General features: G+C 72.1%; 57 protein-coding genes (2 of these 57 running past the window's edge). 27 read left to right on the top strand and 30 right to left on the bottom strand.

Annotated features, from left to right (window positions below):
- Positions 1-270: the 5' portion of a pyridoxal phosphate-dependent aminotransferase gene (locus HOO61_RS04630; RefSeq protein WP_172257316.1), read on the bottom strand. 945 nt of this gene lie to the left of the window's left edge; the window shows 270 of its 1215 coding nt (coding positions 1-270); the start codon lies at positions 268-270; its stop codon lies beyond the left edge, outside the window.
- 97 nt (positions 271-367) lie between these two features.
- On the opposite strand from HOO61_RS04630, the gene HOO61_RS04625 reads away from it, so the two are divergent.
- Positions 368-1012, top strand: a complete 645-nt coding sequence (locus HOO61_RS04625; protein WP_172257314.1) for a GNAT family N-acetyltransferase — start codon at positions 368-370, stop codon at positions 1010-1012.
- A gap of 110 nt (positions 1013-1122) precedes the next feature.
- Here the strand turns inward: HOO61_RS04625 and trxA are convergent, their stop codons facing one another.
- The 7 genes from trxA to HOO61_RS04590 form a co-directional block, all read right to left on the bottom strand.
- Entirely contained in the window at positions 1123-1446 is a 324-nt protein-coding gene (gene trxA / locus HOO61_RS04620; RefSeq protein WP_308213175.1) for a thioredoxin, read from the bottom strand.
- 102 nt (positions 1447-1548) lie between these two features.
- Positions 1549-2562, bottom strand: a complete 1014-nt coding sequence (gene trxB / locus HOO61_RS04615) for a thioredoxin-disulfide reductase (RefSeq protein WP_172257312.1) — start codon at positions 2560-2562, stop codon at positions 1549-1551.
- Positions 2563-2660: 98 nt separating this feature from the next.
- A complete protein-coding gene (locus HOO61_RS04610; RefSeq protein ID WP_172257310.1) occupies positions 2661-3428 on the bottom strand; it encodes a hypothetical protein in 768 nt (255 codons plus the stop codon).
- A 67-nt stretch (positions 3429-3495) separates the two neighbouring features.
- Positions 3496-4164, bottom strand: a complete 669-nt coding sequence (sigM, locus tag HOO61_RS24000) for an RNA polymerase sigma factor SigM (RefSeq protein ID WP_367650024.1) — start codon at positions 4162-4164, stop codon at positions 3496-3498.
- Between the two features lie 8 nt (positions 4165-4172).
- Complete coding sequence (locus tag HOO61_RS23995; RefSeq protein WP_367650074.1) at positions 4173-6209, bottom strand: protein kinase family protein; 2037 nt, start codon at positions 6207-6209, stop codon at positions 4173-4175.
- An 83-nt stretch (positions 6210-6292) separates the two neighbouring features.
- Entirely contained in the window at positions 6293-7927 is a 1635-nt protein-coding gene (murJ, locus tag HOO61_RS04595; protein ID WP_367650023.1) for a murein biosynthesis integral membrane protein MurJ, read from the bottom strand.
- Entirely contained in the window at positions 7924-10200 is a 2277-nt protein-coding gene (locus HOO61_RS04590; protein ID WP_172257304.1) for a DUF6049 family protein, read from the bottom strand. Before HOO61_RS04590 ends, murJ begins: the two co-directional genes overlap by 4 nt.
- A gap of 53 nt (positions 10201-10253) precedes the next feature.
- Between HOO61_RS04590 and HOO61_RS04585 the strand changes: the two genes are divergently transcribed.
- Complete coding sequence (locus HOO61_RS04585) at positions 10254-11702, top strand: CCA tRNA nucleotidyltransferase (protein WP_172257303.1); 1449 nt, start codon at positions 10254-10256, stop codon at positions 11700-11702.
- A gap of 12 nt (positions 11703-11714) precedes the next feature.
- Here HOO61_RS04585 and HOO61_RS04580 read toward each other — a convergent pair whose 3' ends face one another.
- From HOO61_RS04580 to HOO61_RS04570, 3 genes are all read right to left on the bottom strand, one after another.
- A complete protein-coding gene (locus HOO61_RS04580; protein ID WP_172257302.1) occupies positions 11715-12344 on the bottom strand; it encodes an HAD family hydrolase in 630 nt (209 codons plus the stop codon).
- Between the two features lie 96 nt (positions 12345-12440).
- The gene (locus tag HOO61_RS04575; RefSeq protein ID WP_172257301.1) at positions 12441-13523 is read right to left on the bottom strand and encodes an inositol-3-phosphate synthase; all 1083 of its coding nucleotides are present in this window, start codon (positions 13521-13523) and stop codon (positions 12441-12443) included.
- Positions 13524-13572: 49 nt separating this feature from the next.
- Positions 13573-14166, bottom strand: coding sequence for a PadR family transcriptional regulator (locus HOO61_RS04570; protein WP_172257300.1), 594 nt, complete (start codon positions 14164-14166; stop codon positions 13573-13575).
- A gap of 74 nt (positions 14167-14240) precedes the next feature.
- Between HOO61_RS04570 and HOO61_RS04565 the strand changes: the two genes are divergently transcribed.
- Entirely contained in the window at positions 14241-16598 is a 2358-nt protein-coding gene (locus HOO61_RS04565; RefSeq protein WP_172257299.1) for a transglycosylase domain-containing protein, read from the top strand.
- An 8-nt stretch (positions 16599-16606) separates the two neighbouring features.
- A complete protein-coding gene (locus HOO61_RS04560) occupies positions 16607-17887 on the top strand; it encodes a hypothetical protein (RefSeq protein WP_172257298.1) in 1281 nt (426 codons plus the stop codon).
- Here HOO61_RS04560 and HOO61_RS04555 read toward each other — a convergent pair.
- Both HOO61_RS04555 and HOO61_RS04550 read right to left on the bottom strand, forming a co-directional pair.
- The gene (locus tag HOO61_RS04555; protein WP_172257297.1) at positions 17798-18886 is read right to left on the bottom strand and encodes an alanine racemase; all 1089 of its coding nucleotides are present in this window, start codon (positions 18884-18886) and stop codon (positions 17798-17800) included. The two genes, HOO61_RS04560 and HOO61_RS04555, sit on opposite strands and share 90 nt — an antisense overlap.
- 7 nt (positions 18887-18893) lie before the next feature.
- On the bottom strand, positions 18894-20030 hold the full coding sequence (locus HOO61_RS04550) for a lipid II:glycine glycyltransferase FemX (protein ID WP_367650022.1): 1137 nt from the start codon (positions 20028-20030) through the stop codon (positions 18894-18896).
- A 373-nt stretch (positions 20031-20403) separates the two neighbouring features.
- On the opposite strand from HOO61_RS04550, the gene HOO61_RS04545 reads away from it, so the two are divergent.
- Positions 20404-21735 carry a hypothetical protein gene (locus tag HOO61_RS04545; RefSeq protein ID WP_172255707.1) on the top strand — a complete coding sequence of 444 codons (1332 nt, stop codon included), beginning with the start codon at positions 20404-20406 and terminating at the stop codon, positions 21733-21735.
- A 154-nt stretch (positions 21736-21889) separates the two neighbouring features.
- Positions 21890-22393 carry a class F sortase gene (locus tag HOO61_RS23990; RefSeq protein ID WP_367650021.1) on the top strand — a complete coding sequence of 168 codons (504 nt, stop codon included), beginning with the start codon at positions 21890-21892 and terminating at the stop codon, positions 22391-22393.
- Here HOO61_RS23990 and HOO61_RS04535 read toward each other — a convergent pair whose 3' ends face one another.
- Positions 22394-23194 (bottom strand): deoxyribonuclease IV, encoded by an 801-nt coding sequence (locus HOO61_RS04535; protein ID WP_172257296.1) that lies wholly within the window; start codon positions 23192-23194, stop codon positions 22394-22396.
- Positions 23191-24132: a serine/threonine-protein kinase gene (locus HOO61_RS04530; protein ID WP_367650020.1), complete on the bottom strand. Its 942-nt coding sequence runs from the start codon at positions 24130-24132 to the stop codon at positions 23191-23193. Before HOO61_RS04530 ends, HOO61_RS04535 begins: the two co-directional genes overlap by 4 nt.
- Before the next feature lie 213 nt (positions 24133-24345).
- Here HOO61_RS04530 and rpsF point away from each other — a divergent pair, with 213 nt between their 5' ends.
- The 4 genes from rpsF (at position 24346) to rplI (ending at position 26140) form a co-directional block, all read left to right on the top strand.
- The gene (rpsF, locus tag HOO61_RS04525) at positions 24346-24636 is read left to right on the top strand and encodes a 30S ribosomal protein S6 (RefSeq protein WP_135837775.1); all 291 of its coding nucleotides are present in this window, start codon (positions 24346-24348) and stop codon (positions 24634-24636) included.
- A gap of 108 nt (positions 24637-24744) precedes the next feature.
- Entirely contained in the window at positions 24745-25359 is a 615-nt protein-coding gene (locus HOO61_RS04520; protein ID WP_172257294.1) for a single-stranded DNA-binding protein, read from the top strand.
- Between the two features lie 83 nt (positions 25360-25442).
- Positions 25443-25679 (top strand): 30S ribosomal protein S18, encoded by a 237-nt coding sequence (gene rpsR / locus HOO61_RS04515; protein WP_056603689.1) that lies wholly within the window; start codon positions 25443-25445, stop codon positions 25677-25679.
- A gap of 14 nt (positions 25680-25693) precedes the next feature.
- On the top strand, positions 25694-26140 hold the full coding sequence (rplI, locus tag HOO61_RS04510) for a 50S ribosomal protein L9 (RefSeq protein ID WP_172257292.1): 447 nt from the start codon (positions 25694-25696) through the stop codon (positions 26138-26140).
- A gap of 211 nt (positions 26141-26351) precedes the next feature.
- Here the strand turns inward: rplI and HOO61_RS04505 are convergent, their stop codons facing one another.
- The 3 genes from HOO61_RS04505 to HOO61_RS04495 all read right to left on the bottom strand — a co-directional run bounded on the left by HOO61_RS04505 (position 26352) and on the right by HOO61_RS04495 (position 29345).
- Entirely contained in the window at positions 26352-26753 is a 402-nt protein-coding gene (locus HOO61_RS04505; RefSeq protein ID WP_172257290.1) for a hypothetical protein, read from the bottom strand.
- A gap of 62 nt (positions 26754-26815) precedes the next feature.
- Positions 26816-27961, bottom strand: coding sequence for a hypothetical protein (locus tag HOO61_RS04500; RefSeq protein WP_172257288.1), 1146 nt, complete (start codon positions 27959-27961; stop codon positions 26816-26818).
- Positions 27962-28007: 46 nt separating this feature from the next.
- On the bottom strand, positions 28008-29345 hold the full coding sequence (locus HOO61_RS04495; protein WP_172257286.1) for an MATE family efflux transporter: 1338 nt from the start codon (positions 29343-29345) through the stop codon (positions 28008-28010).
- A gap of 548 nt (positions 29346-29893) precedes the next feature.
- On the opposite strand from HOO61_RS04495, the gene dnaB reads away from it, so the two are divergent.
- From dnaB to HOO61_RS04475, 4 genes are all read left to right on the top strand, one after another.
- Positions 29894-31297: a replicative DNA helicase gene (gene dnaB / locus HOO61_RS04490; protein WP_367650019.1), complete on the top strand. Its 1404-nt coding sequence runs from the start codon at positions 29894-29896 to the stop codon at positions 31295-31297.
- Between the two features lie 113 nt (positions 31298-31410).
- Positions 31411-31905 carry a hypothetical protein gene (locus HOO61_RS04485; RefSeq protein ID WP_172257282.1) on the top strand — a complete coding sequence of 165 codons (495 nt, stop codon included), beginning with the start codon at positions 31411-31413 and terminating at the stop codon, positions 31903-31905.
- 223 nt (positions 31906-32128) lie between these two features.
- On the top strand, positions 32129-33127 hold the full coding sequence (locus tag HOO61_RS04480) for an RNA polymerase subunit sigma-70 (RefSeq protein ID WP_172257280.1): 999 nt from the start codon (positions 32129-32131) through the stop codon (positions 33125-33127).
- A gap of 5 nt (positions 33128-33132) precedes the next feature.
- Positions 33133-33558: a DUF6069 family protein gene (locus HOO61_RS04475; RefSeq protein ID WP_172257278.1), complete on the top strand. Its 426-nt coding sequence runs from the start codon at positions 33133-33135 to the stop codon at positions 33556-33558.
- A 320-nt stretch (positions 33559-33878) separates the two neighbouring features.
- On the opposite strand, the gene HOO61_RS04470 is transcribed toward HOO61_RS04475, so the two are convergent.
- Complete coding sequence (locus HOO61_RS04470) at positions 33879-34235, bottom strand: MmcQ/YjbR family DNA-binding protein (RefSeq protein WP_172257276.1); 357 nt, start codon at positions 34233-34235, stop codon at positions 33879-33881.
- 101 nt (positions 34236-34336) lie between these two features.
- On the opposite strand from HOO61_RS04470, the gene HOO61_RS04465 reads away from it, so the two are divergent.
- From HOO61_RS04465 to katG, 6 genes are all read left to right on the top strand, one after another.
- Positions 34337-34786 carry a BLUF domain-containing protein gene (locus HOO61_RS04465; protein WP_172257274.1) on the top strand — a complete coding sequence of 150 codons (450 nt, stop codon included), beginning with the start codon at positions 34337-34339 and terminating at the stop codon, positions 34784-34786.
- Between the two features lie 36 nt (positions 34787-34822).
- On the top strand, positions 34823-35692 hold the full coding sequence (locus tag HOO61_RS04460; protein WP_172257272.1) for an aldo/keto reductase: 870 nt from the start codon (positions 34823-34825) through the stop codon (positions 35690-35692).
- Between the two features lie 14 nt (positions 35693-35706).
- A complete protein-coding gene (locus HOO61_RS04455) occupies positions 35707-36690 on the top strand; it encodes an SDR family NAD(P)-dependent oxidoreductase (RefSeq protein WP_172257270.1) in 984 nt (327 codons plus the stop codon).
- A 16-nt stretch (positions 36691-36706) separates the two neighbouring features.
- Positions 36707-37261, top strand: a complete 555-nt coding sequence (locus tag HOO61_RS04450) for a GNAT family N-acetyltransferase (protein ID WP_216658543.1) — start codon at positions 36707-36709, stop codon at positions 37259-37261.
- Positions 37262-37374: 113 nt separating this feature from the next.
- Positions 37375-37842, top strand: coding sequence for a Fur family transcriptional regulator (locus tag HOO61_RS04445; RefSeq protein ID WP_172257266.1), 468 nt, complete (start codon positions 37375-37377; stop codon positions 37840-37842).
- A 42-nt stretch (positions 37843-37884) separates the two neighbouring features.
- Entirely contained in the window at positions 37885-40158 is a 2274-nt protein-coding gene (katG, locus tag HOO61_RS04440) for a catalase/peroxidase HPI (protein WP_172257264.1), read from the top strand.
- A 60-nt stretch (positions 40159-40218) separates the two neighbouring features.
- Here the strand turns inward: katG and HOO61_RS04435 are convergent, their stop codons facing one another.
- Positions 40219-40668, bottom strand: a complete 450-nt coding sequence (locus tag HOO61_RS04435) for an MOSC domain-containing protein (RefSeq protein WP_172257262.1) — start codon at positions 40666-40668, stop codon at positions 40219-40221.
- A 67-nt stretch (positions 40669-40735) separates the two neighbouring features.
- On the opposite strand from HOO61_RS04435, the gene HOO61_RS04430 reads away from it, so the two are divergent.
- Both HOO61_RS04430 and HOO61_RS04425 read left to right on the top strand, forming a co-directional pair.
- Positions 40736-41332, top strand: coding sequence for a DinB family protein (locus tag HOO61_RS04430; RefSeq protein WP_172257260.1), 597 nt, complete (start codon positions 40736-40738; stop codon positions 41330-41332).
- A gap of 73 nt (positions 41333-41405) precedes the next feature.
- The gene (locus HOO61_RS04425; RefSeq protein ID WP_172257258.1) at positions 41406-42950 is read left to right on the top strand and encodes a sodium:alanine symporter family protein; all 1545 of its coding nucleotides are present in this window, start codon (positions 41406-41408) and stop codon (positions 42948-42950) included.
- Here HOO61_RS04425 and HOO61_RS04420 read toward each other — a convergent pair.
- Positions 42913-43818, bottom strand: coding sequence for a hypothetical protein (locus HOO61_RS04420; protein ID WP_172257256.1), 906 nt, complete (start codon positions 43816-43818; stop codon positions 42913-42915). The two genes, HOO61_RS04425 and HOO61_RS04420, sit on opposite strands and share 38 nt — an antisense overlap.
- A 100-nt stretch (positions 43819-43918) precedes the next feature.
- Here HOO61_RS04420 and HOO61_RS04415 point away from each other — a divergent pair, with 100 nt between their 5' ends.
- Positions 43919-45334 carry an MFS transporter gene (locus tag HOO61_RS04415; protein WP_216658660.1) on the top strand — a complete coding sequence of 472 codons (1416 nt, stop codon included), beginning with the start codon at positions 43919-43921 and terminating at the stop codon, positions 45332-45334.
- A gap of 13 nt (positions 45335-45347) precedes the next feature.
- Here the strand turns inward: HOO61_RS04415 and HOO61_RS04410 are convergent, their stop codons facing one another.
- Positions 45348-46511, bottom strand: a complete 1164-nt coding sequence (locus HOO61_RS04410; protein ID WP_216658542.1) for a S9 family peptidase — start codon at positions 46509-46511, stop codon at positions 45348-45350.
- Between the two features lie 101 nt (positions 46512-46612).
- On the opposite strand from HOO61_RS04410, the gene HOO61_RS04405 reads away from it, so the two are divergent.
- Together HOO61_RS04405 and HOO61_RS04400 are read left to right on the top strand one after the other, a co-directional pair.
- Positions 46613-47494, top strand: a complete 882-nt coding sequence (locus HOO61_RS04405; RefSeq protein ID WP_172257254.1) for a sigma-70 family RNA polymerase sigma factor — start codon at positions 46613-46615, stop codon at positions 47492-47494.
- A 241-nt stretch (positions 47495-47735) separates the two neighbouring features.
- On the top strand, positions 47736-47972 hold the full coding sequence (locus tag HOO61_RS04400; RefSeq protein WP_172257252.1) for a DUF1059 domain-containing protein: 237 nt from the start codon (positions 47736-47738) through the stop codon (positions 47970-47972).
- Between the two features lie 5 nt (positions 47973-47977).
- On the opposite strand, the gene HOO61_RS04395 is transcribed toward HOO61_RS04400, so the two are convergent.
- Positions 47978-48289: a hypothetical protein gene (locus HOO61_RS04395; protein WP_172257250.1), complete on the bottom strand. Its 312-nt coding sequence runs from the start codon at positions 48287-48289 to the stop codon at positions 47978-47980.
- 53 nt (positions 48290-48342) lie between these two features.
- Between HOO61_RS04395 and HOO61_RS04390 the strand changes: the two genes are divergently transcribed.
- Complete coding sequence (locus HOO61_RS04390) at positions 48343-48936, top strand: DUF664 domain-containing protein (RefSeq protein ID WP_172257248.1); 594 nt, start codon at positions 48343-48345, stop codon at positions 48934-48936.
- Positions 48937-48950: 14 nt separating this feature from the next.
- Here HOO61_RS04390 and HOO61_RS04385 read toward each other — a convergent pair whose 3' ends face one another.
- Positions 48951-49166, bottom strand: a complete 216-nt coding sequence (locus HOO61_RS04385) for a hypothetical protein (RefSeq protein ID WP_172257246.1) — start codon at positions 49164-49166, stop codon at positions 48951-48953.
- Between the two features lie 111 nt (positions 49167-49277).
- Between HOO61_RS04385 and HOO61_RS04380 the strand changes: the two genes are divergently transcribed.
- Positions 49278-49655: a DUF1304 domain-containing protein gene (locus tag HOO61_RS04380; RefSeq protein WP_172257244.1), complete on the top strand. Its 378-nt coding sequence runs from the start codon at positions 49278-49280 to the stop codon at positions 49653-49655.
- Position 49656: 1 nt separating this feature from the next.
- Here the strand turns inward: HOO61_RS04380 and HOO61_RS04375 are convergent, their stop codons facing one another.
- The 6 genes from HOO61_RS04375 to HOO61_RS04350 form a co-directional block, all read right to left on the bottom strand.
- Positions 49657-50601, bottom strand: a complete 945-nt coding sequence (locus HOO61_RS04375; protein ID WP_172257242.1) for an alpha/beta fold hydrolase — start codon at positions 50599-50601, stop codon at positions 49657-49659.
- Positions 50598-51290 carry a hypothetical protein gene (locus tag HOO61_RS04370; protein WP_172257240.1) on the bottom strand — a complete coding sequence of 231 codons (693 nt, stop codon included), beginning with the start codon at positions 51288-51290 and terminating at the stop codon, positions 50598-50600. Before HOO61_RS04370 ends, HOO61_RS04375 begins: the two co-directional genes overlap by 4 nt.
- Entirely contained in the window at positions 51287-51766 is a 480-nt protein-coding gene (locus HOO61_RS04365) for a sigma-70 family RNA polymerase sigma factor (RefSeq protein WP_172257238.1), read from the bottom strand. The genes HOO61_RS04370 and HOO61_RS04365 overlap by 4 nt, the downstream gene beginning before the upstream one ends.
- Before the next feature lie 141 nt (positions 51767-51907).
- Positions 51908-53413: an NAD(P)/FAD-dependent oxidoreductase gene (locus HOO61_RS04360; protein ID WP_367650018.1), complete on the bottom strand. Its 1506-nt coding sequence runs from the start codon at positions 53411-53413 to the stop codon at positions 51908-51910.
- Between the two features lie 243 nt (positions 53414-53656).
- Entirely contained in the window at positions 53657-55495 is a 1839-nt protein-coding gene (locus HOO61_RS04355) for a Na+/H+ antiporter (protein ID WP_172257236.1), read from the bottom strand.
- Between the two features lie 25 nt (positions 55496-55520).
- Positions 55521-55884: the 3' portion of a dihydrofolate reductase family protein gene (locus tag HOO61_RS04350; RefSeq protein ID WP_172257235.1), read on the bottom strand. Its footprint extends 200 nt past the window's final position; the window shows 364 of its 564 coding nt (coding positions 201-564); the start codon falls outside the window, past its right edge; its stop codon occupies positions 55521-55523.

Genomic DNA, 55884 nt, shown 5'->3' with positions numbered 1-55884 from the left:
CAGGCCGTGCGACTGGTAGTAGTGCATGACCGCGGTGCGGGCAGACCAGATTCCCTGGCTGTCGGCGTACCCCTGCGACTGCGGCAGGTGGTGGATCATGTCGGCGAGGATCTGCTCCGGCGCCTCGAAGCCGAACGGTGCGGTGTTGCCGATGTTGAGCTTGAGGATCCGGTGTCCCTCGGCCTCGAGCCGCTGGGCCTCGACCAGGATCGGCCCGCGCACGTCGTAGCGGACACCTTGCAGCTTCTTGCTCTGTCGGATCGGGCGCACGCTCCATCCTCTCAGGCCGGTTCCGGCGCACAGGTCACGTCTCGTGCACACAGGCTCCTACGCGCCTGAGCCCGAGACATGACCTAGCATCGGACACGTGTCCCGCAAGACCACGCGCCTGACGGTCGACCACCACGCGGAGCTGGCCGATCCGGTGCGTTCGTGCCTGTTCTGGGAGCTCACGCCCGTCGACCGGGCCCGGCTCGACCACGACGAGCGGATCGCGGAGAAGGAGAGCTGGCTCTCGACGGTGCTGCGCGACTGGGGCTCGTGCGGACGCGTCGTACGACTCGACGGGCGCACGGTCGGGCACATCGTGTACGCCCCCGCGGCGCGGCTGCCCGGGGCGGCGAGCCTGCCCACGGCGCCCGGCTCGCCCGACGCGATCATCGCGGCCACGGCGTGGGTCGAACCGGGCCTGCGGCGCGGGGGCCTCGGCCGGCTGCTCGTCCAGGCGATGGCCGCCGACCTCGTCGAGCGCGGCCACGCGGCGATCGAGGCGTACGGCGACACGCGCGGGCAGACGGTCGGCTGCGTGCTCCCCGCCGAGTTCCTCGGCAGCGTGGGCTTCAAGACCCAGCGGGCCCACCCGACCACTCCGCGGATGCGGATGGAGCTGCGCACCGCTCTCAGCTGGAAGGACGAGGTCGAGCTCGCGCTGGAGAAGGTGTGGGGGGTGGTCCGCCCCACGCAGAAGGCGACCCGCCCGATCGGATCGGTGCGGGTCGCCTCACGCGACTGACGCGTCTCGACTTCGACGCGCCCGTCGCGACTTCGTGCCTCAGTCGCGGGGCTTGCTCAATCTGGCCGAGCCCACGCCGACCGCTCGTTCCTCGCGGCCGGCTGCTCGTCTCAGATGATCCCGTCGAGCTCCTTGAGGAGCGCGGCCTTGGGCTTGGCGCCCACGATCGACTTCACGACCTCGCCGCCCTGGTAGACGTTGATCGTCGGGATGCCGGTGACGCGGTAGGACGACGGGGTCACCGGGTTCTCGTCGACGTTCATCTTGAGGAACGTGAGCTTGTCGCCGTGCTCGGCGTTGAGCTCGTCGAGGATCGGGGCGACCTGGCGGCACGGGCCGCACCACTCTGCCCAGAAGTCGACGAGGACGGGCTTGTCGGACTTGAGGACCTGCGCCTCGAACTCGGCGTCGGTCACGGCGGCGATGTTGGCCACGGAGGAGCCCCTTTCAGGAGGTCTGGGTTGTCGAACGGCGATGACTACTCAACAGCACGCCACCGACAGATGTTCCCGTCGGCGCGCGAGACCGGCGGGCGCTCAGGCGCCGGCGGTCTGCACCTCTTCGGCGATCGCCTCGACCGTGGCGGCGGCGTCGCCGGCGGTGGACGCCTCATGGTCGAGAGCGGCGATGAAGCGCTCCGCGTCGAGGGCGGCCGCACAGCCGGTGCCGGCGGCGGTGATGGCCTGGCGGTAGTGGTGGTCGACGAGGTCGCCGGCGGCGAAGACGCCCGGGAGGTTGGTCTTCGTCGACGGGTGGTCGACGAGGACGTAGCCGTCGTCGTCGAGGTCGACCTGGCCGGTCAGCAGCTCCGAGCGCGGGTCGTGGCCGATGGCGATGAAGAGGCCGGTGACCGGGAGGTCACGTTCCTCGCCGGTCTGCGTGTCGCGCAGGGTGATCGACTCGAGCTTGTCGGCGCCGTTGATCGCGGCGACCTCGGAGTTCCACACCATCTCGAGCTTGGGGTCCGCGAAGGCGCGCTCCTGCATGATCTTGGAGGCGCGCAGCTCGTCGCGGCGGTGGATCAGGTAGACCTTCGACCCGAAGCGGGTGAGGAAGGTGGCCTCCTCGACGGCGGAGTCGCCACCACCGACGACGGCGATGGCCTGCTCGCGGAAGAAGAAGCCGTCGCAGGTGGCGCACCAGGACACGCCGCGACCGGAGAGCTCCTCCTCGCGCGGCAGGCCGAGCTTGCGGTAGCCGGAACCGGTCGCGAGGATCACGGAGCGGGCGGTGTAGGTGTCGGTGGCCGTCTTCACGACCTTCACGTCGCCGGTGAGGTCGACCTCGACGACGTCGTCGGCGACCAGCTCGGCGCCGAAGCGCTCGGCCTGGGCACGCATCTCGTCCATCAGGGCCGGGCCCATGATGCCGTCACGGAAGCCGGGGAAGTTCTCCACCTCGGTGGTGTTCATCAGCGCTCCACCGGCGGTGACCGACCCCTCGAAGACCAGCGGGTTGAGCGAGGCGCGGGCGGCGTAGACGGCGGCCGTGTAGCCCGTGGGTCCTGAGCCGATGATGATGACGTTGCGCGTCTCGGTGCTGGTGCTCATGTGCGGTCAGTGACTCCTGGGGCTGGCTGGATCGGGTTGGGCGTTCGTGGTCTCAACCGATCGTAGGCGACCGTTGTTCCACACCCTCCCGGGACCGCTCAGGGGGCGGGCAGGGTGAGCGTACGCACGGCGTCGGGGTTGCCGCACACGTAGAGCTCGACGCCCTGGAGCTCCCCGACGGGGCGTCGGAACACGACCAGCCCCGACTCGCCGTCGACCTGCGCCGACACCACGGCGCTCGAGGGACCCGGGTCGACACCGTCACAGTCCCGCAGCGCGGCGAGCGTCCTCAGGCGCTGCGGGCCGTCCGTGACGTCCGGTCGCAGCTCCAGCAGCTGCGGGATGATGTCCTCGTCGTCGTCGGAGAACAGTGTGGGACGTCCCACCAGCCCGGGCTGCAGGAACTCCCCCTTGGGATCGGGCTCCAACAGGTCCGACTCCGAGGTGGCGTCGCCGCCCTCGTCGGCGCTGGCCCCAGCGCCGCCGTCGTCCTCGGAGGTCGGCGCCTCCGCCAGCGAGCTCTCGGACGCCGAGCCGGCGCTCGAGTCGCTCGCGTCGCCGCCCCCGCGGGGGAGGACCTGGCCCAGCGCGACCCCGGCGACCACGACGGAGGCGGCGGCGAGCAGGCCGATGCCCGCCACCCGGCGTCGGCGCGAGCCGATGTCGACGACGCGACCGGGCGACCGGTCGTCGTGCGCGTCGGCCGGCTCGACGGTGGGCTCGGCCACGCGCTCGGCCTTGAGGGACGCGAGGGTGTCGTCGAGCCGGGCGACGACCTCGGGAGGCGGGGGCCCGTCGTGGCGCGCGTCGGCGAGCAGGCGGCGTACGGCCTCCTGCTCGGGCGGGAGCCCGGACGACTCGGTCATCGGCGGTCACCTCCTCGGGGTGTCACGGAAACGGGCGGGGAAGGGCGGGGGACGGGTGCGGTGCTGCTCAGGGCGCGGGCGGACCTCGCGGACGCACGGTCGGTTGGACGGGACCGTCGGAGGGCGGGTTCCCGTGAGGCGGGTCACCGGCCGGGTGGTGGAGGTCGGCGAGCAGCGACGCGAGCTTGGTGCGTCCGCGTGAGCAGCGCGACTTCACCGTGCCCTCGGCGCAGCCCAGCATCTCGGCCACCTCGGCGACCGGGTAACCCTCCATGTCGACGAGCACCAGCGCCGCGCGCTGCTCGAGGGGCAGGGTCGCGAGCGCGTCGAGGACCCGCCGGCGCCGCTCGGTGTCCTCCGCGACGGCCTCGGGCTGGTCGTCGTGCACGGCGGTGGCGACCACCGTGCCGCGGTCCTCCACGTCGTCGGGCAGGGCCTCGAGGCGCCGGATCTTCGCGGCCCGGATGCGGTCGAGGCAGGCGTTGACGACGACCCGGTGGAGCCAGGTCGTCACGGCGGCATCGCCGCGGTAGGACCCCGCTCGGCGGAAGGCGGCGATCATGCCGTCCTGCAGGCCGTCGGCCGCGTCCTCGGGGTTGCCCATCGTGCGGAGCGCCACGGCCCACAGCCGGTCGCGGTGCCGGGCGAACAGCTCGCCGAACGCTTCGGCGTCGCCGTCGACGTGGGCCTGCAACAGCTCCTGGTCGGAGCGATCACCGATCGGTGGGGTGCTCACCGGGGCGTTCACCCGAGGACCTGCACCTCGGTGATCGTGCCGCGGTACCCGTCGGCGACCTGCGGCAGCAGGGTGAGCCACACGGTGACGTACTGACCCGACACCGGCTCGGTGAGCTCGACCGCCAGCTCCCCGTCGCCCGACGCCGTCCCGACCGGCGTCAGTCCGGAGACGCCCGTGGGCGGGTCGGAGGTGACGTACGCCGCGAGCGAGGTCTGGCCACCCTCGGTGGTCACCAACACCTCGCGGACGGCGCGCGTCGCGCCGAGGTCGATGACGAGGCCGACGCCGGTCTTGAGGCCGGCCGGGCCGAAGTTCTGCTCGTAGGTCGAGGTCGACCACGAGGTCGCGGGGTCGCCGTCGAGCACGTTGGGCACCGAGTCCGGGTTCTCCTCGCGCGGGGCGGCCCCCTGCGGGTCGAAGTCGTCGGCGACCAGGTCGGTGAACGGGGTCGGCGGGGCCACGCTCGGCGTGGTCGTGGTGGTCGGCTCCTCGCTGGTGCCGGGCGTGGGCGGCTTCAGCCCGAGCTGGTACGCCGCGACCGCGGCCACGCCGACGAGCAGGCAGATACCGACGATCATCGCGAGCCGGATCCAGCTGCGCCCGGGCACCTGGTCACCGGTGTCGTCGAACCCGTCGCCGGTGTCCCACCGGTCCTCGGACCAGGAGCCGGAGGCCCACGACCCGGTGTCGCGGCCCACCGGTCGCACTCCGGAGTCGCGCGCCGGGTCGCGGCCGGAGTCCTGGCTGGAGTCCCAGGGCCAGTACTCCGGGGCAGTGGCGGCGCGGCTGCCCGGGCGCGGACGGCGTACGGGCTCGCCCTCGGGCGGGTCGGGCGCGAAGAGCGGCTTGGGGGTGGGGTCGGCGAGAGGGGGCGGGGGCGCGGGCTTCTCGCTGCGCTTGCGGAGCCAGTCGACCTCGTCGTCGTCGTGGAAGACCGGCATCCCGGCCTGGGTCGGGAGGTCCGTGCTCGGGCGCTGGGCGTCGGCCGTCGGCTCCTCGGCCCGGACGTCCGTGGTCGTCAGCCCGGCGTCCTGCTGGCCCGCCTGCTCGTCCTCCCCCGCGCCCTGCCCGGCGGCGGGAGTCCCGGCGGGCGGGTCGGCGGGAACCTCGGTGGGCCCGGGTGCGTCGTCGGGACCGGGCTCCAGGTCGGCGGCCGGGACGACGGGCACCACCGCGGTGGGTGCGGCGGACGAGGTCGGGGGCGGGGTGGACAGCGAGGAGGGCGGGGGGGCCGGGGGGGCCGGGGGAGGGGTCGACCGCACCCCCGGGACGGCGACGTGCGTGCCGGTCATCTCGCCGACGTGCTCGAGGAGGACGTCGCGGATGGTGCGCGCCGACGGGTGCGGCGCGTCGGTCTCGCGCTGCGGGTTGAGGACCTGGTCGCAGAGGGCGTCGAGCACCCGCGGGATGCCGGCACGCACCCGCCGCGGGCGGAGCACCTCGCCGTGGACCTCGGGGGCCGGTGGCAGCGCCGACGGCGAGACGCCGGCCCACTTGCCGGTGAGCGCGCAGTAGAGGAGGCCGGCGAGGTCGATCTCGTCGACGTTGACCCGCCCGGCGGGGAGGCCGCGCAGCGCGGCCTCGACACCGAAGCCGATGATCCGGACCTGCCCGTGCTGGTCGATGAGCACGTGCTCGGGTGTCAGGCAGCCGTGGGCGAGACCGGCCTCGTGGGCACCGACGAGGCTGTCGGCGACCTCCGCGACCAGCCAGGCCGCCCGGCGGGGGGCGAGGGGTCCCTCCCGGGTGAGCAGGTTGTCGAGGGAGTCGCCCTGTCCCCACTCGTTGACCACGAAGCAGCGACCGTCGGCGGCCTCGGCGTCGAGGACCCGCAGCAGGCGGCGGTCGATGACGGGTCCGGTGCGACGGGCTGCCTCGAGGAGCGGCTGGGCCCGGTCGTCGTCCTCGGCGATGATGTGCACGGCCACGGGCCGGTGGAGGACGAGGTCGTGCGCACGCCAGAAGCGGCCGGCACCGGCTTCGGCCAGCAGGTCGTCGAGGCGGTAGCGCTCGGCGAGCACGTCACCGGCCTGCATCGACATCGGCACCACTCACCCCACCTCCCTCACGCATCCCACTGCTGAGCCTGTTGCCGGGCCTGTTGCTGGGCCCACTCTAGGGAGTCTCATCCGCGTCGCAGGCGCGCCGCGACGATGTCGACCAGGGTCGTGACCTCCCGCACGCGCAGCAACCGGGCCCCGCCGAGCACGACGAGGAGGCCGGCCAGCGCGCTCGCGCCCCCGCGGACCAGTCCGACCAGGGGGCCGGGACGTTCGCCGAGGCCGGCCAGCGCGAGCTCCACCGACCACGCGGCGGCGACCGCGGCTGCCAGCACCAGCGACATCCGCGCGAGGAACCGGAGCAGCTGCGGGGTCTCGAGGCCGCCGACCGTGCGCCTCAGCAGGACGAAGCTCACCAGTGCGCCGACGGCGTACGACGACAGGTAGGCCACGACGAGCATCGGGGCCGTCTCCTCGGGTGGGCGCGAGGGCACCAGCAGGGTCGCGACGAGGACGTTGGTCCCCGAGACGGCGAGCTGGATGAAGAAGACGAGCCGGGTCATCTCCATGGCGTAGAAGCCGCGGAGCATGAAGTAGTGGACGGTGAAGAAGGCCAGGGCCGGGCCGAAGAGGGCGAGGGTCGGCGCGAAGCTGGCGGCCGTGTCCTCGCCGCCTGCCCACCCGAAGGCGAACCCCGCCACGTCGCCGGCGACGACCGGCAGCAGGACCGCGAAGGGCAGCACCAGCGCGAGCGACGTACGCAACGTCGACCCGACCGTGCTGCCGAGGTCGCCGAGCCGCCCCTCGTGGGCGAAGGACGAGAGCCGCGGCAGGATCGCGGTCGCGAGCGAGACCGTGACGATCGAGTGCGGCACCATCATGATCAGCAGGCTGTTCGCGTAGACGGTGTAGCCGGTGCCGCCGTCCACCGTGCCGCCCGAGGCCAGCTTGACCACGACGAGGTACGCCGCCTGGGTGACGACCACGAACAGCACGGTCCAGATGCCCAGGGACAGCGTCTTGCGCAGCTCGGGGTCGCGGAAGTCGAAGCGCGGGCGGTAGACGAAGCCGGACGCTCGGAGGTAGGGCAGCAGCACCAGGAACTGGGCCACGATCCCGACGGTCGACCCGAGGCCCAGCAGCACCTCCTGGCTCGTGTCGAGCGGTTCGTAGCGCTCGGGGCCGTCGCCCACCGGGCCCCACACGAGGAGGTAGGTGACGAGCATGGCGATCGAGAGGAGGTTGTTCGCGATCGGCGCCCACATCATCGGCCCGAAGCGCCCGCGCGCGTTGAGCACCTGGCCGATGAGGACGTACATGCCGTAGAAGAACACCTGCGGCAGGCACCAGCGGGTCAGGTCGACGATCGACTCGAGGTGCGCGGCCCGGTCCGGCTCGAGGTAGCGGTCGTCGAGGTAGAGGCCAAGCAGCGCCGGCGCGAAGGCCACCAGCAGCACCGTCACCGTTCCCAGGAACAACGCGGAGAGCGTGATCACCCGGCGGGCGTAGGCGTCGCCGCCGTCTGGGTCCTCCTTGATCCGCCGCACGAGCTGCGGCACGAGCACGGCGTTGAAGATGCCGCCGGCCAGCAGGATGTAGACCATGTTGGGCAGCGTGTTGGCGATCGAGAAGAGGTCACCGCGGATCGCGGCGCCGAGCGCCGCGACCAGCAGGGCGCTGCGGATGAAGCCGGAGGCACGGGAGAACACGGTCCCCGCGGCCATCACGGCCGACGAGGCCAGGATCCGCTGATCGCTCACGGGCGCTCCACCACCGGGGCACCGGGCGCGGTCGGCTCGGGTGCTCCGGGGTCGTGCTCCTCGTCCGGCTCGTCGGCGTGGTCCACGTGCTCGGCGTCGGACTCCCGGTCGGCGGCGGCGAGCTCAGCCCGGCGGGCGCGGATCTGACCGGGCAGGCGATAGCCGATCATCCCGAACAGCACGAGTGCGCCGAGGGCCATGACGATCCAGATGAGCGCACTCACCCGAGCAGCACGGATGGGCAGCTGGTCGGAGGCCCCGAGCGGGACCCCGTCGAGGCTGGTGACCGCCAGTCGCACGTTGTGCACGCCGGCCCGGCTCGTCGTCGCCTCGAAGCGGACGACGCTGCGTGCCTGCGGACCGAGACGTCGTACGCCGCCTCCGCTGAGCGTCAGCTCACCGTCGGTGCGCACCTGCACCTGCACCTCCACCGGCTGGTCGAGGCCGTTGACGAGGGTGACGCCCAGCGGTCCGGAGTCGCTGGAGAGGGTGACGGCGGGAGGTGCCTCGATGTCGATCTTGCCGAGGTCGCCGCGCAGGGAGTCCTCCACGCGCCGCGCCGCCGCCACGGCCAGCCGTGGCCGCTGGCGGTGCTGCTCGGACAGCGTCACCAGCACCTCGTCGCGGACCTGCGCCTCGACGGTCGTCACCGGGACCAGCACCTGCTCCAGCAGCGTGGCGGCGTCGGTGGCACGGTTGACCGCCGAGAAGGCCGAGGCGTCGAGCTCGGCCGAGGCGTCGTCGTCGGAGTAGGCCAGGACCGAGGCCGGGAGGCCCTTCGGTGAGCGGGCAGCGACGTCCCCGAACGGAACGAGGTCGAGCCACGGCTGCTCGAGGTCGGTGAAGAAGGTCTCGGCGTCCTCCCCGCGCCACACGGTGGGCAGGGTCACCACGAGCGGGGCCGTGTCGCCCGCCTCCGCGCGGAGGGCGGCCTCGCTCAGCAGCCGCTGGCGCAGTGCGAGGGGGTCGTTGGCCGCCGTGGGTCCCGGACCGCCCGCTTCGGCGCCGGTGCTCGTGACCACGATCTCGTGCCCGAGCATCTTGACGATCGAGGTCGGGCTGGTCGGCGGGTTCGCGAAGGCGTTGTCCCCCAGCAGGATCGTCGTGTCGAGCGGCACGGCGCTGATGGCCTCAGGACTGAGGAGGTCGCTCTGCGGTGCGACGGTGGGCTGGGAGGGAAGCCGCAGGGCCGTCATGATGTCCTGGCTGCGGGTCACCGCCTGGGTGAACCGGGTGCGGTCGTGGCGCACGGCGGAGGAGACATCGAGATCGCCGTAGGGGAGCGTGAGCACGGGCGTCGCGCCGACGAGCAGCCTGAAGCGCTCCAGCCAGGCCGAGGCGGCCACGGCCAGCTCGGCGTCCTCGTCGCTCGGCTCCTCGCTGGGCATGGCCTCGGTGGGGGTCAGCGTCTCCGGGGTCTCCGGCGACTCCGACCCGGACTCCTCGGCCTCCTCCGTCGGCGTCTCGGTGGGCGTGGGCTCCTGGCCCTCCACCGTGGTGTCCGGAGCCAGGGTGCGCGGGGGGTTGCCGCGCGAGAGGCGCACGAGGGCGAGCAGCACGGCGGGGTCGACCAGCCAGCTGTACGGCGCCGAGCCGGCCGAGTCGGCCATGTCGAGCACGCCGTCGAGGCTGCCACCCTCGGCGAGCCGCTTGGCCCACCGGTCGGTACCGGCCACCGCCCCGTCCTCGTCGAACCAGACCCGGCTGCGGATCGGCAGGATCACCGACGCCTCCTGCCCCACGTCGCCGGTCGGCCGGCGGGGGATGAAGGTGCGCGCCCGCCCGTCGGCGACGCCGTCGCGCGGGACCGCGCCGTCCCCCAGGGCGTGGATCCCGATCCAGTAGACGCCGGGCTCGCCGGAGGTGGCGAGCAGCTCGACGGGGACCGTGTCGGTGAAGGTGGCGGACGCGCCCGGGGCCAGCTCGTCGATCGTGTCGAACGTGCCGGGCACCGTCACCCGCTCGCCCACGGACAGCGTGGGGTCGATGAGCGCCGACGCCGCGAGGTTGACCGCGTCCAGGATGGGCGCCTCCGAGGAGAACGCGTGCGTGTTGATCCGGGTGAACGTGTCGTCGCTGACGTTGGTCACCGTGCCGGTGATCTCCACGTCGCCGGTGCGCGGCAGCACGGGGGTCATCGTGTCGATGTGGACGAGGAGCGGGTCGCCGTCCTTCGCCGGTGCGGCCGCGGCGGGTGCTGCGAGGCCTGCGCTCGCGACGCCGAAGGTCAGGAGCCCCGCCAGGGCAGCACGGAACGACGACGAGCGGGGCACGCACCGATGCTAGTTGTTCGGCACCACCGGGCCGGCACGTAGACTGGCCTGTCGTGTCCGACGTCGCACTGCACCCCCTCACGATCGTCGAGATCCAGCGTCGGGTCGGCGAGGAGCTGGACCGCATCGGGTCGGTCATCGACGAGCTCGGCACGTTGTTCGCCGACGCCGGCGAGGAGCTGGCCCTGGTCGGCGGCCCGGTCCGCGACGCGATGATCGGCCGGCTGCAGAACGACCTCGACTTCACGACCTCCGCGCACCCCGACGTCACGGAGCGCCTCGTGTCCGGCTGGGCTGACGCGGTGTGGGACATGGGGCGCGACTTCGGCACGATCGGTTGCCGCAAGGGACCGTGGCAGGTCGAGATCACCACCTACCGCTCCGAGAGCTACGACCCGTCCTCCCGCAAGCCCGACGTCGACTTCGGCGACTCCCTCGAAGGTGACCTCGGCCGCCGCGACTTCAGTGTCAACTCGATGGCGGTGCGGGTGCCGGGCCGCGAGTTCGTCGACCCGTTCGGTGGCATCGTCGACCTCGCCGAGCAGGTGCTGCGGACCCCGGGCGCCCCGGAGGACTCCTTCTCCGACGACCCGCTGCGGATGATGCGCGCCGCCCGCTTCGCCGCCCAGCTCGGGTTCACCGTCGCCTCCGAGGTGGTCGAGGCGATGACCGCCATGGCGGGGCGGATCGAGATCATCTCGGCCGAGCGGGTCCGCGACGAGCTGGTCAAGCTCGTGTGCGCGCCCCACCCCCGGCTCGGGCTCTCGCTCCTCGTCGAGACCGGACTGGCGTCGTACGTCCTCCCCGAGCTGCCCGCCCTCGCCCTCGAGCGCGACGAGCACCACCGCCACAAGGACGTCTACGAGCACACCCTCACCGTCCTCGAGCAGTCGATCGACCTCGAGCACCGCCTGGGCGGGGGTCCGGACTTCGTGTCCCGCTTCGCCGCGCTGATGCACGACGTCGGCAAGCCGAGGACGCGGCGCTTCGAGACCGGCGGGGTCGTCACCTTCCACCACCACGACGTCGTCGGGGCCAAGCTGACCCGCAAGCGGATGAAGGCGCTGCGGTTCTCCAACCACGACATCGAGGCCGTCTCGCGCCTGGTCGAGCTGCACCTGCGCTTCCATGGCTACGGCTCGGGGGAGTGGACGGACAGCGCCGTACGACGCTACGTCCGCGACGCCGGCGACCAGCTCGAGCGGCTGCACATCCTCACCCGCGCCGACTGCACCACCCGCAACCAGCGCAAGGCCGACCGCCTGCGCCGGACGTACGACTCGCTCGAGGAGCGGATCGCCCGGCTGTCGGAGGAGGAGGAGCTGGCCTCGATCCGGCCCGACCTCGACGGCAACCAGATCATGCAGATCCTCGACATCGGCCCCGGCCGCGAGGTGGGCCAGGCCTACGCCTACCTCCTCGAGCTCCGGATGGATGAGGGTCCGCAGACCGCCGAGCAGGCCGAGGCCGCGCTCCGCGCGTGGTGGGCCGCGCGCGGCTGACCCGACCGGACCTCAGGCGCTGCGGTCGAGGACCGCGGCGTCGAGCCAGGACGGGAAGGCCGTCAGGTCGTCGAGGACGACGTCGGTGCCGGCCTCCTCGAGCTCGGCGCGGGTGCACCCGCCCGTCAGCACCGACACGCTGAGCACGCCGGCAGCGCGGGCGCCCTCGACGTCGTGGACGTGGTCGCCGACGTAGGCCAGCGCTGCCTCGCGGCGCAGCACCTCGGCCTTGCCCACGCCCCAGACCCAGCTCTCGAGGTGGTCCGCCTCGAGGCCGAGGTGGTCGAGGTGGAGGCGGGCGTTCGGACCGTACTTCCCGGTGACGACGAGCACCCGGCCTCCGTGGGCGCGCACCGCCTCGAACGCCTCGTGCGCCCCCGGCAGGACCGGCACCGTCGTGATCGCGTGGTCGGGGTAGAGCGCGCGGAAGCGGTCGCCCGCCGGACCGACCTGCTCAGCGGGCAGGTAGGGCGCGAGAAGGTGGTCGAGCGGCGGGCCCAGCCGCGCCGTCATGTCCTCGACCGGGAAGTCCACGCCCAGCTCGGCGCCCAGCGCCAGCAGCACCTGCCGGAAGCCAGCCGCGGTGTCGATCAGCGTGAGGTCGAGGTCGAACCCGACGACGAGGGGCCTGCGTGCGGTCACGACGACGAGCGTACGGAGGCGCAGCCAGCTGCACGGAGGCCCCGCCCCGGGAGGGGACGGGGCCTTCGTCGACCCGGCACTGGGCCGGGTCGGGGGTCACTCGCCCTTGATGAACTTCTCCAGCTCGGCGCGACCGACCTCGTCGGCCATCTGCACCGGCGGGGACTTCATGAGGTAGGCCGAGGCCGGGAGGATCGGGCCACCGATGCCACGGTCCTTGGCGATCTTCGCCGCACGGACGGCGTCGATGATGATGCCGGCGGAGTTGGGGGAGTCCCAGACCTCGAGCTTGTACTCCAGGTTGAGCGGGGCGTCACCGAACGCACGACCCTCGAGGCGGACGTAGGCCCACTTGCGGTCGTCGAGCCAGGCGACGTAGTCGGACGGGCCGATGTGGACGTTGCGGTCGCTGACCTTGTCGGCGAGCTCGCCCTTGAGGTTGGACGTGACGGCCTGGGTCTTGGAGACCTTCTTGGACTCCAGGCGCTCGCGCTCGAGCATGTTCTTGAAGTCCATGTTGCCGCCGACGTTGAGCTGGTAGGTGCGGTCCAGCGCGACGCCGCGGTCCTCGAACAGCTTGGCCATCACGCGGTGGGTGATGGTCGCGCCGACCTGGCTCTTGATGTCGTCGCCGACGATCGGGACGCCGGCGTCCTCGAACTTCTTGGCCCACTCGGGGTCGGAGGCGATGAAGACGGGGAGCGCGTTGACGAAGGCCACGCCGGCGTCGATCGCGCACTGGGCGTAGAACTTGTCGGCCTGCTCCGAGCCCACCGGCAGGTAGGACACGAGGACGTCGACCTCGGCGTCCTTGAGCGCCTGGACGACGTCGACCGGCTCGGCGGCCGACTCCTCGATGGTCTGGCGGTAGTACTTGCCGAGACCGTCCATCGTCGGGCCGCGCTTGACCTCGACGCCGAGCGTCGGGACGTCGCAGATCTTGATGGTGTTGTTCTCCGAGGCGTCGATGGCCTCGGAGAGGTCCTTGCCGACCTTCTTGTCGTCGACGTCGAAGGCGACCACGAACTCCACGTCCTTGACGTGGTAGTCACCGAAGACGACGTGCATGAGCCCGGGGACGGTCCCTGAGGGGTCCGCGTCCTTGTAGTACTCCACGCCCTGGATGAGGGACGTGGCGCAGTTGCCCACTCCCACGATCCCTACTCGTACCGAACCCATGGGGCTCTCCTTCTCTGTGCTGGGCCTTCTGGCTGCTGGTCGGTGGTGCTCAGTGCTGGTCTGCTTGGGGGGTCTGGGTGGTGGTGCGGTCGACCGGCGCGGGCTCGTCGCCGCGCTCGGCCCGGATGAGGTCGGAGAGCCAGCGCACCTCGCGCTCGACCGACTCCACCCCGTGGCGCTGGAGCTCGCCGGCGTAGCGGTCGACCTCGGCCTGGGTGCGGGCCAGCTCGGCCTGCACGCGGGCGAGCCGCTCCTGCAGTCGCGAGCGGCGCCCCTCCAGGACGCGGAGGCGGATCTCCATGTCGGTGGAGGAGAAGAAGGCGAACCGGATGTCGAAGTTGTCGTCCTCCCACGCCGTGGGACCGACCTCCGACATCAGGCGCTGGAACTGCTCGTTGCCGGCGGGCGTGACCTCGTACACGATGCGGGGCCGGCGGCTCGTGGCCGTCGTCGTGGCGCTGGCCTCGGTGATGAGGTTGGCCCGCAGCATCTTCTTGAGCGCCGGGTAGAGCGAGCCGTAGGACAGCACGCGGCCCCAGCCGAGCATCAGGTTGAGCCGCTTGCGCAGCTCGTAGCCGTGCATGGGTCCCTCGTGCAGCAGTCCGAGGACTGCGAGCTCGATGGTGTCACCACGACGTGCCATGTGACCTATCGTACCGATATATCTGCGGGTGACGAATCTGGGTTGTGGGACCCCTGCCCGTACCCTGTTGCCCTGTGAGTGCTAAGAAGCGGAGGGCCGACGGCAAGGCCCAGACCCGACGGCCGAAGCAGCGGCGTACGGGCAAGCAGCAGGCGGCGCGGATCGCCAAGGTCCTGGCGATCGTCGGCGTGGTCGGTGCCCTCGTCCTCGGCGGTGTCGTGGTCGTCCTCTACCAGGCGATCAGCATCCCGGAGCCCAACGAGGACTTCGAGGCCCAGACCACCTTCGTCTACTACCGCGACGGTGAGCAGCAGCTCGGCACCTACTACGAGGACCAGAACCGGGTCTCGATCCCCCTGGGCCAGATGCCCGAGACGATGCAGGACGCGGTGGTCGCCGCCGAGAACCAGACGTTCTGGACCGACAAGGGCATCGATCCCCGCGGCATCCTGCGCGCGGCGTTCTCCAACGCCCGCGGCAACGACCGCCAGGGCGCGTCCACGATCACCCAGCAGTACGTCAAGATCCTCTACCTGAGCAGCGAGCAGAGCTACAAGCGCAAGATCAAGGAAGCGATCGTCTCGCTGAAGATCCAGCAGCAGCTGAGCAAGGAAGAGGTGCTCGAGGGCTACCTCAACACCATCTACTTCGGTCGTGGTGCGTACGGCATCGAGGCTGCGTCGGAGGCCTACTTCGACCACCCGGCCAAGGACCTCAACCTCCGCGAGTCGGCCGTCCTCGCCACGGTGCTCAACAACCCGTCGAAGTACGACCCGGCCAACGGCAAGGAGGCCAAGGCGGACCTCAAGGGTCGCTACGCCTACGTCCTCGACAGCATGGCCGAGATGGAGACGATCACGCCCGAGCAGCGTGACAAGGCCATCAAGAAGCTCCCCAAGTTCCCCAAGATCGCCGCCCAGAGCCAGTTCGGCGGGCAGCGCGGCCACGTGATGGCGATGGTCAAGCAGGAGATCCTGGCCCGCGGCATCGCGTCGGAGGACGAGATCGACGGCGGCGGCCTGCGCATCACCACGACCCTCGACCCGCAGGTGATGGCCGACGTCGAGGAGGCCGTGACCGAGCAGCGTCCCGACGCCGGCATGCCCGGCGACGCGGGCAACAAGGACCTGCACGTCGGCGCCGCCACCGTCGACACCGCCACCGGCCAGCTCCTCGGCTTCTACGGCGGCCAGGACTACCTCGACTCCCAGATCAACTGGGCCGTCGCCGGCGGCATGGCGGGCTCGACCATGAAGGCCGCCACCGACGTCGCCGCCATCCGCGACGGCTTCTCCCTCAACGACACCTTCGAGGGCAACAGCCCCATCGACATCGCCGGCACCGAGTTCGGCAACCAGGGCGACACCGACTACGGCTCGGCCGTGTCGATGCTCTCCGCGACCGAGAACTCCGTGAACACCGCGTTCGTCGACATGGTCGACTCGATGGAGAACGGCCCGCAGAAGGTCATCCAGGCGGCCGAGGACCTCGGCATCCCGGGCAACGAGACGCAGCGCTGGGGCATCCCGCGGCGCTCGATCGACTTCCAGGAGAACGTCGGCGTCACGCTCGGCACCGCTCAGGTCAGCCCGATCAACATGGCCAACGCCTACGCCACTCTCGCCAACAACGGCGTGCGCAACGAGGTCCACGTCGTGCAGAAGGTCGTCGACCGCAGCGGCGAGGTCCTCTACGAGGCCAAGCAGCGCAGCAAGGAGACCGTCGACCCCGACATCGCGGCCGACGTGACCTACGCCCTGCAGCAGGTCGTCGAGTCCGGCTCGGGCACCGAGGCGCTCGCCCTGGGCCGGCCGGCGGCAGGCAAGACCGGCACGGCCACCAACGCCGACGACGAGGTGTCCTCGTCGTGGTTCGTCGGGATGACCCCGCAGGTCTCGACCGCGGTGATGTACGTCCGGGGCAAGGGCCGTGAGGGCCTCGACCTGCCGCGTCCCGACGGGGCCGACCTGTGGCTGCCGACCAGCTCGGACGGGAAGTCCGGCTACTTCGGCGGCAACTACCCCGCCAAGACCTGGACCGCCATCATGCAGCGGGTGATGGAGGGCAAGGACGTCGAGGAGTTCCCGGAGCCCGTCTACGTCGACGGTGACGCGCCGGAGGAGGGTCACGAGTACACTCCGCCCCCGCCGCCGCCGTCGTCGTCCGCGCCCTCACCGCCGAAGCCCTCCAACACGCCGACGCAGGAGCCGACCCTCGAGCCGGAGCCCACCGAGGAGCCGACGGAGACGCCCACCGAGACCCCGGTGCCGACCGAGACCCCGGTGCCGGTGCCGACGGAGACCCCGGTCCCGCCGACGACGCCGCCCCCGCCGCCTCCGCCGCCCACGCCCGCGCCGACCGAGACGCCGACCACCCCGCCACCGGCCGGACGACTCGAGCCGCGTCAGCCGCTGGCCGACGTACGACCCTGAGTCCCGCGGTGGACCGCGCCGACCGCCCCGCGCCCGAGGTCGCCATCGGCGACCACGTCGCGCCGACGCGCACCGACCCGGTCGCCGCGGCGATGTCGGAGATGGTGGGCGGGCCGCTCGGCGACCACGCCCGGGGACACCGCTGGTGGGACGCCGGTCGGGTGCTGGTCGGCGCGACCGCGCTGACACTGGCTGCGGGGATGGTCACCAAGACGGCGTGCGTCCCGTCGGGGTGGAGCAACCCGAACCAGCCCTTCACCGAGCTGTGCTGGACCGACCTCGCCGGCACGTCTGTGGACGCGGGGGCTCCTCCCCGGGTCGCCGGCTGGCTCGAACGGGTGGCCGAGTGGCTGCCCGGCTCCGGGACGGTCGCCACGACCGCCGTCCTCGCCGTCCTCCTCGCCGCGCTCGCGCTGCTCGCGACCGCCCTGCTCGTCCGCGTCGACCGGCGCCGGCCCTGGGCCGCCGCCGGCTGGGCGCTCGGCCCGGTGCTCCTCGTGCACTGGCTGTCGTGGGAGCTGGTGGCGGCCGTCGGTCTCGCCGTGCTGCTGTGGGGCTGGGCCACGGGGCGTGCCTGGCTCGCCGGCGTCGGAGCCGGGGTGGGTGCGGCCTTCGCGCTGCCGGTCGCCGTCGCCTTCGTGGGCGTGGTCGCCGTCGGAGGTCGCCTCCGCCACCGGGTCGACGCGCTGCTCGCAGCGGCCGCCGCCTACGTCGTCGTCACCCTCCCCGGGCGCGCGACCGCGGAGACTCCCGACATCGGGTCGATCTGGTTCCTGCTGGGCACCACGGACGTCGGCGGGTCCGCCACGACGCGCACGGTCGTCCAGGTGCTCGTCCTGGCCCTGGCGGCGGGCGCCGTCTGGTGGCTCGTTCGGCGCGCTGGGCGACCCAGCCCGCTGACCAGCGCCCGAGCCGGCCTCGTCCTCGTGGCGGCCGCGCTCGCGGTGGCGCCGTCGGCACCTCCCGAGACGGCCCTGCTGGTGCTGCCGCTCGCCGCGATCGCCGTACGCCGCTGGCGCGACCTGCTCGTGTGGCAGGCGCTGCACCTGCTCAGCTGGGTGCTCACCGGGTGGTACGTCGGGCAGGCGCTCGTGCCGACCGTCGCGGACGACGTACGCGCCTACTGGCTCGCGGTCCTGCTGCGGGTGGGCGGGCTGGTCTGGCTGGTTGCGGCCGTGCTGCTCGACGCCGGCGCCGCGTCAGTCGACGACGACGCGGTCGAAGTCGGTCGCGGTGAACCGCACCCGGACCTCGATGTCCTCGCCGATGCAGGGGACCCGCGCACCTGACGGGACGAACAGCATCGACGCCTGCATGTGGGGCGGTTCGGCGAAGAGCCGCTGCTTGCCGTCGATGGAGAACGGCGAGCGGACGAAGCCGACGGCGTCCAGGCCGCCGCGTGCCAGCGTCGCGGCGCGTGCCTTGAGCGACTGGTCGCCGGTCGGCGCCTCGAGGCCGATGCCGTGGGCGGTGCCACCGCTCACGACGACGATGTGGCCGTGCTTGGGAGCGCTTCGCCCGCGGTAGCCGAAGGTGTCGCCGCGGTCGACCTCGTGGACGTCGAGGACCGTCGCGGTCACCGAGAGGGCGCCCCGGTCGCCGAGCCAGAGGTCGGTGCCGATGCGGGGACGGATCGTGAAGTCGGGGTAGGTCGTCGCCAGCCGGTCGAGCTCGGCCTCGGTGAGGTGGGAGACGAAGACCGTGCGGGTCGGCAGGCCGGAGGCCACGACGTCGTTGATGAGCCGCGTCACCTCGCCCAGGTGGGACGTGGTGTTGAGCGGCAGGTGCAGGGCGACGCCGCACAGTCCGCGCCGGTCGCTGCGTCCCGGACCGAGCGTGGCAGCCGCGGCGGCCAGGCCGCGACGTGTCATCCCGTGGCGGAGCATGGAGGTCAGCTGCTCCAGCACGAACCGGGCGTCGGGGTCGCGCTCGCGCAGCGCGACCAGGTCCTCGGGCCGGCTGACGGTGTGCACGACGCGGGAGGAGAGCTTGGGGTCGAGGTCGAGCGCCGCCCCGAACGGACGCCACGGCGTGAGCACGAGGAGGTCGCCCGAGTAGCGGCTCGCGGCCTCGGGTACCTCGTCGTACGTGCCGACCGCGACGGTGTCGACGGGCGCTCCGGTGTCGTCGGCGTGGTCGGCCAGCCACTGCGCGCGCCGCGCGAGGCGACCCACCGACATCCCGTAGCCGTTGCCCTTCGCGACGGGCACGATGCTCGGGTGGGTGCGGACCGTCCGCAGCAGGTGGGAGCGCCACCGCTCCCCGTCGACCCTCAGCACGAGGCTCATCGGATGGTCACCCCCGCCGGGCCAGGTAGAGCTGGAACGCCTTGTAGATGGCGCGGTTGACCGGGAGGTCCCACTCGCCGGCGTACTCGACCGCCTCGCCGCCCGTGCCCACCTTGAACTGGATGAGCCCGACGTGGGGGTCGTCGGAGTCGAGGGTCTCGGTGATGCCGCGCAGGTCGTAGACGTGGGCGCCGGCGTCGAGGGCGTGGCGCATCATCGCCCACTGGACCGCGTTGGAGCCGCGGACCTCGCGCTTCTCGGTGGAGGACGCGCCGTAGGAGTACCAGGCGTGGGTGCCGACCCGGATCCCGATCGTGGCCGCGACCAGGTCGCCCTCGTGGCGGGCCAGCCACACCTGGATGCGGCCGGGGTCCTCGGCGGCGAGCGCGTCGTACATCGTCTCGAAGTACGACAGCGGGCGCGGGGTGAAGTGGTCGCGCTCGGCGGTGTGGACGTAGAGGTCGTGGAAGGCCTTCAGGTCGGTGCGCTCGCCCAGGGCGACCTCGACGCCGGCCTTGTCGGCCTTCTTGATGTTGCGGCGCCACAGCTGGTTCATGCCCTTGAGGACCTCGTCCTCGCTGCGCGGCCGACCGTCCTGGTCGACCAGCGGGACCTGGAAGTTGAACTGCGGCTGCCCGGCGGTGAAGCCACCCTCGGCCGACTGCTGCTGCCACCCCAGCTCGTGCAGCTGCGCGACCACGCGGGCTCCGTCCTGGGTGCGCTCGAGGGGAGGTACGTCGCCCAGCCGGCGCACGGAGTCGTCGGCGATGCCGGCCTTGACCTGCTCGGCGGACCAGCGGCGGGTCACGACGGGCGGACCCATCCGGACGGCGAAGGCACCCTCATGTTTGAGGTGCGCGACCATCGGCGCCAGCCACGAGCCGAGGTCGTCGTCGGACCAGTCGATCACCGGACCCTCGGGGAGGTAGGCGAGGTAGCGCCGCACCTTCGGCAGCTGGCGGTAGAGGACGAGGGCCGCACCGACGAGCTCGGTTCCGCGGAACCATCCCAGCGACTCCGAACGCCACTCCGCCTTCACCTTCGCCCAGCCCGGGGTCTGGAGGAAGCTGGCGGACGACCGGCCCGCGATCAGGTCGTGGTGCTGCTGGCTGGAGATCGGGCGCAGCGTCAGGGGGGTCGTCACCCCGGAAAGGCTACAAGGGACCAGACACGACCCCCGTACGTGTCTGGTCCCTCCACCGATACAGACGCAGGACGCCCGGGATTGGTTGCCACGTGCCGGCGACCTCCTGCCCCGTGCCGGACCGTGGTGGTGCGTGACGGCGGTCCTCCACCCGCTCGGGTGAGGCTTCGTTCGGAGATTCCCCCGAGACCATCAGGAAGCTGTCAAGACGCCCACAAGGTTGGTCTCAATGCGCTATCAGGCCGTAGCAGGCGGGTACCCGGGGACGTTGCACAAGTAGGGGAGCAGAGCGGCTCGTGGGGACGAAGCCGTCACTTCCCCGGCCAATCGACGGCGCACCGCGCGCCGCACTCACCCCTGGGGGACAACCGACATGAACTCGACCAACCGCTACCGCCTCGCGCCACGACTGGGGCTCGCCGCCTCCGCGCTGTGCCTGGGCGCCATGGCACTGACAGCCGTGCCCGCCGCGAATGCCGACCCGGGCAACGGCAACGGACAAGGACAAGGACAGGGACAGGGACAGGGACAGCAGGCGCCCCCGACCACCCCGACCACCCCGGCCCCCGCCGGGACGCAGCCGGCGGGTCCCCCCGCCGCCAACCCGGGCGACGCAGGCAACGGCGGCGGCCAGGGCAACCCCGGCGGCAGCTCAGGGAACCCCGGTGGCGGTGGTAACGGTGGCGGTCAGGGCAACCCTGGTGGCAACGGCGACAACTCCGGCGGTGGTGGCAACGGGAGCGGTGGCAACCCCGGCGGCAGCGGCGGTGGCGGTGGCGGTCAGGGCAACCCCGGCGGAAACGGCGGTTCCGGCGATCCGGCCGGGAACAACGGCACCGTCAAGATCGCCCCCCTTGGCGACTTTGACGGCATCCCCAACAACACCCCGCACGTCGGATGCACCTTCTTGGTGGAGTGGTACGGGTTCGACCAGGGGGCCGACATCATCTCGACGGTCTCCTTCGCCGAGCACCCCCCGACGACGGGCGTCGGCATGACCGTCAGCGGCCCGTCGCAGGTCTTCGTGGGCGCCGACCCCGCATCCGGGGCGGGAACCAGCTCGGGCCTCGACGGACGCCAGCAGTACACGCTGTCCTTCACCGGCCAGCCCCACCCGAAGCAGGGCTACCACGTGAAGCTCACCATCCACACGCCTCGTTCGAAGGGCAACGACACCAAGAGCAAGGTCTTCTGGGTGGAGGGATGCGCGCCGACGACCCCGCCGACGAACCCGCCGACGAACCCGCCCACGAACCCGCCGACCAACCCGCCCACGAACCCGCCCACGAACCCGCCGACGAACCCGCCGACCAACCCGCCGACCAACCCGCCGACCAACCCGCCCACGAACCCGCCCACGAACCCGCCGACCAACCCGCCGGTCACGCCCCCGGTGTCGCCGCCGACGAGCCCGCCTGCCGTGGCTCCCAGCACGGCGACGGAGCAGCCGGAGGCCGAGGGCACCGAGTCGCCCGAGGTGTTGGGCGCCCAGGCGTTCGGCGGCAACAACTCGGGTGGCAACGCGGGCACGACCAGCCCGTCGTCCTCGTCGCCCCAGTCGCAGCAGCTGCCGACGGCGGTCAACGCCGGCGCTCCGGGGGCGACGCCCGTCGGTCCCAGCCCGGTGGAGGTCATGCTCGGCCTCCTGATGGTGCTCGTCGGTGGGGCGCTCGCCCGACTCGGGTGGCGCCACGTCCGTGGCTGAGGCCCGTCGCCGTCGTCGCCTGACGGCACTCCTGCTGGGGACAGCCGCACCCGCGCTCGTCGTGGGTGGGCTGTTCCTGGCGGGCGGGGGGATGGACGCGACAGTGCCCTCCCCGGCCCCGGCGGTGCAGGCGGCTCCACCGCCCGCGATCCGCGTGGCTGGACCCAGCATCGCCCCGGAGTCCGGGCCGTCAGTCCCGGCCCCGGCCCCGGCAGCGACACCCGGGGTGCGACCCGAGGTGGTCGTCGTACCCGCCCTCGGGGTCGAGGCGCCGGTGACCCCGATCCGCACCGTGGACGGCGTCCTGACGCCGCCGCCGGACCCGCAGGAGGTCGGCTGGTGGTCGGGCGGCGCGCGGCCCGGCTCGAGCGAAGGCGCCGCCGTCGTCACCGGGCACACCGTGCACACCGGCGGTGGGGCCTTCGACGACCTCGAGACGCTGTCGCCCGGTGACCGGGTGGTGGTGCGCTCGGGTGCGGAGGTGCTCGCCTACCGCATCGGCACGGTCGCGGTGCTGAGCCGTGACGAGCTGGCCCGGCGCAGTGGCAAGATCTTCGGCCCGACCGGCGCGCCCCGACTCGTCCTCATCACCTGCGAGGACTGGGACGGCACCGGCTACCGCAGCAACGTGGTGGTCACCGCGAGCCCCATCCGCTGATCAGAGGTGCTCGCGGAGCCAGGCGAAGTCGGCCTGGTGCTCCGCGGCACCGCCCGGCGTCTCACAGATCACCGGAGCCCCGGCCTCGCGCACCACACCCGCGAACTCGTCGGCCGGCAGGTGGCCCTGCCCGAAGTTCGCGTGGCGGTCGGCGCCCGAGCCGAACGTGTCGCGCGAGTCGTTGGCGTGGACGAGGTCGATGCGTCCGGTGATGCCGCGGACCTTCTCGACCGCGTCGCCGAGCTCGATGCCTCCCGCCCAGGCGTGGCACGTGTCGAGGCAGAACCCGACATCGTCGGCGCCCTCCGCCGAGGAGATCGCGTCCCACACCCCGGCGATGCGGTCGAGGTGGCGAGCCATGGCGTTGTCGCCCCCGGCGGTGTTCTCGATGAGCAGGGGGACCTTGATGTCGGTCGCCTCGATCGCCTTGCGCCAGTTGTCGAAGCCGACGGCAGGGTCGTCGCTCTTGTTGACGTGGCCGCCGTGGACGATGAGCCCCTTGGCGCCGATCGAGGCCGCGGCGTCCATGTGCTGCTGCAGCAGCTTGCGGCTCGGGATCCGGATGCGGTTGTTGGTCGTGGCGACGTTGACGACGTAGGGGGCGTGGACGTAGAGGTCGACGCCGGCGTCCTCGGCCGCGGCGCGCAGCCCCTCTGCGCCACCCGCGAAACGGACCTCCGGGCCCTTGTAGCCCTGGGGGTCGCCGAGGAAGAACTGCACGAGCGTCGTGTCGCGTGCGAGCGCCTCGGCGATCGGGTCGGTCTGCTCGACGTGGGCGCCGATGGCGGGGGAGCTGCTCATGAAGTCCACCCTAGGAGGACCCACAGACATCCGACGACCACGCCCGCAAGGGTCGCCACCGCGGTCCAGCCGACCCAGTCGACCGCGCGCGCCCGCGACGTCGTACGTCGTCCCGGTGGCGGTCCCAGCCGGTCGGGCACCGGCGGTCCGGCGGGCTCGGGCACCGGCAGTCGGCGCAGGAGGCGCAGCGCCGCGTCGGCCGTTGCGAGGCGCTGCTCGGGGTCGGCCACCAGGAGCCGCTCGAGGAGCGGTCGCAGCGGGTGCGAGGGGATACCGCACTGCCGGGCGGGCGGCTCGCCGGTGACGAGCTCGAGCGCCACGCGTCCCACCGAGTAGAGGTCCTGGGTCGGCTCCGGGGGCGCTCCCCGGGCCTGCTCGGGGGCCATGTAGCCGTCGGTGCCGATGGCGCCGGGCACCGTCGTGAAGCGGCGGTCCGCGACCGGCGCGGCGACCCCGAAGTCGCCGAGGCGCAGGTGGGGCGGCCCGTCCCCCGTGGCCTCGAGGAGGAGGTTGGCCGGCTTGACGTCGCGGTGCACCAGCCCGGCCGCGTGGACGGCCGCGAGGCCGAGCAGCAGCTGCTCGACGAGCAGGGCGCAGGTGCCCGAGTCGAGCGGGCCGTGCTCGCGCAGCAGGTCGGCGACCGACCCACCGGCGACGAGCTCCATCGCCAGCACGACCAGGTCGTCCTCGGCGGCCCAGCCGTGCGGCGCCACGACGTGCGGGTGCCGCACCCGGACGGCCTGCTCCCGGACGAACCTGGCCAGCAGCGCCGAACCGTGCCGCCCGAGGACCTTGAGCGCGACGTCGTCCCCGGTGCGCAGGTCGTGCGCGCGCCAGACCGAGCCCATCCCGCCGGAGCCCACCTGGTCCAGCAGCCGGTAGCGGCCGGCCACCACCGTGGAGGTGCGTGGCGTCCGCGAGGAGGTGGTCGCGCGCACCCCTCGACGCTAGCCCGCCCGGGAGCCGCTCGGAGGCTCCTCCACAGGCGGCGTACGACGATTCCGGCCGGGCGGCGGTGCGCTGGTAATCTTCCCCGGTTGCCTTCGGGCGACCGCGGCGCACGACCCACGTCGTACTCCCGCCGCGAACGCACAGTCCTCCTGCCACGGAGAGCCCGTGGCCGCTCTAGCCCAGAGGAGGTGGAGACCGCTATGCGTGCCTATGAAGTGATGGTCATCCTCGACCCGAGTCTCGACGAGCGCACCATCGAGCCGTCGCTCGACAAGTACCTCAACGTGATCCGCAAGGACGGTGGCTCGATCGAGTCGCTCGACGTGTGGGGTCGTCGCCGGATGGCGTACGAGATCAAGAAGAACGCCGAGGGCATCTACGCCGTCGTCAAGCTGACGGCCGAGCCCGCGACGGTCAAGGAGTTCGACCGCCAGCTCACGCTGAACGAGTCGATCCTGCGCACGAAGGTCATGCGTCCCGACGCCCACTGATCGCCTTCCCGGCGTCTGTGGATAGACCCTTCCCGCTGTCGGTGAGTGCCTGTTTGATGGGCGCATCACCGGGAGCAACCCGGATCAGTATTCTGAGGAGACCCTGACATGGCAGGCGAGACCACCATCACCGTGATCGGCAACCTCGTCGACGACCCGGAGCTGCGGTTCACCCCCTCGGGGGCCCCCGTGGCCAACTTCCGGATCGCGTCGACGCCGCGCACCTTCGATCGCCAGAGCAACGAGTGGAAGGACGGCGACACGCTGTTCCTCTCCTGCGCTGTGTGGCGACAGGCCGCGGAGAACGTCGCCGAGTCCCTCCAGCGGGGCATGCGCGTGATCGTCCAGGGTCGCCTCAAGTCCCGCCAGTACGAGACCCGCGAGGGTGAGAAGCGCACCGTCTTCGAGATCGACGTCGAGGAGGTCGGCCCGTCGCTGCGAAGCGCCTCGGCGAAGGTCACCAAGACGACGCGACAGGGCGGCGGTGGCGGCTACTCCGGTGGCGGCGGTGGCGGTGGTTACTCCGGTGGCGGAGGCGGTGGCGGGCAGCAGTCCGCTCCGGCCGACGACCCGTGGGCGACCCCGGCTCCCTCGCAGCAGGGTGGCGGCGGTTGGGGCGGACAGTCCCAGGGCCAGCAGCAGGGTGGCGGCCAGTCCGCTCCGCCCAACGACCCGTGGGCCACGCCCGGGGTCAGCGGCGGCAACGACGAGCCGCCGTTCTGATCCCGAAGACCAAGCAAGACATTCGAATTCCATTCCGTCCCTGATTTGCCTCAGGGCCGGGCTCACTGAAAGGGAGCACCACAATGGCCAAGGCAATTCTGCGCAAGCCCAAGAAGAAGGTTTGCCAGTTCTGCAAGGAGAAGGCGACCGGTGTCGACTACAAGGACACCACCCTGCTCCGCAAGTTCATCTCCGACCGCGGCAAGATCCGCGCCCGTCGCGTGACCGGCAACTGCGTCCAGCACCAGCGCGACGTGGCCATCGCCGTCAAGAACGCGCGCGAGCTGGCGCTGCTGCCCTACACGTCCACCGGTCGCTGAGAGGAGCACGGAAGATGAAGCTCATCCTGACCCAGGAGGTCGACGGCCTCGGTGCTCCCGGTGACGTGGTCGAGGTCAAGGACGGCTACGGCCGCAACTACCTCGTTCCCCGTGGCCTCGGCATCCGCTGGACCCGCGGCGGCGAGAAGACCATCGAGTCGATCAAGGCCGCCCGCACCGCCCGTGCGGTGCGCGACGAGGACCACGCCAAGGACGTCAAGGCCAAGCTCGAGGCCAACGCGGTCAACGTGAAGGTCCGCGCCGGTGAGGGCGGCCGCCTGTTCGGTGCCGTCACCACCACCGAGATCGCCGACGCGATCACGGACGTCTCCGGCGAGAAGGTCGACCGCCGCACCATCGTGGTGGCCAACCCGATCAAGTCGCTCGGCGCCCACGAGGTGGCCGTCAAGCTGCACGACGAGGTGTCCGCCACGGTGGCCCTCAACGTCGTTCCCGCCTGACGCGACCGACGCAACGCACACACCACGGCCCGCCGCCCTCAGGGGTGGCGGGCCGTGGTGCGTCCGGCCGCGCTCGAGGTGCCTGAACTTGTCAGGCCGTGCACGGGCCGACATCTTCAGGAACCCCCGGCCGGCCGGGGATCGCTGAACATGTCAGGCCGTGCACGGGCCGACATGTTCAGGAAGCGACAGGCTGGGGTTCGGCCCTCGGTCACTCGGTGGGGTTGTCGCAGCGGGCGGGCGGCTGGCTGCCGCCGGAGTGGTACTCGTAGGTCCGCTCACCGGCGCGCAGGGTGATCCGCGAGCCGTCGACGAGCGCCTGGGTGTACGACATCCCGGGCTCGGCGCAGCCGCGGCTGCCGTCACGCCAGGTGACCTCCTCGACCGAGACCACCTCGACCTCGCCGGCGTCGACGCCGAGCGTGGTGGCGAGGTCGTCGACCGCCTGCCCGACAGCGCCGGTGGGCGTGGACGGCGACGCGGACGGCGGGGTCGACGACGGGCTGGGGTCCACGGCGGTCTCCTCGGAGCTGGGGGATCGGTCCGGCGCGCCACACGCCACCAGGAGGGCGCAGGCCGCCAGCAGCAGGGCGGGGCGTCGCGTCGCGGTCATCATGGCAGTCTGACGAGCGGTCGGGAGCGGTCGTTCCGGGCCGGTCGGAGTGCCTGCGCCCGTCAGCGCTGCGCGGCGGGGAAGCGGTTGGGCCGCGCGACGACGGCGTCGAGGACGACCGGCCTGCGACTCAGCGTCTCGATGACGATCCGTCCGGAGCGGAGTCCGGAGTAGCGGTCGATGACGACGTGCTGCGTCGACGACGCCTTCGGGCCGGCGAGGTCGACCACGTGCCACGCGCGCCTGCCGACGCGCACCCGCACCTTGCCGTGGCCGCGACCCGTCGCGGCCAGGAGGCGGAGCTCGCCGACCTTCGCACGGGGCAGCACGAGACGCGCTCCCCGGCGGGACGCCTTCAGGGCGTCGCCGCGGAAGTAGCCCGGGCCGGTGACCTTCTTCCAGCCGCGCTGACGGGTGAGGTTGCGCGGCACGAAGAACTCGATCGCCGGCGACCAGGCGCTGGCGTTGCCGGCGGCGTCGATCGTGCGGGCGGAGAAGCGGTGCCGTCCGGCGGCGGGGTCGGGGAGCTCCCACCGACCGCCGGTGCAGGCGACGGGCTGGTCGTTGTCGGTGCACTCGAAGCGCGAGCCCGCCTCGCTGCTGTTGAGCCGGATCGGCACGCTCGCTCCGGTGACGACCGGCTGGGTCGGGGTGATCTCGTCGTAGGACGTGCTGGTCACGAAGACGAAGGGCGCCGTGGTGTCCTGGCCCCAGGTGAAGGTCGCCGGGGTGGGGTCCTCGTCAGGGGTGTCCGGCACCGTCGGCGGCAGCAGCGGAGCGGTGTCCGGCGTCCGGGCCCGGTCGCCGGCGTCGACGGCTCGGGCCTCGAGGACGTAGGTGCCGGCCGCGGCGTCGGGCAGGTCGGCGTACGTCACCGGGCTGGTGCAGGCGCGCCAGCCGTGGGCCTGCGGTCCCCCGGTCAGGCGGCACTCGAGCGCGAACGGCCCGGGGTCCCCGTCGGAGACCTCCCAGCCGAGGGTGAAGGTCATCGAGGACACCGCGACGAGCCCGGCGGCGTTGGGCGCCGTGGACGGCGTCAGGGTGGTCTCGGGGGGCGTGCTGTCGTCGCAACCGTTCTGCAGGACGCTCGGCGCGGTCTCCTCGAGGCAGCCCGGGGTGGCGCCGGCCGGTGCCGCGGTCAGCGGCACCAGGCCGCCGCCCAGCAGTCCGAGCACGGCCAGCCGGCTCGCGGTGCGGTGTCGAAGCATGGGTCCTCCCTCGTCTCCGGCGCGCTCCCGTGCGCCCTCACCGGGGTCAACGAACGGCGGCGGCTCCGGTCACGAGCCACCGGTCGCCGCGCGCCCGCCACGAGAGCAGGACGCCGCGCGCGCCCATGAAGACCACCGTCATGGCGACCCAGACTGCGACCAGCCCGTGCGGGAGGGTGGCCGCCCAGAGCGCTGCCGGGGCGTACGCCGCCAGCACGACGAGGCCGGCCCAGGCGAGGTACGCGCCGTCGCCAGCGCCGATGAGCACCCCGTCGAGGACGAAGACCAGCCCCGCGACCGGCTGTCCGACCGCGGCGACGAGCAGGACCGGGACGAGCAGGTCGCGCACCGCCGGGTCGGTGGTGAAGAGCGCGCCGATGAACGGGGACACCGCGGCCAGCGCGAGTCCGGCGACGATGCCGCTGCCCCACCCCCACTGGACCATCCGGCGGGTGAGGCGACGGGTGCCCTCGACGTCGCCGCTGCCCAGGGCGCGGCCGGTGAGGGCCTGGGCGGCGATCGCGATCGCGTCGAGGGCGAAGGCCAGGAAGCTCCACAGCGTGATCGCGATCTGGTGGGTGGCGACGTTGACGTCGGTGGCCCCGGTCCCGACCCGGGTGACCGCGTAGGTGCCGACGAGCAGGCAGGCGCGCAGCGCGAGGGTGCGGATGACGAGCGCGACCGCGGCGTGGGCGGCGGCGGCGATGCCGGCGCGGTCCGGGGTCATCGGCGCGTCGTGCTCGCGAGCCGCGCGGACCACGACGACGAGGAACCACGCCGCGCTGATGACCTGTGCGAGGACCGACCCGATGGCCGATCCGGCGATCCCGAGGTCGAGGCCGTAGACGAGGACGACGTTGAAGACGATGTTCAGCCCGTTGCCGACGACCGCCACCAGCAGCGGCGTACGGGTGTCCTGCAGGCCGCGGAGCACGCCGGTCGCGGCCAGCATGATCAGCAGGGGGGTGGTGCCGAGGAACGCGATGGCCAGGTAGGTCTCCGCGTGCCCGGCGACCTCGGCCCCGGTGTCGAAGACGCCGACGAGTGCGGGGGTGAGCGCGATGCCGCCGACGGTGGCGAGGACCCCGATGAGGACGGCGAGCCACACCCCGTCGATCCCTTGGGCGATCGCGCCCCGGAGGTCGCCCGCACCCAGGTGGCGGGCGACGCTCGCGGTGGTGCCGTAGGCGAGGAACACGCACAGCCCGACCACCGTCTGCAGGACGACCGCGGCGACGCCGAGGCCGGCGAGCTCCGGGGTGCCGAGGTGGCCGACGATCGCGGCGTCGGAGAGCAGGAAGAGCGGTTCGGCCACGAGCGCGAGGAACGCCGGGACGGCCAGCCGCAGGATCTCCCGGTCTGTCTCCCGGTGCTCGGCCTTCACAGGTTCACCCTAGGAAGGCGTCAGTCTTCCCCGAATCCGGGGCGGCATAGCGACGACTGTGCCTCGGCGTACATAGCCCGTTGGAACTACCTGTGCATGGCCGTGTGGATGACGGCGCGCTGGCGCTTGCCGTCGCAGGGGGACGGCCCAGCGGCGGGTGTCTTCCGGATGTCGGACAGGTGAACGGTCCTGCGAGGCAACAATTTCTTCTCCACAGGGTGTGTGCGGCGTTTGCGCAGGTCAGATCGATGTCTGGTCCGGGTTTCCCCGGAGTGTCCACAGGGTGTTCCACGGCATGTGCACCTCGCCCGGCGTGTCGTCCACGTCCGGCCACACCTTCTCCACAGACCCTGTGGACAACTCGGCGTCGTCGGCTTCCCACAGGGGGTCGGGAGCACGTACGGTCCTGCGCGAACCAGTGATGGAACGGCTGGTGGGACTCGGGTGAGAGCGGAGCCGGCAGCGATGTCGGCTCGATGTCAGAGGTCGTCCCTAACGTCGTGGTCAGCGGACCCGAGCGAGGCCCAACGAGAGGGAGGGAGCACCCGGTGAGCGTCACCTTCGAGGGGGACACCGACGAGGCCTGGGGCGACGGGCCGGCGGCCTACGAGCCCGGCGACTCGCCCCGCTCACCGGGCGACCGGACGCCTCCGCAGGACAACGCGGCGGAGCAGAGCGTGCTCGGCTCGATGCTGCTGTCCAAGGACGCGATCGCCGACGTCGTCGACGTGATCAAGGGCGTCGACTACTACCGCCCCGCCCACGAGGTGATCCACGACGCGATCATCGACCTCTACGGTCGCGGCGAGCCGGCCGACCCGATCACGGTGGCGGCCGAGCTGGTCAAGCGCGGCGAGCTGCAGCGCATCGGTGGCGCCCCCTACCTCCACACCCTGTCGGCCAACGTGCCGATCGCGGCCAACGCCGGCTACTACGCCGAGATCGTGCGCGACAAGGCGATCCTGCGCCGACTGGTCGAGGCCGGCACCCGCATCGCCGCCCTCGGCTACGCCGGTGAGGGGGAGATCGACGACGTCGTCGACAACGCCCAGGCCGAGGTCTACAAGGTCACCGACCGCCGCGCCAGCGTCGACTACGCGCCGCTGAGCGACATCATGAGCGGCGTCCTCGACGAGATCGAGGCCATCGGCAACCGCGAGGCCGGGCTCTACGGCGTGCCCACGGGCTTCGCCGACCTCGACGACCTGACCAACGGTCTCCACTCCGGCCAGATGATCATCGTCGCGGCGCGCCCGGCCATGGGAAAGTCGACCCTCGCCCTCGACTTCTGCCGCGCGGCGTCGATCCACAACAACCTCACCAGCGTCTTCTTCAGCCTCGAGATGACGCGCTCGGAGATCATGATGCGTCTGCTCTCCGCCGAGGCGAAGGTGCCGCTCAACCACATCCGCAACGGCACGATGCGCGACGACGACTGGGAGAAGCTGGCCCGCAAGATGGGTCAGGTCTCGGGGGCGCCGATGTTCATCGACGACAGCCCCAACATGACGATGATGGAGATCCGGGCCAAGGCGCGGCGGCTCAAGCAGCGCCACGACCTCAAGCTCATCGTCATCGACTACATGCAGCTGATGAGCTCGGGCAAGAAGGTCGAGTCCCGCCAGCTCGAGGTCTCGGAGTTCTCCCGCAACATCAAGCTCCTCGCCAAGGAGCTCGAGTGCCCGATCATCGCGCTGTCCCAGCTCAACCGTGGTCCCGAGCAGCGCGGCGACAAGCGCCCGATGATGAGCGACCTGCGTGAGTCCGGCTCGCTGGAGCAGGACGCCGACATGGTGATCCTGCTCCATCGCGACGACGTCTACGAGAAGGAGTCGACCCGCCCCGGCGAGGCCGATCTCATCGTCGCCAAGCACCGCAACGGACCCACCCGCGACCTCACCGTCGCCTTCCAGGGCCACTACTCCCGCTTCGTGGACATGGCGGCTGGCTGAGCACGGTCGGCCGGGTGCGGCGTCGCGCAACGGCATCGGGGTTACCCCCATCGAGCGACGACATCGGATGCCGGGCCCGGTGAAGGTGGGATCCCCGATGAAATGAGGCCACCATGATCCGACCGGCTGTTTCGATCTCGCTCCTGGCCCTGACGGCCGTGCTCCTCGCGCCCGGGCCCTCTGCCACCAGCGCGCCCCCCACTCCCACGGATCCGGCGCCCGAGATCCTTGCGGCGGGGGAGGCCTGTGAGTTCGCGATCTCTGTTGTGTCGACGGGCAAGGAGGGCTTCATCGAGCTCGCCGCCAACCCCCAGTTCTCGGCGATCGCGCCGGCCCCGGGGCTGAAGCTCACGGTCACCAACCTCGAGGACCCGGACCGGTCGGTGACGGTCAACGCGACGGGTGCGTTCCGCTTCGTCGACCAGCCGGACGGCAGCACCGAGATCCGGGCCGGTGGCCACAACTTCCTCTACGGCGAGACGGAGATCGGCGCGACCGCCCTCGCGACCACGGGCCCGGTCACGCTCGAGATCTCCCCGGACGGGGACTTCGTCGGGATGGACCTGAGCCAGGCGCGGGTCCGGGACCTGTGCGCTGAGCTCGCCTGACCCAGAGGAACACGGCGCTCACCCTCTGGGGAACGAATTGCAGGCGGATCGGGGTCATCTGCCTGCATCTCGTTCCCCAGCCTCCGATGTGACCGGGCACGGAGGCCTCCCCCGGCGCGTGGTCCGTCGGCGTGCGAGGCCCTCGTAGCCCGCGGTGATGAGTTCGCCGGCCGATCGCCGTCATAGGAGGTGACAGGACACACGACGGACGAGAGGTTGGACGATGACGATCGACATGCGCAGCGAGGAGGTCGGCGTGAGCAGTCTCGACGACATGGACGAGGCGACGTTCGCGGAGCTGGCCGAGCGGCACCGGCAGGAGCTCCACGTCCACTGCTACCGGATGCTCGGCTCGTTCCAGGACGCCGAGGACGCGGTGCAGGAGACGTTCCTCAAGGCCTGGCGCGCCCGGGCGACGTACGAGGGGCGCTCGACGGTGCGGGCGTGGCTCTACCGCATCGCGACCAACACCTGCCTCGACCTGCTCGCGCGGCGGCGCCCGGAGCCGGCCACCGGCGGCGAGGTCATGTGGTTGCAGCCCTACCCCGACAGCCTGCTCGACGAGCTGCCGGCCGCCGACGCCGACGAGCCCGAGGCGCTCGCGTTGGCGCGGGAGACGATCGAGCTGGCGTACGTCGTCGCGGTGCAGCACCTCGCTCCGCGTCCGCGCGCGGCGCTGATCCTCCGTGACGTGATGGGCTGGCCGGCGAAGGACGTCGCCGAGCTGCTCGGCGACTCGGTCAACTCGGTCAACAGCGCGCTCCAGCGGGCCCGGGCCGGGATGCGCGAGCACCTGCCCGCCGAACGCCAGGAGTGGACCGGCGCGGACACGGACGCGGAGAACCGCGAGCTCGTGCGTCGCTTCACCGAGGCCAGCGTCGCCACGGACCTCGACGCGATCGCGGCCATGATGCGCGACGACGTCCGCTACTCCATGCCCCCGTGGGAGGGCCTCGTCATCGGTCGGGACGCGATCGTCGCGGACTGGACGGCCAACGGCTACCCGCAGATGGCCGGTCTGCGCGCGGTCCCCACCGCGGTGAACCGGCAGCCGGCGCTCGCCTACTACCTGTGGCGGGAGGACGAGGCGGCGTACCTCCCGCTCACGATCGACGTGCTCCGCATCTCTGGAGGGACGGTCACCGAGGTCACCATCTTCGACGCCGACCGGTTCCCTTCCCTGGGTCTTCCCGAGCGTCTCGACGCGGACGGCGAGGGGTGAGCACGATGGTCGTCGCACCCACGACGTCACGGACGGTGCCCGCGGCGCGGCTCGGTCGGGTGGTCGGCACGGGCGTCGTCGCGTCGGTCGCGGCGAGCGCGGCCGCCGTGGGCGGTGCCTGGCTCGCGCGGTCGGTCGGGGTCACGCTCGAGGTGACCGGCGGAGAGGCCATCCCGGTGCCCGCCTTCGCCTCCGTGACGCTCGTCCTCTCGCTGGTCGGCGTCGTCGTCGCCGCGGGGCTGGCGCGGTGGAACACCCACCCGGTCCGCTGGTGGCTGCGCACGACGGTGGCGCTGACCGCGCTGTCGCTGGCGCCGCCGATCCTGGCGGCCGCCGACACGGCAACGGCCGTCACCCTGGTCGGGCTGCACCTGCTCGCGGCGGCGGTGGTGGTCCCGGCCGTCGCCCGTGCCCTCCGCGGCCCGGCCTGACCGGGGTCAGCGCCCGCGGTGCTTGCCGGCGTCGACCTCGCCGGGTCAGGCGGGGCGAACGTGAGCCAGTCCGTGCGATCGGCGCCCGCCCCCACCTCGACGCCCGACGCGGTGCACTCGAGGTGGTCGTTGTGCGTGCAGTCGGACCGGTGGCACGCGCCGACGTGGCCGCTGGCGTCCACGCCACCCTTGTCGGCGGTGTGGACGTAGGTCCCGCACGCGGCGCCCGCGGCGTCGGTCACCGTGATCGCGCCGGCGTGGCAGTCGTGGTCGTGGTTGTAGGAGCGCGCGGCGTACGTCCAGAGGCAGGCCGCCGTCACTCAGCCGGGACCGTCGGGGTGGGCGTCGTCCCAGGCGCGCCACAGCTTCTGGGGGACGACCATCCGCCAGGCGTCGACGACCAGCTCACGGGCCTCCGCAGCCTCGAGGTCCGCGAGCGTGGCGTGCACCCAGTTGAACCGCATGTCGGACTCGGCCGGCAGGTGGAAGCGCCGGTCGCTGTCGACCAGCGCGGCCCGCTCCTCCTTGGGGAACGCGAATCCCATCACCGACTCGTCGTGCGAGAACGCGGTGTAGACGATCGAGCCCACCCGGAACTTCAGGCGCCCCCGGACGGTGACGACGTACGACCTGGCCAGGCCCGAGCCCAGCGCCAGCACGTCGTCGACCACGGCCATGACCCAGTGTCGCTCATCCTGACGCCGGGGAGCGGTGCCCCGTACCGACCCCGAGGGGTGAGCCGTCCACCCTCTCGTCCTGACTAGCGTGTCGGGCGACCATGCGCAGCGACGACGCCAGCGGCGACCCCCGGATCCTCACGCTGACCTACACGAGCTCGGTCACCGACCTGATGTCGGTCACCCAGCTCGTCGAGCTGATCGAGCAGATCCGCCCCAAGAACGAGCGCCTCGGCCTCACCGGGCTGCTGCTCTACAGCGGGGGCAACGTGATCCAGACGCTCGAGGGGACGTCGTACGCGGTCTACCAGGTGTTCGACGCGATCCGGGCCGACGCCCGCCACGGCGACGTACGCCTCGTCGACCGGCGCTACGTGGGTGACCGGTCCTTCGCCACCTGGTCGATGGGCTTCCGCAACGTCAGCGCCCGCGAGGTCGCCGACCTGCAGGAATTCAACGACTTCGCGCGGCAGTCGGTCGGCCATGATCTCGTCGACCATGCCGCGTCGGCCTTCGAGCTGCTCGGGACCTTCCGCCTCAACACTGCGTGAGCGTCCGGGTGTGGGCCGGGCCGTAGGGTCGAGGACATGCAGACTCGCACCCTCGGCAACCAGAAGGTCGGCGCCATCGGCCTCGGCCTCATGACCTTCGACCAGACCGGCACGCAGCCCCGCCAGCAGCTCCTGGACACCGTCTCCGCCGCCCTCGACGCGGGCGTCACCCTCTTCGACACCGCCGACGCCTACGGCCCCGGCGACGAGAAGGGCGCCGGTGCGCAGGGTGAGAACGAGCGGCTGATCGCCTCGATCCTCGACGAGCTCGGCGTCCGCGACCGGGTCGTGCTGGCCACCAAGGGCGGGCACGTCCGCACCGACGGCGGCGGCTGGGACACCGACAGCTCGGCCACCCACCTCCGCGAGGCCGTCGACGCCAGCCTGCAGCGCCTCGGCGTCGAGCAGATCGCCCTGTGGCAGCACCACCGCCCGGACCCGAAGGTCCCCTACGACGAGGTGATCGGCACGCTCAAGGAGATCGCCGACAGCGGCAAGGTCGCCCACGTCGGCCTCTCCAACGCCGACCCGCAGCAGATCCGCGACGCCCACGCGGTGCTCGGCGGCGCGCTGGCCAGCGTGCAGAACCAGTTCAGCCCGAAGTTCCGCTCGAGCAAGCCCGAGATCGAGGTCTGCGAGGAGCTCGGCCTGGCCTTCCTGCCGTGGAGCCCGCTCGGCGGCCTGTCCGACGCCAAGGAGCTGGCCGACAAGCACCCCGCCTTCGCCGAGATCGCGCAGGAGCGCGGCGTGAGTGCCCAGCAGGTCGCCCTGGCCTGGGAGCTCGCCCAGTCGCCCGTCGTGATCCCGATCCCGGGCGCCAAGCGGCCCTCGTCGATCAACGACTCGGCCGCCGCCGCGGAGATCGAGCTCACCGCCGACGAGCTCACGCGGCTCGACGCGAGCTGACCGGGCCCCACGCGATGGCCCGCCCCGCCCTCACCCGCGCGGTCGACACCGTCATGGACCGCTCGCTCGTCCTCGGCTACACGACGATCGGCCTCGCGGTGCGGCGGGCGCTGCCCGGCTGGCCGGCCGACCCGCTGCCACGCTCGCTGGAGGGCCGGCACGTGCTGGTCACCGGCGCGAGCTCCGGGCTGGGGGCGGCCACGGTCGACGGCCTGGCCGGTCTCGGCGCGGTCGTGCACATGCTGGTGCGCGACGAGGTGAAGGGGGCCGGGGTCGCCGACCGGATCAGGACCGCGCACCCCGGCGTGGAGCTGCGGCTGTGGCGGTGCGACGTCGCCGACCTCGACGACGTACGACGCTTCGCGACCGGCTTCGCCGCCGAGGTCCCCGACCTCCACGCGGTGGTGCACAACGCGGGCGTGATGCCGCCCGAGCGCACCGAGTCGCCGCAGGGGCTCGAGCTGAGCATGGCGGTGCACCTCGTCGGGCCGGTGGTGATGACCGAGGCGCTGCGCGGCCCCCTCGCCGGGGGCACGGCGGGCGGGCGCGTGGTGCTGGTGAGCAGCGGGGGGATGTACAGCCAGCCGCTGCACGCCGACGATCCCGACTACGCCACTGGCGACTACTCGCCGACGACGGCGTACGCCCGCTCGAAGCGCTGGCAGGTCGAGATGGCTCCGCTGCTCGCCGACCGCTGGGCCGCCGACCGGATCACCGTCGCGACGATGCACCCGGGCTGGGCCGACACCCCCGGCGTACGCGAGTCGCTGCCGACGTTCCGCCGGATCACACGGGCGGTGCTGCGCGACGATGCGCAGGGTGCCGACACCAGCGTCTGGCTCACCGCCGTCGAGCCGGCCCCGCCGACGGGTCGCTTCTGGCACGACCGGGTCGAGCGTCCGACGAACCTCCTGCCGACGACGCGCGCCAGCGAGGCCGACCGGGCTCGTGCCTGGTCGTGGCTCCGCGTGGCGGCCGGGCTGGGCGGCTCAGCGTGACCCTAGGGTGTCGCGGGTGCTCAGCCTGCAGATCGACGACGCCCGCCTGACCGACCTCGAGCCCTGGCACGCCGAGCAGCTCGCCGCGCTGTTCCGCGCCCACGGTGCGGACTTCTACGACTGGCTGCCGTGGGAGGGCTTCGAGGACGTCGACGGGGCCCGCGGCTTCATCGAGTCGTTCGCCAAGGCGCGCGGCGAGGGCACCCGGCGCCTCTACGGCATCTGGGTCGACGGCGAGCTCGTCGGCGGCACGCTCTTCCCGAGCATCAACGCCCGCGCGCGGACCGCAGAGGCGGGCGTCTTCCTCGCCGCGTCCGCCCGCGGCCGCGGGATCGTGACCCGCGCCGTCGCGGCCATGCTCGACTGGGCCTTCGTCGAGCGCGGGCTCCACCGCGTCGAGTGGCGCTGCGCCCCGGGCAACCATGCCAGTCGGCGCGTCGCCGAGCGCCTCGGCTTCACCCACGAGGGCACCCTGCGCGAGGTGTTCCCCGTCCGCGAGGAGCGCCAGGACCTCGAGGTCTGGGCCCTCCTCTCCCGCGAGTGGTCCGGCCTGCCGCCCCGCGCGGGGTAGTCCAGTGGGTTCTGGTCGTCGCCAGGGCGCTTTCCCAGCCGCTTTCCACTGGACTACCCCGACGGTGGCGAAAAACTTGACTGGTTCAAGAAAAGGGGGCAGGGTGGATCGGGATGGACGACCACGCGACCGAGGCCGAGTTCGAGCACCTGCTCCGCAGCGCTGACCTGAGGGTCACCCGCCCGCGTCTCGCCGTGCTGCGCGCCGTACGCCGCCAGCCGCACGCCGACACCGGCAGCCTCCTCGCCGCGGTGCGCACCGAGGAGCCGACCGTGTCCCACCAGGCCGTGTACGACGTCCTCGGCGCGCTCACCGACTCCGGGCTGGTCCGCCGGATCCAGCCTGCCGGCTCCGTCGCCCGCTACGAGCTGCGCGTCGGCGACAACCACCACCATGTGGTCTGCCGCTCGTGCGGCGTCGTCGCCGACGTCGACTGCGCCGTCGGCGTACGCCCCTGCCTCGACGCCTCCGACACCCACGGCTTCGTCATCGACGAGGCCGAGGTCACCTACTGGGGCCTGTGCCCCGCGTGCTCCACCAGCTCTGAGACCAGCTCCGAGACCAGCTCCGCCACCGCCTGACATCCGCCCGACATCTCGACAGCCACCGACGAAAGGTTCGCCATGACCGACAGCCAGGACACCACCCCCGAGAGCCCCCAGGGGGTCGACCGGAAGGCCGAGGCCGGTTGCCCGGTCATGCACGACTCCGCCACCGCGCAGGGCAGCGAGAGCGAGAACCCGGTCATCGACTCGCCGGACCCGAAGGGTCACCGGCCGCGCACCAACCAGGACTGGTGGCCCAACCAGCTCGACCTGTCGGTGCTCCACGCCCACTCGCCGAAGGGCAACCCGCTCGGTGCCGACTTCAGCTACCCCGCGGCGTTCGCCGAGCTCGACGTCGAGGCGCTCAAGTCCGACATCGCCCAGACGCTGCGCACCTCGCAGGACTGGTGGCCCGCCGACTTCGGCCATTACGGCGGCCTGATGATCCGGATGAGCTGGCACTCGGCCGGCACCTACCGCGTGCACGACGGCCGCGGCGGCGCGGGCGACGGCGGCCAGCGCTTCGCCCCGCTCAACTCCTGGCCCGACAACGCCAACCTCGACAAGGCCCGGCGCCTGCTGTGGCCGGTGAAGCAGAAGTACGGCCAGAAGATCTCGTGGGCCGACCTGCTCGTGCTCGCCGGCAACGTCGCCCTGGAGGACATGGGCTTCGAGACCTTCGGCTTCGCGTTCGGTCGTGAGGACGTCTGGGAGCCCGAGGAGATCTTCTGGGGTCCCGAGGACACCTGGCTCGGCGACGAGCGCTACTCCGGCGAGCGCGAGCTCGGCGACGGCCTCGGCGCCGTCCAGATGGGCCTCATCTACGTCAACCCCGAGGGCCCGAACGGCAACCCCGACCCGGTCGCGTCCGCCCGCGACATCCGCGAGACCTTCGCGCGCATGGCGATGAACGACGAGGAGACCGTCGCCCTCATCGCCGGCGGCCACACCTTCGGCAAGACCCACGGCAACGGCGACGCCGACCTCATCGGCCCCGAGCCCGAGGGCGCGCCGCTGGAGAACCAGGGTCTCGGCTGGATCAGCTCGTACGGCTCGGGCAAGGGCGGCGACACGATCACCTCCGGCCTCGAGGTGACCTGGACCGACAAGCCGACCCAGTGGAGCAACCGCTACTTCGAGATCCTCTTCGGCTACGAGTGGGAGCTCACCGAGAGCCCCGCCGGCGCCAAGCAGTGGGTCGCCAAGACCGACGACGCGATCATCCCCGACGCGCACGACCCGTCGAAGAAGCACCGCCCGACGATGCTGACCTCTGACCTCGCGCTGCGCGAGGACCCGGCGTACGAGAAGATCTCGCGCCGCTTCCTGGAGAACCCCGACGAGTTCGCGAAGGCGTTCGCCAAGGCCTGGTACAAGCTGCTGCACCGCGACATGGGTCCGGTCGGCCCGCACCTGCTCGGCCCCTGGGTGCCGGAGGCGCAGCTGTGGCAGGACCCCGTCCCGCCGGTCGAGGGCGCGCTGGTCGGCGACGCCGACGTCGCGAGCCTGAAGGAGAAGCTGCTCGACTCCGGCCTGTCGGTCTCCCAGCTGGTCGGGCTCGCCTGGGCCTCGGCGGCGACCTACCGCCACACCGACCGACGCGGCGGCGCCAACGGTGCGCGCATCCGCCTCGAGCCGCAGCGCAGCTGGGCGGCCCACGCCGACCTCGACCTCGACACGTCCCTCGCGGCGATCGAGCGCGTGCAGCAGGAGTTCAACGCGGCCGGCGGCGCGCAGGTCTCGCTGGCCGACCTCATCGTCCTCGGCGGCGCCGCGGCGATCGAGAAGGCGGCCAAGGACGCCGGTCACGACGTGACGGTGCCCTTCACCCCGGGTCGTACGGACGCCTCGCAGGAGGACACCGACGTCGACTCCTTCCGCTGGCTCGAGCCCCGCGCCGACGGCTTCCGCAACTGGCTGCGCCAGGGCGAGAAGCTGCAGCCCGAGAAGCTGCTCGTCGAGAAGGCCTACATGCTGGGCCTCTCGGCGCCGCAGATGACCGTGCTGCTCGGCGGTCTCCGCGCCCTCGGCGCCAACGCCGGTGGCACCGCCCACGGCGTGCTCACCGACCGGCCCGGCGCGCTGACCAACGACTTCTTCGCCAACCTGCTGTCCCCGGGCACGCAGTGGAAGGCGTCGCAGTCCGACGAGGGCGTCTACGAGATCCGCGACCTCGCCTCGGGTGACGTGAAGTGGACGGCCACCGCGGTCGACCTGGTGCTGGGCTCCAACTCCCAGCTGCGGGCGCTCGCCGAGGTCTACGCGAGCGAGGACGCGAACGACAAGTTCGTCACCGACTTCGTCTCGGCATGGGCCCAGGTCATGGACAACGACCGGTTCGACCTGCGCTGACACCCGCACGATCGGCGGCCCGGATCCCCTCGCGGGGTCCGGGCCGTCGTGCGTACGACGCTAGGGCGCGGGCTCCTCGACCACGGCCTCGTCGCCGACGCGGATCGTGCCGGAGGACAGGAGCCGGAAGACCGTGCCGCCGCGCGGCGAGCGCAGCGCCTGCATCGCACCCTCGCCGAGCCAGTCGTCGAGGAGCCGGCACGGGGCGGCGATCCGTACGACCTCGAGCTCGACCCCGGCGATGGTCATCCTCTCGCCCGGTCGCGTCGGGATCGGCCCGCGGTCCAGGGTGATGTTGCGCCGGGTGAGCCCGGGGTCGACGGGTCGGCCGAGCACCTCGGCCGCGGCCTCCAGGTCGTCGAGTGCCTGCACGGTCACGTGCCGGTGCCGGGCGCCGTGGTAGCGGTCGCCGACCAGGCCGACGCCCGCCTCGGCCTCCACCGAGTCGACCCGCTTGGTCGGGATCTTCCGGCCGGGGGCGACGTGGATGGCGTGGACGCGGGAGCTCACGGGGCGACCGTACTTCGCACCCGGACATCCGGTGACTCGAGAGCAGGGCTGGCGGCATGATCGACGGATGGCCGATCTGAACGACCCGAAGAATGCACTCCTGCACTACCTCCAGCGCACGCGCGAGGCGCTGCTGTGGAAGCTCGACGGGCTCGGCGAGCGCGACCTGCGGCTGCCCCGCACCCCGACGGGCACGAACCTGCTCGGCATCGTCCGGCACGTCGCGAACGTCGAGATCGGCTACTTCGGGCCGACGTTCGGGCGCGAGTGGCCCGATCCCGACCACCCGCTCGTGGTGTCCGACGAGGACTACGACGCCGACCCCCAGGCGGACTGGTGGGTACCGGCCTCCGTGTCGGCGGCGCAGGCCGTCGAGTTCTACCGGTCCGTATGGACGTTCAGCGACGCGACCGTCGCCGACCTGCTGCTCGACGCCGCGGGCACCGTCGCCTGGTGGCCGCCGAAGCGGCAGGAGGTGACCCTGCAGCGGGTCCTCGTGCACGTCCTCGTCGACACCACCCGCCATGCCGGCCACGCCGACGTCCTGCGCGAGGGCATCGACGGCGCCGCCGGGCTGACGTCGGGCGTCACGAACCTGCCCGACGTCGACTGGCCGGCGTACGTCGCACGACTGACGCGCGTCGCCGAGGAGTTCTCGGCCTGACGCCAGATCTGCCACGGAACTGTCACATCCCTGTCGTTGAGGTCGACCAGCGCGGGCTGGTTGCCTCTGGAGGATGTACCCGGATGCGACGGTCCTGGCAACGCAATGGGAGTGGATCTCCACGGCCGAGGAGGCCATCAACTCGGCCTTCGACCCGATCGCAGAGGCGGTCGCCTCGGTCATCTTCTACGCGCCGACCATCGCCGGGGTCTCCTTCCCCCTCATCGTGCTGTGGCTCGTGGTGGCCGCGATCGTCTTCACGATCTACTTCAGGGGCATCCAGTTCAGGTCCTGGCGCACCAGCGCCGACCTGGTGCGTGGGAAGTTCTCGCGGGCGAGCGATCCCGGTGAGGTGACCCACTTCCAGGCATTGTCCTCAGCGGTGTCGGGCACGGTCGGTCTCGGCAACATCGCCGGCGTCGGCGCGGCGGTCACGCTCGGCGGCCCGGGTGCGACGTTCTGGATGATCATCGCCGGCCTCCTCGGCATGTGCACCAAGTTCGTCGAGTGCACCCTGGGCGTGAAGTACCGCGAGGTCCACGAGGACGGCTCGGTCACCGGCGGCCCGTTCCGCTACCTGCCGGTCGCCTTCGAGCGGTTCGGCAGCGGTGCCTCCCGCACGCTCACGGTCATCTTCGCCGTCGCGCTCTTCCTCTTCGGCGCAGTCGGCGGCAACATGTTCCAGGCCAACCAGACCTTCGCCCAGGCCCAGGAGGTCACCGGCGGTGAGGACGGCTTCCTCGGCTCGTCGGGCTCCGCGCTGATCTTCGGCCTCGTCCTGGCGTTCCTCGTCGGCGCCGTGATCATCGGCGGCATCACCTCGATCGCCCAGGTCACGTCGCGGCTGGTCCCCGCGATGGCGCTGCTCTACCTCGGCACCTGCCTGCTGGTCATCCTCGGGAACCTCGTCAACGTCCCGGCCGCGATCGGCGAGATCATCTCGGGGGCCTTCAACCCCGAAGGCGTCGCCGGCGGCGTCCTGGGTGTCCTCATCATCGGCTTCCAGCGCGCGGCCTTCTCCAACGAGGCCGGTGTCGGGTCCGCGCCCATCGCCCACTCCGCGGTGAAGACGAAGCACCCGGTGAGCGAGGGCTTCGTGGCGCTGCTCGAGCCCTTCATCGACACCGTCGTCATCTGCACCATGACCGCGCTGACGATCGTCATCGCCGACTCGGCCTACTACGAGGAGCAGCGCGAGGTCGTCGCCGGCGGTGGTCCGACGCCCGACGGCGTGGTGGTCACGTCCCGTGCGTTCGAGACGTTCCTGCCCCAGTTCCCGGTGATCCTGGCGATCGCGGTCGCGCTGTTCGCGTTCTCCACGCTGATCACCTGGTCCTACTACACGATGAAGGCCTGGACCGAGATCTTCGGCCGCTCGCGGCGCAGCGAGGCGATCTTCAAGGTCGTCTTCTGCACCTTCACCGTCATCGGCAGCGTCATCACCTTCACCTCGGTCCTCACCTTCGCCGACTCGATGCTCTTCGTCTGCGCGATCGTCAACCTCCTGGCCTGCTACCTGCTCCTGCCGAAGGTGCGCGAGGAGCTGCGGTCCTTCCGGGAGGGACGTCGTACGGGCGCGATCAAGGAGGTCCCGGTCGAGGAGCGCGCCACGACCTGAGCCGAGGCTGGTCCTCGCCCACGCCCATCGGGGCCGAGAGCTGCGCGAAGGTGGTGACAGCCAGTGCGGTGACCAGGGCGATGCCGGCGAGGACCACCCCGGCGTCGAGGAAGCCCGACCACCCGCCACCGGGGCGTACGCCGACCGCGAGGAGGCCGGCGACCGCCAGCACGACGCCGGTGGTGGCGAAGATGCGGTGCGGGCGGCCGGGATCGACACCGGACATCCCGCCGCGCAGGACGCTCCACACGACCAGGACCGCGGTCCCCCAGGCCATGGAGACGAGCACCGCGCCCACGATGTCGGCGGGCCGGTGCCAGCTGGCCACGAGCATCGCGGTGGCCGTGACGGTGATGGCCGCTGATCCGACCAACGAGACCGTCGTGCGCGCCTGCCCCGGCACGACGAGGAGCGCCGCGAGCACGAGCGAGACCACGACCGTCGCGTGCCCGCTCGGGTAGCTCGCCACGGTGAGGTTCCCGAAGTCGGGGCGCTCGGACCATGCCTTGAGGACCTGGGTGGTCACGTTGGCGCCGAGCACGAGCGCTGCTGCCGCTGCCGCGGCGACGTAGCGCCGGCGGATCGCGGCCGTGCCCGTGAGGAGGACGACCGCCAGCGCGACCGATCCCAGCGACACGTTCCCGAGCACCGCCACGAGCTGGCGGGTGGCCGCGCGGTCGCCGACGACCACGTCCATGCCCGCCTGGTCGAGCGCCTGCCCGAGGGGCGTCTGCTGGCTCCGGTCGCCCAGCCAGAGCAGGCCGACTGAGCTGAGGAGGCAGACGCCGAGGCAGGCCGCGGTGCTCCGCCAGCGGGTCCACTGCTCACGGGCGGGTCGCACCACAGAGGTGATGCGCCCGGTCGTCATGCCGCCATCGTGGCACGCGGGGGTGAGGCAACCGGCCGGGCCGGACGACAGAAGTCGGAGGCGCGCTGTCAGTGGGTGCGCCTACGCTCGACGGGTGCCCATGGACGAGCTCGAGCCGGCCGCGGCGGACCCCGCCGCGCCGCACGTCGAGGCGCACCTGCCGCCGGGGGTGACGCGCGGTCCGGAGACCGTGCGCGCCTTTCGCCAGGTGCTCGGCAACACGCTCGTGGCCAACGTGACCTCGAGCTTCCTCTGGTTCGCCCTGACCTTCTGGGCCTACCTCGAGACGCGCTCCGTGATGGCCACCGCGATCATCGGCGGCGGCTACATGCTCTTCACCGCCGTCTTCGGCACGTTCTTCGGCACCCTCGTCGACCGCCACCGCAAGAAGCGGGTGATGGTCATGTCGTCGACCGTCACGCTGGTCGCCTACGCCGCGTCCGGCGGGTTGTGGCTGCTGCTCGGCGAGGACCGGTTGGCCGACTGGGGCAGCGCGTGGTTCTGGCTGTTCGCCGCCGTGATCCTCGTCGGCGGCGTGGTCGAGAGCCTGCGCAACATCGCGCTGTCGACGACTGTGACCCTCCTCGTGCCCGAGGACGAGCGCGACAAGGCCAACGGCCTGGTCGGCACCGTCCAGGGCATCTCGTTCATGATCACCAGCGTCTTCAGCGGCCTGAGCGTCGGGTTGCTCGGCATGGGGTGGACCCTGGCGATCGCGATCGGCCTCACCGGCATCGCCCTGCTGCACCTCATGCCGGTCACGGTCCCCGAGGTCGACCCCGACCCCGACGAGGGCGGCCCACGCTTCGACTTCCGCGGTGCGATCTCGGCCATCACGGCCGTGCCCGGCCTGGTCGCGCTCATCCTGTTCACGACGTTCAACAACCTGGTCTCGGGCGTCTACATCGCTCTTATGGATCCCTACGGCCTGACCCTCTTCAGCGTCGAGGCGTGGGGCATCGTCCTCGGTGTCACCGGGCTCGGCTTCGTCGTCGGCGGGGGACTGGTGGCCCGGTTCGGCCTCGGCGCCAACCCGGTCCGCACCCTGCTGCTCGTCAACCTCGCCATCGCCCTGCTCGGCATGACCTTCACCCTGCGCGAGTGGGCCTGGCTCTACGTCCTCGGCATCTTCGCCTTCATGGCGGTCATCCCCGCCGCCGAGTCGGCCGAGCAGACGATCCTCCAGCGGGTCGTCCCGTTCCGCACCCAGGGCAGGGTGTTCGGCTTCGCCCAGAGCGTCGAGCTCGCGGCCAGCCCGATCTCCGCGTTCCTCATCGGGCCCATCGCCGAGTTCGCCCTGATCCCCTACATGGAGTCCGAGGAGGGCCGCGACACCTGGCGCTGGCTGCTCGGCGACGGCGACGCCCGCGGCATCGCGCTGGTCTTCATGATCGCCGGTGCGATCATGTTCGTCACCGTGCTCGTCGCGCTCGCGTCCGCGCCCTACCGCCGGCTCTCGAGGGCGTACGCCGACGCGCCACCGCAGCAGCTCGAGGCGAGCGGCGCCGCCGACTGACGCCGCACTCCGATCAGGCGGGCATCCGTGCGTCGAGGAAGCGGACGGTGCGGTCCATCGCTGCGATGAAGGCCGGCCCGAACGCGTGCCCGTCGTCGTACCACTCGAGCGTCGCGTCGACGCCCGCCTGCGTCATCGCGCGCTGCGTGGCCCGCGCCCACGAGGGCGGGCAGGTGTCGTCGTACCGGCCGTGCACCATCAGCACCGGCTCGGTGACCTCGTCGAAGAGGGGTCGTGGCGAGACACCGCGCCAGAACGCCGGGTCCTCGGCGGGGAGCCCGTGCCGCCCGCGGAACTCCGCCTCCAGCTCGGGCAGCGGTGCGTCCGGACGCTGGAACTGCGCGAAGTTCTCCGCCTCCAGGCTGGAGACCGACGCCCACCCGACGCCGGCGGCGAAGAGCCCGGGCTCGGCGGTGAGCGCCTTCATCATCACGCCGCCGCCCATCGACCGCCCGAAGAGCGCGATCCTGTCGGGGTCGACCCGCACGTCGTCGGACCTGCGGAGCGCGTGGTGCGCGGCGATCACGTCGGCGGCGTAGCCCAGTCGCACTGCCTGCTCGATGCGCGGGTCGTCGGTCGACTCGGCGTGGTTGCGGTAGTCGACGTGCAACGCGACGTAGCCGCGCTGGGCGAGGAAGCCGCGCTCACGTGTCATGCCCTGTCCGCGGACGTAGACGGCCGGGTCGATGTAGCCGTGGGCCAGCACCACGGCGGGCCATCCCTGACCACCTTGGGGCCCGCGCCCGGTCGGGACGTTGAGCACGCCGCTGATCCGCAGCGGCGGCGTGCCCCGCCCGTTGGTCGTCGAGGCGAAGGTGACGTCGTACGACGTGTAGGCGGACGTGCGCTCGCGCACCGCCCCCAGGCGCAGGTCGCCACCGGTCAGGTCGGCCCGCGCGAGGGCGGCCACCGAGACCGGGCGCACCGGCTCGGGCCTCTCGCTCGGCTCCTCGGTGGGCTCCTCGGTGGGCTCCTCGGTGGGCTCCTCGGTCGGCTCGTCCGAGGACGTGCTGGGCTCGCTGGGCGTCGCGGGGCTCGGGCTGTCCGAGCTGCTCGGTGCGTCCGAGGTGTCGGCGGGTGCCGCCTCGCCCGTCCCGCTCGAACAGCCGGCGAGCAGCACCAGCACGGCGGCGACGGCGGCGACCGGGCCGGCGGCTCGGGGCCGGAGGGCGGGCATGTCCCCCAGTGTGCGTCACCGGTCCCAGCGGCAGCGCCGGTCACACCCGAGCGAGCCCAGACGTCATGGCGAGTGAGGAACGCACACGAGAGGGTGGGGCCATGCAGGACACGGCAGGACTGGCAGCAGGCTTCGAGGCCGAACGGCCCCGGTTGCTCGGCATCGCGACGCGCGTGCTGGGAGACCACGCCGAGGCAGAGGACGTGGTGCAGCAGGCCTGGCTGCGGCTCGACCGGGCCGTCGCCCGCGACGGCACCGAGATCGACAACCTGGCGGCCTGGTTGACCACCGTCACGACCCGGCTGTGCCTCGACCGGCTTCGGGCCCGGACGCCGGTCCCGGTGGAGGACCCGCACCTCGACGACGCGGCCCTCGAGCCGTGGTCCGACCCGGTGACCGACCCGGCGGACGACGTGGCGCTGGCCGACACCGTCGGCATCGCGTTGCAGGCGGTCATCGACCGGCTGTCCCCGCGCGAGCGGGTCGCCTTCGTCCTGCACGACAGCTTCGGCTTCGACTTCACCACCATCGGCGCGGTCCTCGACACCTCGCCCGTGGCGGCGCGCAAGCTCGCGTCGCGGGCCCGGGCCAAGGTCGCCCAGCCAGCACCCGAGGACGCACTGGCCGACTGGGAGGTCGTCGACGCCTTCATGGCCGCGGCGCGCGGCGGCGACCTCGAGCGGCTCCTGCAGCTCCTGGCACCCGACGCGGTGGTCGGCGCGGACCAGGCGGCGGTGCTCGCCGGGACGCCGAGCTCGATCGAGGGCCGAGACGAGGTCGCCGCGTTCTTCAACGGCAGCGCGCACGCGGCCATGGCCGTGTTCGTGGGCGACCGTCCGGCGTCGGCGTGGTTCCACCGGGGCTCGGCCGCGGTCGTCTTCGACTTCGAGGTCGTCGACGGGAGGGTCCGGGCGATCACGTTCCGCGCCGCCCCCGACGTCCTCGGCCAGGTCGTACGCCGTGACGGGCCCTCCGTCCGGTGACCCCCGCCCGGCGCCGGTCGCGAAGGTGGCGGCACATCGCAGTCCGCGGGGCCTGCGACGTGCGATCTGCCGCCACCTTCCGCCGTCGGCGCGGGATCCTGCCGAAGGTGGCGGCACATCGCAGTCCGCGCCGCTCGGAACGTGCGATCTGCCGCCACCCCGGGTGGGCGCTCGGCTGGGATCGGTCACACCCGCGCGACGCCGTACGTCAGTGGAGTAAGCACATAGGAGGAGATGCGAGATGAAGACGATGACCTGCCGCCAGCTGGGCGGCCCGTGCGACCTGGCCCACCGTGGCGAGACGCACGACGACGTGATCAACGCGCAGGACCAGCACCTCAAGCAGGCCGAGGCGGACGGCGACGCCGCCCACCTGCCCGCGCGCAAGGAGATGAAGGGACGCTGGCGTCACCCGAAGAAGTCGCTCGGGTGGTACCGCGACATGCAGGCCGCCTTCGCCGCGCTGCCCGAGGATTGAGGCTGTCAGCGGCGGCGGTCGGCCAGCAGCCACGCCGCCGCGGAGGCGGCTGCGGTGACGCCGAGGACGGACGGCCAGGTGCCGACCTTCTTCGCCAGCGGGTGGGAGACGCCCATCGCGGTCCAGTAGGCCGCCGTCAGGCCCGCGGCCAGCGGCGCGCCGCCGACGGCGTACCACTGCCGCGCAGCGACGAGGTTGGCGCCGAGCATCGCGGCCCCGCCGAGGGGACGTACGCCGGTCTGCTGGGCGAGCGCGAACCCACCGACGAGGCCGCCGGCGAGGAGGGGCGCGGTGGGGAGTGAGGTCAGGGCAGGCACTTTGCGAGCCTAACCGGCCCCCGAACGTCCGGAACCCGTCCTACCGTGACGCCATGAGCACTCCCGACCACGACCCCTGGGTCCCGCCGCCGTGGGAGCCGCCGATCGACGGCACCGAGGCCGAGCACCTGACCGGCGCGCTGGGCCGGATGCGCGCCACGCTGCGGTGGAAGGCCGACGGCCTCGACGAGGCGGGCCTGCGTCACCGGATCCCGTCGTCCGCCCTGTCCCTGGGCGGGCTGCTCCTCCACCTGGCGATGGCGGAGGACTACTACCTCACCACCAAGCTGCGCGGTGAGGTGCTCGTCGAGCCATGGCGCTCGCTCGGCCACGACGGCACGGACGAGTGGGAGTTCGCCACCGACGCGTTCACGGCCGACGAGACGTACGCCGTCTTCGACGAGGCGGTGGCCCGCAACACCCGCCGGATCGAGGACGCACTGGCCGAGGGCGGTCTCGACCTCGTCGCCCACGTCGACGACGGCAACGGCAACCACGCGCGCCTGCGCCGGCTGCTGGTCGACCTGCTGGAGGAGTACAGCCGGCACACCGGCCACGCCGACCTGCTGCGCGAGGCCGTCGACGGGCGCGTGGGCGAGGACCCGCCGGAGGACTGGGTCCCCGTCTGGCTCGCGAGCGGCTCCTGACCGACGGCTGGCGACTACTCGCTGGGCTCCGGGACGTCGACGTCGATGTCGGCGCAGTCGACCTTCGGGTTGACGCCGAAGTAGTTGAGTGGCCCGGCGACGACGGTGAGGGCGATGTCGCCGGCCTCGGAGCAGTTGGTCCTCGTGTCCTCGAAGTAGCCGCGCTGGAAGGCGGCGATGCCGCCGATCACGAGCCACACCACGAGCAGGATGCCGATCAGTCGTCCCATGGGGGACCCTCCCTCGATCCTCACGGCGGGGTCGCCGTTCGACGCGAGTGTCGCGCCGACGGCGTACGGCGCGCCACCCTCCCAGGGGTAAGGCGGGCCTAGGGTGCGGTCATGACCGTCCTCGCTGGGGTGCTCGCGGCTGCGGCCGCGCTGCTGCACGTCTACATCTGGGTGCTCGAGTCCTTCCGGTGGACCGAGCCCGCGACCCGCAGGACCTTCGGCGTCTCGGAGCGCGATGCGCCCGTCCTGGCGCCGATGGCCTACAACCAGGGCTTCTACAACCTCTTCCTCGCGATCATCACGATCGTCGGGCTCGCGTTGCTCGGCAGCCAGGAGGACGTCGGCCGGGCGCTCTCGCTCGCCGGCACCGGCTCGATGCTCGGCGCCGCGCTGGTGCTCGTGACCCACGACCGGTCGATGGCCCGCGCGGCGATCACGCAGGGCACGCTGCCCGCGTTGGCCGTGCTGTTCCTGGTGTTGTCGATGTAGCTCACTGGTCGCGCAGGGCGTCGACCTCACGCACCGCGTCGGCGACGACGTCCGGAACGACCGGCTCCATCCAGTGCGGGGCGTCCACCCACCGCAGGACGCCGGGCGCGAACCGGTCGACGTACGCCGCCTGGGCGTCGAGGATCCGGGCGTCGTACTTCGGCGACTCGAAGTTGTTCTGGTCGCGGGGTTCCTGCTCGGAGGCGAGGTAGACCACGGGGATGTCGGGCTCCTCGCCGATCCCCTTCTGCAGCGAGCGGATGAGGGCGTACTGCGAGATCCGTTCGACGGTGCAGCACTTGTCGTCCTTGTCGAAGTAGAGGAACCGGAACTCCCTCGGGAGGAACGGGTCGAGCCTCAGCTCGTCGGGGAACATGGTGTCGACCAGCGCCATCCCCACGACGTCGTCGGGGTGCTTCTCGAGGTAGGCGGTGGCCACGAGGCCCCCGAACGATCCCGCCAGCAGGATGTACGGCGGTTCCACCCCGCCCGCTGCGAGAACCCGCTCCATGTCCTGGACGACGTCGGCCGGGGTCTGCACGGCGTCCACGGTCTCGCTTGAGCCGACATTGCGGCGGTCGTAGGCACACACGCGGTAGTCGTCGACCAGGCGGTCGGCGACGCCGGTGATGTGCTCATGGGGCACGAAGCCGGGGTCGTTGACCCAGCCGTGCACGAACACCACGGTGATCGGGCCCCCGCCCGAGCACGTCATGTAGAGCTTGTGTCCGCCGACGTCGTACACGTCGGAGGTGATCGGGACCGGTGCGGTCTCGGTCCCGGGTGCGCTCGACGCCTGAGCGGGCGCGGAGCTGGTGGAGCTCGGGGCTGGCTCGGCCCCGGCCTCCGATCGCTCGGCGCACGAGGCCACCACAGCGGCGAGCACGAGGCAGGCGCCGGTGAGCGGCACCGTGCGGCGGTTGCGGGGATGGGAAAGGTGTCTCATCGCAGGGTCCTCCTCTGGACTCCTCGGTCGGGGCCGTCGGGGACCAGCACCTCCAGCTGATCGGCCTGGGTCCACGTCAGGTCTGGTCGGGTGGCACGGCACCGGCAGGTGCCGATGACGCCGTCGATACGGCGACCGGAGCCGTCGGCACCGACGGTGACGAGCGTGAGCTCCACCAGGTCCTCGGTGTCGTCGACAGGGCCACGCTCCTGGGCGACGACGATGGCGAGCTCGGACGAATCAGGCGCCCACGCGACCGCGGCTGGCCACGGCAGGTTGAGATCACCGAGCTCGTGCGGCGTGGGCGCGCTCCAGACGACCTGGTGGTCGGTGGAACCGACGGCGCCGACGCGGACCACGGCCGGTTGGCCGGTGCGGAGGACCGCGACGGCGTCAGTCGTGCCGGACGGCGATCGGTCGGCGTCGACCTCGGTCTCGCCGGGGGCGAGGCTCGGGTCGACCGCCAGGGGGGCTTCGTCGCGCACGATCCGTTCCGCCTGGTCGCCGGTCTGGTACGCCCACGCCGTTGCGGCGACCACGGCGATGCTGACGACGATTGCTGCGGTCCGGCCCCGGGTGCGGCGTCGTCGTGTCCGGTGCAGGTCGGCCAGCCCCGTCTCCGGTTCGACCTGGGTGGCACGTCGCAGCGCCTCTGCCGCCCGTTGACCCCGGAGGTCCACCTCGGTCATTGCTCCACCTCCAGGCCGAGACGGGCAGCGAGGGCGGTCCGCGCCCGCGCCAGGTGGACCTTCACGGACCCCTCGCTGATCGAGAGGGTTCGAGCGATCTCGGCGCCGCCCATCTCGTACACGTAGCGGAGTGCGGCGCACTGCGCCTGGCGCCGCGGCAGATCGCGCACTGCGGTCCAGAACTCCTCGGCGTCCGCGTCGAGGGGTGCGGGCACGGGTCGTGTCGTCATCCGTGCGAGGGCGCGGACCTCCACCATGCGACGCCGGAATGACGAGATCGCCAGGTTGGCGCACGTGCGCCGCACCCAGGCGTGGGGCTGGTCGAAGTCCTCGACCTCGGCCCATCGCCGGTAGGCCGCGAGCATCGCCTCCTGGGCGATGTCATCGGCGACGGCTGAGCCGCAGAGGCCGCGGGCGAGCGCGACGAGACCCGGAAGCTCCGCACGGTAGAAGTCGGCGAAACCCTCGTGTCCCATGGCCACCGCCGTTCCGGGCGCAGGCCCAACCACGTCCGCTGCAGCGACCTCTGCGACCTGCCCCATGACCTATCGTCGCGCCACCGGGCGCCACGGATGACGCGAGCCCCAACGGTCTAGACCGTGGGACCCGGGTCGCGACTACTGGCCGAGCCAGGTGTGGACCGACGACACCACCGACGCGCCCTCGCCGGTGGCCGACGCGACCCGCTTCATCGACCCGGCGCGGATGTCGCCGCCGGCGAAGATGCCCGGCACCGTCGTGGCCAGGTCCTCCGGCGGCACGCCGTCGGCCCAGTGCTCCGTCGGGACGTCGCGCCCGGTGAGGACGAACCCGCGCTCGTCCCGGAGCACCTCGTCCGGCAGCCAGCCGCACTCGGGAGCCGCACCGAGGAGCAGGAACAGCCCGCGCGCCTCGACCCGCTCGCGCGCGCCGGTGTCGACGTCCTCCATGTCGAGCCAGGCGAGCTGCCCGACGTCGTCCGGACCGCCGTCGACCACGCGGGTGCAGGGCCGCACGGTGATGCGGGGGTTCCACTCGATCTCGTCGATGAGGTACGACGACATCGTGGCGGTGAGGTCGGGCCGGCGCACGACCACGGTGACCGACGAGGCGAACCGGGCGGCGTGGATCGCAGCCTGGCCGGCGGAGTTGCCGCCCCCGACCACCACGACGTGGTCGCCGGCGAGCTCGCGTGCCGCTGCCATCGCGGCGCCGTAGTAGACCCCGCGGCCGACGAGCTCCTCGAGCGACTCCACCCCGAGGCGGCGGTAGTCGACGCCGGTGCAGACGAGCACCGTCCGGGCGTGCACGTCGCCGCCGTCGGTGTGCACGACGTGGTGGTCACCGTGCTCGCACTGCGAGATGCCGGTCGCCGGCCAGCCGGTGAAGAAGCGGGTGCCGAAGCGCAGCGCCTGCCCGCGGGCGCGCTGGGCGAGCCGCATGCCGGAGATGCCGCGCGGGAAGCCGAGGTAGTTGCGGATCATCGAGCTGGTCCCGGCCTGCCCGCCGATCGCCTCGGCCTCGAGGCAGACCGTCGACAGCCCCTCGCTCGAGGCGTACACGCTGGCGGCGAGCCCGGCCGGGCCCGCGCCGACCACGACGAGGTCCACCACCTGGTCGACGTCGATGTCGTCGGGTCGGCCGTAGAGCTGGTTGGCCAGCGACCGTACGTCGGGGCAGTGGCCGCACCAGCCGGCCAGCGAGGACACGATCGGCCAGCGGCCCTCGTCCTCCGGGCAGCTGGCCAGCACCTCGCGCCCGACCTCGCTGTCGGGGTGGTGCACGCCCGCCGGCATCCCGACGCGGGCGAGGTAGTCGAGCAGGTCGCGGGTGAGCGCGTCCTTCTCCGGGGTGATGATGCGGACGTTCTCGACCACCGGAGCGGCGACGGTCGCGTTCCACTCGTTGAGCAGCTCGCCGACGGCGAGGTGGAACTCCTCGTCACGCGGTCCCTGCGGCATCAGCAGCAGCGCGTCGACCTTGCCGGCGGCGACCGCGTGGCGGAAGGTCTGGTTGTCGTCGCGGAAGCGGCTGACGTGGGTGACGATCAGCCGGCGGGCGGTGGGCACGGCCTGCCGGGTGCCGCTGATCAGCTTGTAGAGCCGGTCCTGGTCCTGGTCGCTGTCGACGACGAACAGGGCCACGGGGTGACCGGTCGTGACCAGGTCCTTGGCGCAGGCCTTGGCGGTGGCCTCGTCGGTCGCCAGGCGGACGTCGTACTCGCGCTCGTAGCGGGCGAATGCCTCGCCCAGCTCGGTCGCGTGGTGGGTGGAGGCGATGACGATCGCGGGCGCTCCTATACCTTCCAGCCTAGTAGCCCGATATCTGAGGACGTCCTGGTCGGAGATCGCCCCCGATCACGTCCATCACGTCCTCAGATATCGGGGTCAGCCGGTCAGGTTGTGCACGTAGCACCACCGCCAGGACTCGTCCGGCTCGGCGGACTCGACCACCGGGTGCAGGCTGTCGTGGAAGTGGGCGGTCGCGTGCCTGCCCACCGACGAGTCGCAGCAGCCGACGTTGCCGCAGGTGAGGCACTGCCGCAGCGACACCCAGCGGGTGCCGTCGGCCAGGCAGGTGGCGCAGGCGGGGTCGTCGACGGTGTCGACGGCGGGGTGCTCCTCGAGGTCGTCGCAGGTGCGTCCGCCGGCGAAGGCGAGGCTCCCGCTGCGTACGCCGGCGCGCGCCGCGGAGCCGGCGTCGAGCATCGACTCCTCGATGTCGAGCATCCCGAGGACCTGGCTCACCACCTCGGACGGCACGTGGCCCCGGCTGCGCACCTTGAGCACCTTGGCCCGCTCGGCCTCGATCATCTCGCCACGGATCCGCGCGTAGAGCTCCGACGGGGTCTCCTCGTCGGTGGCGGTGGCGAGCTGCTCCCAGGCGGCGAAGGTGCGCTGGTCGACGCGTGCCCGCACCTGGTCCGCGACGCCGTGGTGGTCGTCGTACTCCAGCTCGTCGAGCCGGGCGAAGCCGGCGTCGGCCGCCTGCTGCAGCAGCCCGGCGCGGGCGAGGGCATCCTCGGCCGGGTCGGGTGAGGGGACGCCGAGCAGCCGTGTCATCAGCGGCAGGGTCAGGCCCTGCACGAGCAGGGTGCCCGCCACGACGGTGAACGCGACCAGCAGCAGCACCTCGCGGTGCGGGGCGTCCTCGGGGATGACGAACGCGGCCGCGAGGGTGACCACGCCGCGCATCCCGGCCCAGCCGATGAGGAAGCTCCACGAGGCCGGGATCGGGTCGCGCCGGCGCAGGAAGCCGGTGGCCTGCATGTAGACGAGGCGTACGACGACGACCGTCAGGAGGGTCGCGAGGCAGACGAGGGCGATGCGGCTGTTGGGCAGGCTCGAGGCGTGGACGTCCTCGAGGATCCAGTCGAGCTGGAGGCCGATGAGGAGGAAGACGGTGTTCTCCAGCACGAAGGCGACCGTGCGCCAGGTGATGCGCTCGGTGATCCGCGACTGCGCGGTCTGGATGATCGGCGCCTTGTGGCCCAGCAGCAGGCCGGCCACGACGACCGAGATGACGCCCGAGGCGTGGATCTCCTCCGCCGCCACGAACGCCGCGAACGGCGTGAGGAACGAGATCGCGGTGTCCATCAGCGGGTCGGTGATGCGCTTGCGCAGCCAGGCGACGAGGAGGAAGCAGAGGATGCCGATCACCACGCCGCCGCCGGCCGCGAGGACGAAGTCGCCGGCCACTGCGGCGAACGTGACGGCGCCCGACAGTGCGGCGATGGCGGTGCGGAGGGTGACGAGGGCGGTGGCGTCGTTGAGCAGCGACTCGCCCTCGAGGATCGTCACCACCCGTCGCGGCAGCCCGATGCGCCGGGCCACGGCGGTGGCGGCGACGGCGTCGGGTGGCGCCACGACCGCCCCGATCGCGATCGCCGCCGCCCATCCGAGGTCGGGCACCAGCCACTCCACCACCACCGCCACCGCCATCGCGGTGACGACGACGAGCAGCACCGAGAGCCGCAGGATGGTGCCCCGGTTGGCGTTGAAGTCGACCAGCGAGGTCTGGATCGCCGCCGCGTAGAGCAGCGGCGGCAGCAGCCCCAGCAGGACGACCTCGGACTCGAGGTGGATCGTCGGCACCCCCGGGACGTACGCCGCCGCGGCGCCGACGACGACCAGCAGGAGCGGCGCCGGGATGCGGAGGCGTTCGCTGACGGCGGTGGCGGCGAGGACGACGGCTGCCATCGAGACGAGCAGCAGGGCGAGTTCCACCCGGGAAGTCTGGCAGGCCGCGCTGTCAGTGCACGACGTCGTAGCGCTGGAGCGTGATGCCGTTGCTGTACGCCGCGTGCTCGACGAGCCGCAGCCTGGTCTTGTCGCCGTCGGCGAAGAGCCGCTTACCGCTGCCGAGGAGGACCGGGAAGACCAGCAGGTGGTAGCGGTCGACGAGGCCGGCCTGCGCCAGGCCCTGGGCGAGCCGGGCGCTGCCGTGGACGTGGATCTCCCCGCCGTCGGTCTCCTTGAGGGCGGCGACGTCGTCGAGGGACCGCAGCACGTCGACCGTGCCCTCGCCCCAGGGTGCGGTGGGGCCGGGCAGGGTCGTCGAGACGACGTACTTGGGCATCGCGTTGTAGGTGGCGAACTCCTCCATCGACGGCCAC

This window comes from Nocardioides sp. zg-1230, assembly GCF_013155335.1.
Lineage (GTDB): Bacteria > Actinomycetota > Actinomycetes > Propionibacteriales > Nocardioidaceae > Nocardioides.
This window is presented reverse-complemented; position numbering and strand designations above follow the sequence as displayed.

Excerpts from the sequence above, each read along its gene's own strand:
- trxB (WP_172257312.1), bottom strand. The coding sequence starts at position 2,562 with ATGAGCACCAGCACCGAGACGCGCAACGTCATCATCATCGGCTCAGGA.
- HOO61_RS04380 (WP_172257244.1), top strand. The coding sequence starts at position 49,278 with ATGACCGTCCTCGCTGGGGTGCTCGCGGCTGCGGCCGCGCTGCTGCAC.
- HOO61_RS04535 (WP_172257296.1), bottom strand. The coding sequence starts at position 23,194 with ATGAGCAGCTCCCCCGCCATCGGCGCCCACGTCGAGCAGACCGACCCG.
- HOO61_RS04430 (WP_172257260.1), top strand. The coding sequence starts at position 40,736 with ATGGCCGATCTGAACGACCCGAAGAATGCACTCCTGCACTACCTCCAG.
- HOO61_RS04575 (WP_172257301.1), bottom strand. The coding sequence starts at position 13,523 with ATGGGTTCGGTACGAGTAGGGATCGTGGGAGTGGGCAACTGCGCCACG.
- HOO61_RS04460 (WP_172257272.1), top strand. The coding sequence starts at position 34,823 with ATGCAGACTCGCACCCTCGGCAACCAGAAGGTCGGCGCCATCGGCCTC.
- HOO61_RS04375 (WP_172257242.1), bottom strand. The coding sequence starts at position 50,601 with ATGAGACACCTTTCCCATCCCCGCAACCGCCGCACGGTGCCGCTCACC.
- HOO61_RS04405 (WP_172257254.1), top strand. The coding sequence starts at position 46,613 with ATGCAGGACACGGCAGGACTGGCAGCAGGCTTCGAGGCCGAACGGCCC.
- HOO61_RS04445 (WP_172257266.1), top strand. The coding sequence starts at position 37,375 with ATGGACGACCACGCGACCGAGGCCGAGTTCGAGCACCTGCTCCGCAGC.
- HOO61_RS23995 (WP_367650074.1), bottom strand. The coding sequence starts at position 6,209 with ATGTCGATGCAGGCCGGTGACGTGCTCGCCGAGCGCTACCGCCTCGAC.
- HOO61_RS04425 (WP_172257258.1), top strand. The coding sequence starts at position 41,406 with ATGTACCCGGATGCGACGGTCCTGGCAACGCAATGGGAGTGGATCTCC.
- HOO61_RS04365 (WP_172257238.1), bottom strand. The coding sequence starts at position 51,766 with ATGGGACACGAGGGTTTCGCCGACTTCTACCGTGCGGAGCTTCCGGGT.
- HOO61_RS04475 (WP_172257278.1), top strand. The coding sequence starts at position 33,133 with ATGGTCGTCGCACCCACGACGTCACGGACGGTGCCCGCGGCGCGGCTC.
- HOO61_RS04505 (WP_172257290.1), bottom strand. The coding sequence starts at position 26,753 with ATGACCGCGACGCGACGCCCCGCCCTGCTGCTGGCGGCCTGCGCCCTC.
- HOO61_RS04545 (WP_172255707.1), top strand. The coding sequence starts at position 20,404 with ATGAACTCGACCAACCGCTACCGCCTCGCGCCACGACTGGGGCTCGCC.
- HOO61_RS04500 (WP_172257288.1), bottom strand. The coding sequence starts at position 27,961 with ATGCTTCGACACCGCACCGCGAGCCGGCTGGCCGTGCTCGGACTGCTG.
- HOO61_RS04370 (WP_172257240.1), bottom strand. The coding sequence starts at position 51,290 with ATGACCGAGGTGGACCTCCGGGGTCAACGGGCGGCAGAGGCGCTGCGA.
- HOO61_RS04410 (WP_216658542.1), bottom strand. The coding sequence starts at position 46,511 with ATGCCCGCCCTCCGGCCCCGAGCCGCCGGCCCGGTCGCCGCCGTCGCC.
- HOO61_RS04610 (WP_172257310.1), bottom strand. The coding sequence starts at position 3,428 with ATGACCGAGTCGTCCGGGCTCCCGCCCGAGCAGGAGGCCGTACGCCGC.
- HOO61_RS04520 (WP_172257294.1), top strand. The coding sequence starts at position 24,745 with ATGGCAGGCGAGACCACCATCACCGTGATCGGCAACCTCGTCGACGAC.
- HOO61_RS04400 (WP_172257252.1), top strand. The coding sequence starts at position 47,736 with ATGAAGACGATGACCTGCCGCCAGCTGGGCGGCCCGTGCGACCTGGCC.
- HOO61_RS04390 (WP_172257248.1), top strand. The coding sequence starts at position 48,343 with ATGAGCACTCCCGACCACGACCCCTGGGTCCCGCCGCCGTGGGAGCCG.
- HOO61_RS04480 (WP_172257280.1), top strand. The coding sequence starts at position 32,129 with ATGACGATCGACATGCGCAGCGAGGAGGTCGGCGTGAGCAGTCTCGAC.
- HOO61_RS04385 (WP_172257246.1), bottom strand. The coding sequence starts at position 49,166 with ATGGGACGACTGATCGGCATCCTGCTCGTGGTGTGGCTCGTGATCGGC.
- HOO61_RS04470 (WP_172257276.1), bottom strand. The coding sequence starts at position 34,235 with ATGGCCGTGGTCGACGACGTGCTGGCGCTGGGCTCGGGCCTGGCCAGG.
- katG (WP_172257264.1), top strand. The coding sequence starts at position 37,885 with ATGACCGACAGCCAGGACACCACCCCCGAGAGCCCCCAGGGGGTCGAC.
- HOO61_RS04420 (WP_172257256.1), bottom strand. The coding sequence starts at position 43,818 with ATGACGACCGGGCGCATCACCTCTGTGGTGCGACCCGCCCGTGAGCAG.
- rpsR (WP_056603689.1), top strand. The coding sequence starts at position 25,443 with ATGGCCAAGGCAATTCTGCGCAAGCCCAAGAAGAAGGTTTGCCAGTTC.
- rplI (WP_172257292.1), top strand. The coding sequence starts at position 25,694 with ATGAAGCTCATCCTGACCCAGGAGGTCGACGGCCTCGGTGCTCCCGGT.
- HOO61_RS04555 (WP_172257297.1), bottom strand. The coding sequence starts at position 18,886 with ATGAGCCTCGTGCTGAGGGTCGACGGGGAGCGGTGGCGCTCCCACCTG.
- HOO61_RS04485 (WP_172257282.1), top strand. The coding sequence starts at position 31,411 with ATGATCCGACCGGCTGTTTCGATCTCGCTCCTGGCCCTGACGGCCGTG.
- HOO61_RS04465 (WP_172257274.1), top strand. The coding sequence starts at position 34,337 with ATGCGCAGCGACGACGCCAGCGGCGACCCCCGGATCCTCACGCTGACC.
- HOO61_RS04570 (WP_172257300.1), bottom strand. The coding sequence starts at position 14,166 with ATGGCACGTCGTGGTGACACCATCGAGCTCGCAGTCCTCGGACTGCTG.
- rpsF (WP_135837775.1), top strand. The coding sequence starts at position 24,346 with ATGCGTGCCTATGAAGTGATGGTCATCCTCGACCCGAGTCTCGACGAG.
- HOO61_RS04415 (WP_216658660.1), top strand. The coding sequence starts at position 43,919 with ATGGACGAGCTCGAGCCGGCCGCGGCGGACCCCGCCGCGCCGCACGTC.
- HOO61_RS04455 (WP_172257270.1), top strand. The coding sequence starts at position 35,707 with ATGGCCCGCCCCGCCCTCACCCGCGCGGTCGACACCGTCATGGACCGC.